This window comes from Cellulomonas rhizosphaerae (assembly GCF_003470205.1).
GTDB lineage: Bacteria > Actinomycetota > Actinomycetes > Actinomycetales > Cellulomonadaceae > Cellulomonas > Cellulomonas rhizosphaerae.
In genome coordinates this window covers 1-55,951 of the sequence record NZ_QWKP01000214.1, presented here as the reverse complement: position 1 = coordinate 55,951, position 55,951 = coordinate 1, and the positions used below count along the sequence as shown (strand labels likewise).

Genomic DNA, 55,951 nt, shown 5'->3' with positions numbered 1-55,951 from the left:
CTCCCGGGCGATCCGGGTGCGCTCGGCGACCCGCGCCTCCTCGACCCGGCTGGCCTGCTCGCGCTCGGCCCGCTGCGCGCGCTCGCGCCACAGCTGCACCGCGGTCGCCCGGGCGCGGCCGTACGCACCCCAGCCGACGAGCGCCGCGTGCACCGCGACGTCGCACACCAGCCACCACCCGTACGGCATGCCGATCGGCGGCCAGAGCCCCTGGATCGCGTGCCCGACGACGCTCGCGAGCGCGACCTGCAGCGCGGTGCGCAACGGGAACCAGCGCGCGGCGACCAGCACCCCGGCCGTCGCGGACGGCGTTGCGGCGGGGCTGACCGCCGCGAGCGCACCGAGCAGCACCCCCGCCAGCAGCGGCCGGGACGTGACCATGAGCAGCACCGCGAGCGCGAGCAGCCCGGCCAGGGCGTCCAGCACGAGCGGGGTCGCCCGCGTGCCGTCGGAGCCGGCCGCCCACACGGTGAGCGCGGTCAGGGCCGCGAGCACCAGGAGCGCCGGGACCAGCACGCGACCGAGTCGCGGCGGGGGGCAGTCGATGTCCATGACCCGAGCGTAGGAACCACGGCCCGAGCCGGCGACCGACCAAAGGAGGGGGTGCGGGGAACGCCCGGCCGAGGCGGAGGGCGGTGCCGGGGCGGGAGCGTCGGAGGACCGCACCACCCCGTCTAGGAAAGGAGGGACGCCATGCGCCCCGTCCCCGTCTGGTCCGTCGTCCTGGCCGCACCCCTCGGTGCGCTCGCCGTGTGGGCGGTCGCCGTCCCGGTCCTCGGCGTCGAGCTCGCCGTCCCCGGCTCCACGGTCGGCCCCGCGGCGGTCGTCGTCCTCGCGGCCCTCGTCGTGCTGGCTGCCTGGCCGGTGCGCACGCTGTTCGCCCGACGAGCCGACCGCGTCGGTCTCGATCCTTGCGCGGCCCCCGTCGGATGGCGCGTGACCTGCGGCGTCATCCTCGCGGTCTCGCTGCTGGGTCCGCTCGGAGCCTCGTCGGCAGGCGCCGCCATCACGCTGTCCGTGATGCACGGCGTGGTCGGCGCGATCGTCGTCGGCGGCCTCGACCCGCGGCACGCCCGGCGCGCGAGCACCCTCTCACGCACGCCCGTCAGGGAGAAGGCCCCGACCAGGTGACGTGACGGCCCACGGGCGGGGGGCTATGCTCTCGTCCGTGGGCTGCGTGGGAGCGATCCCACACCACTGATATCCACGCCGTCCCCGCGGCGAGGGACCGGCACAGCGGCCGGGACCGCCGGGGGAAGTGCGTGATCCTGACGAGCACGCGAGGGGCTTGACCAATGCGCTACGGGTACTTCGACGACGACGCACGTGAGTACGTCGTCACCACCCCGCACACGCCGTACCCGTGGATCAACTACCTGGGGTCGGAGAAGTTCTTCTCGCTCGTGTCCCACCAGGCCGGTGGCTACTCGTTCTACCGGGACGCCAAGATGCGTCGCCTCACGCGGTACCGCTACAACAACATCCCCGCGGACGCGGGCGGCCGTTACCTCTACGTGCACGACGAGGGCGACGTCTGGACCCCGTCCTGGCTGCCGGTCAAGGCCGACCTCGACCACTTCGAGGCGCGCCACGGCCTGGGCTACTCCCGCATCACGGGCTCGCGCGGCGGCCTGACCGTCGACACGCTGTTCTTCGTCCCGCTGGGCGAGGACGCGGAGATCCAGCGCGTCACGGTCACCAACGACACCGACGCGGAGAAGACCGTCACGCTCTTCTCGTTCGTCGAGTTCTGCCTGTGGAACGCGCAGGACGACCAGACGAACTACCAGCGCAACCTGTCGATCGGCGAGGTCGAGATCGAGCAGGAGGGCCCCCACGGGTCCGCGATCTACCACCGCACCGAGTACCGCGAGCGCCGCGACCACTACGCGGTGTTCGGCGTGAACACGCCCGCCGACGGGTTCGACACCGACCGCGACACGTTCGTCGGCCAGTACAACGGCCTCGGCGAGGCCGCCGTGCCGCGCTCGGGCGTCTCGGCCAACTCGGTCGCCTCGGGCTGGTACCCGATCGGCTCGCACTCGGTGAAGCTCACGCTCGCGCCGGGCGAGTCCCGCGACCTCGTCTACACCCTCGGCTACGTCGAGAACCCGGACGAGGAGAAGTGGGCCGACGACGACCACCAGCTGATCAACCGTCAGCGCGCGCACGACCTGCTGGGCCGGTTCGCCACCGCCGAGCAGGCCGACGCCGCCTTCGAGGCACTGCGCGCGCACTGGACGGGCCTGCTCTCGACGTACTCGGTGAGGTCGACCGACGAGAAGCTCGATCGGATGGTCAACGTCTGGAACCAGTACCAGTGCATGGTCACGTTCAACATGTCGCGCTCGGCCTCGTTCTTCGAGACCGGCATCGGCCGCGGCATGGGCTTCCGCGACTCCAACCAGGACCTGCTCGGCTTCGTGCACCTGATCCCCGAGCGTGCGCGTGAGCGGATCATCGACATCGCCTCGACGCAGTTCGCGGACGGCTCGGCGTACCACCAGTACCAGCCGCTGACGAAGCGCGGGAACAACGACATCGGCTCGGGCTTCAACGACGACCCGCTGTGGCTCATCGCCGGCGTGGCCGCGTACGTCAAGGAGACGGGCGACTTCTCGATCCTCGACGAGCCCGTGCCGTTCGACAACGAGCCCGGCTCCGAGGTCCCGCTGTTCGAGCACCTGACGCGCTCATTCGAGTTCACGGTCGAGAACCGCGGCCCGCACGGTCTGCCTCTCATCGGCCGCGCCGACTGGAACGACTGCCTCAACCTCAACTGCTTCTCCACCACGCCGGGCGAGTCGTTCCAGACGACGGAGAACCAGGCCGGCGGCGCCGCGGAGTCGGTGTTCATCGCCGCGCAGTTCGTGCTCTACGGCCAGCAGTACGCCGACCTCGCCGCGCGCCGCGGCCTGGCCGACGTGTCGTCGCGCGCCGAGGAGCTCGTCGAGGAGATGCGCACCGCCGTGCTCAAGGACGGCTGGGACGGCCAGTGGTTCCTGCGGGCGTACGACTACTACGGCACGCCCGTCGGCACGGACGCGGACCCCGAGGGCAAGATCTGGATCGAGCCGCAGGGCTTCGCGACGATGGCCGGCATCGGGCTGGAGTCCGGCGCGGCCGAGCAGGCGCTCGACTCGGTGGGCGAGCTGCTCGCGACCGACCACGGCATGGTGCTGCAGTACCCGGCGTACACGACCTACCAGGTGCAGCTCGGCGAGGTCTCGACCTACCCGCCCGGCTACAAGGAGAACGGTGGCATCTTCTGCCACAACAACCCCTGGGTGATCATCGGCGAGACCGTCCTGGGCCGCGGTGACCGCGCGTTCGACTACTACAAGCGGATCACGCCGGCCTACCGCGAGGACATCTCCGAGGTCCACAAGCTCGAGCCGTACGTCTACGCGCAGATGATCGCCGGCAAGGAGGCGGTCCGCCACGGCGAGGCCAAGAACTCCTGGCTGACGGGCACCGCGGCGTGGAACTTCGTCGCCGTCTCCCAGCACCTGCTGGGCGTGCGGACCGACTACGACGGCCTCGTCGTCGACCCGCAGATCGGCCCGGACGTCCCGACGTTCACGGTCACCCGCGTGGCACGCGGCGCGACGTACGAGATCTCGGTGACCAACTCGGGCGCCCAGGGCTCGCGTGGCGCGCTCGTCGTCGACGGGACGCCGATCGAGGGCAACACCGTCCCTTACGCGCCCGCCGGTTCCACGGTCCGGGTCGAGGTCACCCTCTGACCGCTCCGGCGGTCGGTGGGCAGGGGGAGGTGACGCAGGCATGACGCTGCTCGAGGCGCCGTCTGTTGTGCCCCCTCCCGCGCCCGCCACAACGCCCGCCGACCCGCGCGTGACGACGCTGCGCAGCAGCACGTGGGAGCTGGACGTCGCCCCCCTCTCGGGGGCGGCGCTCACGGCCGGCCGTATCCGCACCGCGGACGGGGTGTGGCGCGACCTGCTGCGCCCCACCCGGCGCAGCGCGATCGGCGACCCCGAGAAGTGCGCGAGCTTCCCGATGGTGCCGTGGTCCAACCGGCTGCGCGAGGGCGTGCTCTCGTTCGGCGGGCGGACGTGGCAGCTGCAGCGCAACGGCGCCGACGGCACCGCGATCCACGGCGCCGTGCGGTACTCGGCGTGGTCCGTCGTCGAGCAGTCGGAGTCGTCGATCGACCTCGAGCTGGAGACGTCGTCGCTCGTCGGCGTGAACTTCCCGTGGCGGTTCGCCTCTCGCATCCGCTACGAGGTCGTCGACGACGCGCTGCGAGTCACGACGAGCGTGCGCAACACCGACACGTCGTCGTTCCCCGCGGGGTTCGGGCACCACCCGTACCTGCAGCGCTCGCTGCACCCCGCGCACGAGCAGACCCCGATCTGCCCGCCGGGGCAGCCCGTCGTGCACATCCCGACCGGCCGCGGCTACCCGCTCGACCACGGGATGGCGACCGGCGCCGCCGGAGCGGTGCCGGCGCGGGCGGACTTCAGCTCGCCGCGCGCGCTGGGGTCCGCGTTCATCGACGACGTCCTGCGGGACTGGCGCGACGTGCGGGTCACGTACCCCGAGGCTGGCGTGACGCTCGACGTGCGGGCCGACCCGATCTACGAGCACCTCGTGGTCTACGCGCCCCGCCGGCGCGCGTGCTTCGCGATCGAGCCCGTGACCAACGTCAACGGCGGCTTCGCGCTGCACGGTGCGGGCGTGCCCGGCACGGGCGTGTTCGTGCTCGAGCCCGGCGAGGAGCGCACGGGGAGCTTCACGTTCCGCGTCTCGGTGTAGCCTCGGGCACCTAAGCCGCTGACCTGCGGTTCTGCAGATTTCGCCCGCCCTGCACGCACAGCCGATCCCCAGGTCACGACCGTTCCGTGTCACGATGTCGGGGTTCAGGACCACTACCCAGGGGGACTCTCCGCCATGCGTGCTCGCCGCTCCACCGCCCTCGTCGCCGCCTCCGTCGCGGCGATGCTCTCCCTCGCCGGCTGTTCCGGCGCGTCCGACGACGCGTCGTCGAAGCCTTCCGGGGCCTCGTCCACCTCCGCACCTGCGGACGACGACACCTCGGGCGAAGCCGCCTCGAGCGAGCTGACCGCCGACAACTTCATGGAGGTCGTCGCCGGCTCGATGGCGAACGACGCCAGCTACCACACCGTCATGAAGACGTCCGCGAACGGCACCGTCGCGATGACCGCCGAGGGCGACGCCGCGGTCAAGGGTGACGACATCGCGATGGCGATGACGATGAGCTCGCAGGGCATGGACATGGAGGTCCGCGTCGTCGACGGGATCTGGTACATGAACCTGGGCGAGCTCTCGCAGGACAAGTTCATCAAGGTCGACCCGAGCGACGACTCGAACGAGATGGCGAAGAGCTTCGCCGGCGTCACCGACCAGATGGACCCGTCCGCCTCGGTCAAGGCCATGGAGGACGCCGTGGTCAGCGTCGAGAAGTCGGGCGCGACCGAGAAGCTCGACGGCGTCGACGCGCAGCCGTACAAGGTCGTCGTCGACACGACGAAGATCACCGGCCCGATGGCCGACACGATCAAGGCCGCCGGCGACGCGATCCCCGCGACCTTCACCTACACGTACTGGATTGGCCCGGACAACAAGCCGCGCAAGATGGTCATGGACCAGGCCGGCACGACGACCGAGATGACGATGACCGACTGGGGCAAGAAGGTCGCCGTCGAGGCGCCCGCCGCCTCGGACATCGTGGACATGCCGACGTCCTGACACCCGGCTCACGGACGGCCCGTACCCTCGCGGGTGCGGGCCGTTCGTCACTCCAGGCGCAGGCCGAGCAGCAGTCCCCAGTCGCGGGTCTCGAGCGTCTCGAACCCGACGCGGTGGTAGAACGCGATCGCGCCCGGGTTCTCGAGGGACACGCCCAGGTGCAGCCCGCGTACCCCCCGCTCGCGCAGCGCCACGGCCAGCGTCTCGATCAGCTGCCGACCGAGGCCCTGCCCCTGCACGCGGGGCAGCAGGTCGATGTGCATGTGCGCGGGGTACTCGGCGTACACCGGCAGGTCGTCCCACGTCTCGTGGATCCGCCCGACGAGGACGTGGTCCTCGGTGCCGTTCTTCGGGTCCTCGACGAGCGGGTACTGCTCGCGCAGCACCGGCCACCAGTGCTCCTCGCGCCAGCGCTCGAAGCCGGCGGAGTCCGCCGTCGCGACGATGTAGCCCGCGATCCCCTCGTCGTCCGCGACGACGAACGTCATCCCCGGGTCCGCCACCGGGTACGGCCCCGCGTACAGGTGCGCGAGCAGGTCCGGGTTGCGGTACAGGTGCGAGGAGTCCCCGCCGGCGTGCCCGGTGAGCAGGCAGATGCGGTAGATCGCACCGAGGTCGGACGGGTGGAACGGGCGGATCGTTCGAGGCACGCTCGACCTTCTCACATGCGGAGTTCGTCGGTCGCGGAGGTCCGGGTATGCTGACCGGGCCGACGACGGCGGGGGTCCCTGCGGCTCCGGTCGACGCTCGTGCGGGTGTAGTTCAATGGCAGAACTTCAGCTTCCCAAGCTGATAGCGCGGGTTCGATTCCCGTCACCCGCTCCCTCGGGTCAACGACCCCTAGCTGTCGCCAGTTGCCGCAGGCCAGGGCCCTAGGGCCTCCCCTAGGACGTCGCCATCCTCAGGTCTCACCTGCGTGTGGGTGACCAGGACAACTTCGCCGCCCTCGCCTGCGTCAGCGGCGACGGGACTCGGACGGCCAAGCGCCGTCACGCTTCCTGCCTCCGGCCACGCTGCACCGTCGGAACAACGACGTACCGCGATCTAGGACCGTCCCGCAATTGCTGCGGCGCTACGGCCTTCGCTGCAGCGATTGGCCACGTCGCCCGATGCAGGCCCCGATGGCGACGTACCGTGCCGCGTGTGGTCGACTCTAGGAGCGGTGTCGGGTTGTCGGCGGAGCGCTGGACATGTCAACATCCGTCGACCGCTGAGGCTTGATCGGGTATGAGACGACACGATCCACCGGCGCTCGAGTTCGAGGGCTGGTACCGGCGGGAGTTCCCGCGGGTACGGCAGGCGATGACGATGGCGACCGGGGACGCCGGTCTCGGTGAAGAGGCCGCCGCGGAGGCATTCGCGCTGGCGCTCGTTCACTGGGGGCGGGTATCAGGCATGGACTCGCCCGGGGGCTGGGTCTACGCCACCGCGTTGAACCAAGTGCGGCGCTCGTGGCGAAGGACTGCGCTCGAGCAGCGACACCAGGCTCGGACGCGCCAAGCGCCGGTCCCGCCACCCGAGCCGCCCGACACCGCACTGTGGCGGGCCGTTGCGCAGCTCTCACCGCGCGCCCGAACCGCTATTGCGCTGCGGTACGTCGCCGACCTGCCAGAAGCCGAGGTCGCCGCAGCAATGAATGTCTCCCGGGGGACCGTCGCGACCACGCTGTCGCGGGCCCGCAAGCACCTAGCCGCACTGCTCGAACCTGCGATGAACGGGGACCGACCATGACCACCGACTTCCTGACCGACCTGGGCGCGATCGAAGACGCACAAGCGCTGCCCATCGAAACCATCCAGCACCGCGCCCGCACGATCCGGCGCCACCGCCGCGCCCGCGGCGTCGGGGTGGTCGGCGCTGTCGCCGCCACGCTCGTCCTCGGGATCGGAGCCCTGCCTGGGCATCCCACCAGCGGCCCCGACGGGTTCGTGGGCGTGGCGCAGGCAGAAGGACCAGATCGTTGCAACGAAGGCGGCGGCGACGGCGCGCTTCCCCGCGACCAGTGGTCGCGGACTCCCGACGCCGCGAGGCTGGCGGCGGTGATCTCGTCGCCTGACCTACCGTCGCTGCGGACGGCCGCACTGACCCAGTCCACCGCCGACTGCGCGCAGGTCGCCCCGGTCGCCGTCCTGTACTCGACCGCCCCGAGCCTGCGTGCCATCACCATCTGGGCGGACGTGCCCAACCCCTACGAGGGACAGGAGGGCATCGTTGACTTGCAGGTGAGAGGAACGAGTGGGCGCTTGCTCACGCTTAGTGACGGCGAGCGAGTCCTGTCTTGGAGCGAGGGCAATGAGCGGTGGTACGCCGAGGCCAGCGGGCTCGACGACAAGCAGCTCACCGCGACACTCAACGCCCTCAGCTTCGAGCGCGGCCACGTTGCAGCGCCAACGGTCCCGAGGGCGTGGAACACCGCCGAGGTGCCGGTGCCTGATGAGAGCCTGACGACGCGGACGTGGTCGGTGACGTATGGGCAGGGTGACGAGCGGATCGGGCTCCAGGTTGTGCTTGCGAGTCATTCCCCCGTCGAGGTCGCCTCACGCGCGGCCTCCTACACGACCCTGACAACGGTGAACGGCCACGTCGCGGCCTACACCTCGAACGGGCAGCTGTGGTGGAACGCCGACGGGCTCGGTTACGTGCTCAATGGCGCGGGAGGCATCGAGCGACTCACCGAACTGGCGGCTGCCGTCGAGCACGTCGCGCTCGACAACACCCAGATCGCGACAGCAGGGATGACTGACGACGAAGACACGGGGCGCTGACTCCGGTCTTCACCCACCGGGCTCGAGGAACCACCGAGAGAGGCCGCTACCGCAAGGTGGCGGCCTCTCGCCGTGACAGTTCGTGACAGTTCGTGACAGTTCGTGACAGTTCGTGACAGTAGGGAGTGCGTCACGGGTGTTACCCGGTGTCACTCCAGCACTCCGCGCGAACCTGCCACGTGGTCTCGACGCGAAGGGAACCCGCTCCGTTCAGAGATGGAAGCGTGGCGTCACCGCTCCCGAGGCGTCACGCGGTCGTCGCTCGTGAGTGATGACCAGATCAACTCCCCCCCGGAGTGCTGCGGCATCGAGGTCGTCGCACCGCTCGCGGTGGACGGCGTCGCGCTGATGCTGGATCCCGGCCCAACCCCGATAGACGAGCACGTCCCAGTCGCAGCGTCCCTGTCTCCGGTAGGCGAGCCGCCGGGCCAGGCGTGAGGGCACGGTCAGCGCGTTGAGCGTGCCCATGATGACGACCAAGATCCCGATGTCGTCGTTCCACCCGGATGTCGCGGAGTCGATCCGGTCGATCCAGCCCCAACCCGGGAACCGGTCACCCCGCTGCAGCCGAACGGTCCAGCGCACGTCCTCCGCAGGCTGCGGAGGAACGGTCCGTTCGCGCGTCACCGTCAGTGGCAGAACCATGCACGGAGAGTAGCGGCGGGAGTGCGTGTCGCTCGCTCGCGGATGGGGCGACCTACGCTGCTGACTCATGGAGTCGCTCGCGGTCCACCGGTACGGCAGCCCCGACGCACCGACCGTCGTGCTGCTGCACGGCCTCACCGATGCCGGCACGACCTGGCCGGACCTCGTGCAGCACTGGGGTGACCGGTGGGACGTCGTCGCGCCGGACCTGCGGGGGCACGGACGCTCGCCGCGGTTCTCGCGTGACCAGACGGCCTCGGCGCCCGACGTCCTGCTGGTCGACGTGCTGGCGCTCCTGGATGCTCAGCCCGGACCCGTGGCGCTCGTCGGCCACTCCTTGGGCGGACTGCTCGGACTGCGCGCCGCGCTCGCCCGGCCGGACCGTATCGCGGCGCTCGTGCTCGAGGACCCCGCGAAGCCGAGCGGCTACACGCCGGACCCTGACTTCGTCGCGGGCAACCTCGCCTTCCTCGACGCGATGGCCGACCGCGGCGCCGAGGTGGAGCGGGCGCTGCGGGAGACCCCATGGAGCCGGACCGAGATCGAGGCGTGGGCGGACTGCAAGCCGCTCGTCGACCGGTCATACATCGAGCGCGGCCTCGTGCTCGGCGACCCCGCCTGGGAGTCGCTCTTCGACGCCGTCCGCGTCCCCACCCTTCTCGTCGTCCCTCCGGACGCGGCGATGGCGCCGCGGCCGGACGGCTTTCGCAACGACCTCGTCCGGACCGTCGTGGTCGCCGACGCGGGCCACTGCGTGCGGCGCGACCAGCCCGATGCGTACCACCGAGCGGTCGACGACTTCCTCGCCGAGCACGTCCCTCGGGGTTGACGTGTGCGTCATCCCCACCGCTGCGGCGGTGCCCCCAGGCGCGCGGGCAGCCGCGTCGTCGCGTCCCCGCTCGCCGACGCGACCTGGCGCGGCGTGACGAACAGCGCGGTCGACAGGTCCGCGCCGCGCAGGTCGGATCCCCGCAGGTCGGCGCCGAGCAGGGCCGCCTCGCGCAGGTCGGCACCCCGCAGGTCCGCGCCCAGCAGGCTCGCGCCGCGCAGGCATGCGCCTCGCAGGTCGGTCAGGCGACGGCCGGCCAGGTCGGCTCGTCTGTGCTGGGGGCCGCCTCCCCCGACCAGGGCGACGACCTCGTCGAGCGCAGGCGCCACGACGGCGGGAAGCGCCAGGGTGTCCACCGAGCGCAAGGCCTCGCTCGTGACCATCAGCGCGTCGAGCTCGTCGGCCAGCGCCCGCAGCCGCTCGTGCACGGGCCCGGCGCTCATCCGCTCGAGCCCGTCGGCGACGTACCAGAGCAGCTCGTGCACGGTCTGGGCGGCCCGGAAGTCGGCGAACATCTCGTCCGCGACGGCTGCCCCCTCGCGCCAGCTGTGGCCGCCGTACAGCTGCTGCGTGACCCGCTGCCCGGCGCCGAAGCAGTCGTACGTGGTGCAGCCGGACATCCCACTCGTCCGCAGCCACGCGTGGATCGCGCACCGGTCGTCGCCCTGCAGGTTGCGGCACGGGTCGCCGAACTCGCGGTCGAACGCGAACTCCGACGACCGGCGGAAGGAGGACGCCACGCAGCACAGGCCCACGCAGCGCGAGCAGTCGCCGCGCAGCTCGAGCGGGAGTGCGGTCACGGCGGCGACGCTATGCCGTCGTCCCCTCGTACAGGGCCAGCTGGTTGCCCTCCGAGTCCGTGAACGAGGCCCACCAGCTGGTCGGTGAGATCTCCTGCTTGGGCGTGACCACCGTGCCGCCGAGCTCGACCGCCTTGGCGAGCGACTCGTCGATCGAGTCGACCTCGACGTAGCTGCGCGGGCTCTTCAGCACGTCGTCGCGCGGGCTGATGCCGCCACCGCTGATCGTGTTGGGGGCCGTCCACATCGGGTAGCCCTCGTAGCCGGGGTACTCCTTGATGTCCCAGCCGAACAGCTCGCGGTAGAAGGCGATCGCGCGCGGGATGTCGTCGGCCGGGATGTCGATGTGGGTGATGTCGCCGTGGGCCATGTCCGTGCTCCTCACTGAGCGGGTGATCTCGGCAGCGTAGGACCGCCCCGCGCGAGGCGTACAGGGAGGGGGAGGTCGAGACTGGCGTGATGAGCAGCAGGCGGGTGGTCGTGACCGGCTCGGTCCAGGGCGTGGGGTTCCGCTGGTCGGCGCGCGCGGAGGCGGAGCGGCTCGGCGTCCGCGGTTGGGTGCGCAACCGGGACGACGGCGGCGTCGAGGCGTTCCTCGGCGGGGACGACGAGGCGGTCGAGCGGCTGGTGGCGTGGTTCCGTACCGGTCCGCCCGGCGCGGTCGTGACGTCCGTCGAGGTGCAGGACGCCGACGAGCCGGACACGGCGGGATTCTCGATCCGCGACTGACGCGGACGTTGACCTGCGTCCCTCGCCAGGAGAACACTCGCAGCATGTCGTCGGCCGACTACGCCGAGCTGCTCGATCTCGCGCAACGCAGCGCCGTCGAGTGGCTCACCGGCATGCCGGAGCGGCCCATCCCCGCCTCGTCGGCCATCCCCGAGGTGGTCGAGGCCCTCGGACCCGACCTGCCCGCCGACCCGCAGGACCCGCGCGACGTCGTCGCCCGGCTCGTCGAGGCGGTCGAGCCCGGCCTGCTGGCGAGCCAGTCGCCACGGTTCTACGGCTGGGTGATCGGCGGGACGTACCCGGTGTCGCTGGCCGCGGACTGGCTCGTCGGCGCGTGGGACCAGAACGCCGCGATGCGCACGCCGATGCCCGGCACCGCCGCGGTCGAGGAGCTCGCTGCCACCTGGCTTCTCGACCTGCTCGGGCTGCCCGCCGACGCGGGGGTCGGGTTCGTGACGGGCGCGACGATGGCGAACTTCGTCGGGCTGGGCGCCGGCCGGGACCGGCTGCTCGCGCGGGCGGGCTGGGACGTCGCGACCCGCGGGCTGAGCGGCGGGCCGCGCGTGCGCTGGATCGCCGGCGCCGAGCGGCACGCGTCGGTCGACATCGCGGCACGGTACCTGGGCCTCGGCGCGGCCGAGCTCGTGCCGGCCGACGAGCAGGGCCGCATCGACGTCGGCGCGCTGGCCGCCGCCCTGGACGAGTCCCCGACGATCGTGTGCCTGCAGGCCGGCAACCTGCACTCGGGCGCCTTCGACGACATGGCCGCCGCGATCGCCGTCGCGCACGAGGCCGGCGCCTGGGTGCACGTCGACGGCGCCTTCGGCCTGTGGGCCGGCGCATCACCGAGCCTCGCGCACCTGACCAGCGGCTACGGGGGCGCCGACTCGTGGGCCACGGACGCGCACAAGACGCTCAACACCCCGTACGACTGCGGCCTGGCGATCGTCGCGGACCAGGCGGCCGCCCGCGCGTCGTTCGGCGCGACCGCGAGCTATCTGCCCGCCGCCGCGACCGGCCACGACCCGCACGAGTACGTCCCCGAGATGTCCCGCCGGGCCCGCGGCGTGCCGGTGTGGGCGGTGCTGGCCACGCTCGGGCGGTCGGGCGTCGCCGCGCTCGTCGACGGGCTGCACGCCGCGGCCGTCGACCTGGCCACCCGGCTGGCCGCCCTGCCGGAGATCGAGGTCGTCAACGACGTCGTCTACACCCAGGTCTGCGTCGCCCTGGCCGACGACGACGCGACGACGGCCCTCGCCGCGCGCATCCGGGACGACGGCGTGGCCTACGCCTACCCCTCGCGCTGGCGCGGCCGCGCCGTGGTCCGCTTCTCGGTGAGCAACTGGGCGACGGACGCGAGTGCGGTAGCCTCCACGGTCGACGCGGTCCGCCGCGCACTGGCGGAGTGACGTTGTGTTCAGCGTTGATTGCACAGAGCGGCATCAACGCTGAACACAACCGGCAACGCCGTGGCAGCGGGGCGAACCACGTCACAGGGCGGGGGGCTGACAAGGGTGTCAGCGATGCAGCACGCTGAGACATGGCTCCCGCGACACCTCCTCCCGCGCACGGCACGCCCTCCGACACGGGATCCCGGTCCAGCTTCCCGCCCATCGCGAGCTACGCGTTCCTGTCCGACTGCGAGTCGAACTGCCTGATCTCCCCCGCGGGCGCGGTCGAGTGGATGTGCGTCCCGCGGCCGGACTCGCCGAGCATCTTCGCGGCGAACCTGGACCGCAGCGCCGGCTCCTTCCGGGTGGGCCCGCACGGCATCCGGGTGCCGACCGCGCGCCGATACCTGCCCGGCACGCTCGTGCTCGAGACCACGTGGCAGACCCCCACGGGGTGGCTCGTCGTGCGCGACGCGATGGTCATGGGGCCGTGGCACAACGAGCAGGAGCGCTCCGCCACGCATCGTCGGACCCCCACCGACGACGACGCCGAGCACATCCTGCTGCGCACCATCACGTGCATCAGCGGCACGGTCGACCTCGAGGTCACGTGCGCGCCCGCACCGAACTACGCGCGATCCGAGGCCCGCTGGGACTACGTCGGCACGGGGTACAAGGAGATCCAGGCCGTGCCCGACCCCGAGGTCGGCGGCCCCACGCTGCGGCTCACGTCCAGCCTGCGGCTCGGGATCGACGGCCGCACCGCGTCGGCGCGCACGCGGATGACCAACGGCGACAAGGCGTACGTCGCGCTCTCCTGGTCGCCCCTGCCCGCTCCGTCGACGTGGGACGAGGCGGCGGACATGCTGTGGCGCACGCAGGAGTTCTGGCGCGAGTGGATCACGCAGGGCGTCTTCCCGGACCACCCGTGGCGCACGTACCTGCAGCGCAGCGCGCTCACGCTCAAGGGCCTGACGTACGCGCCGACGGGTGCGCTGCTCGCCGCGGCCACGACGAGCCTGCCCGAGACACCGGGCGGCGAGCGCAACTGGGACTACCGCTACGCCTGGATCCGCGACTCGACCTTCGCCCTGTGGGGGCTGTACACGCTCGGGCTGGACCGCGAGGCGAACGACTTCTTCGCGTTCATCCACGACGTCTGCCGGGACAACAGAGAGCTGCAGATCATGTACGGCGTCGGCGGCGAGGACACGCTCGAGGAGCACGAGCTCAACCACCTGACCGGGTACGAGGGCGCAAGCCCCGTGCGCATCGGCAACGGCGCGTACGACCAGCGCCAGCACGACGTGTGGGGCGCGGTGCTGGACTCGGTCTACCTGCACACCAAGTCCCGCGAGCAGCTGCCCGAGGCGCTGTGGCCGATCCTCAAGCGGCAGGTCGACGAGGCCATCAAGCACTGGCACGAGCCCGACCGCGGCATCTGGGAGGTGCGCGGCGAGCCGCAGCACTTCACGTCGAGCAAGCTCATGTGCTGGGTCGCCCTCGACCGCGGCGCCCGCCTCGCCCGGTTGCACGACGAGCCCGACTTCGCCGAGCAGTGGGGCAAGCTCGCCGCCGAGATCCACGCGGACATCTGCGCCAACGGCGTCGACGAGCGCGGCGTGTTCGTGCAGCGCTACGGGTCCGACGCGCTCGACGCCTCGCTGCTGCTCGTCCCCCTGCTGCGGTTCCTGCCGCCCGACGACGAGCGCGTCCGCGCGACCGTCCTGGCGATCGCCGACGAGCTCACGGTCGACGGCCTCGTGCTGCGCTACCGCGTCGAGGAGACCGACGACGGCCTCTCCGGCGAGGAGGGCACGTTCACCATCTGCTCGTTCTGGCTGGTCTCGGCTCTCGTCGAGATCGGCGAGCTCGACCGCGGCCGCGCTCTGTGCGAGCGGCTCCTTTCGTTCGCGAGCACGCTCAACCTGTACGCCGAGGAGATCGAGCCGCGCTCCGGCCGGCACCTGGGCAACTTCCCGCAGGCGTTCACGCACCTGGCCCTCATCAACGCGGCGATGCACGTGATCCGCGCCGAGGAGCAGGCCGGGCACGACGGCATCCACTTCGAGCCCCCGAACCGCGGCGGTTGACCGGTTCGGAACGCAGGCCGGAACGCCGGAGGAAACCACCCGAGTCCCCGCAGCACGTCTGCGCCGCACTCGGCGAGCACGCCGACCGTAGCGAGCCGGACGCCGCGCGAACGGGCGACCCGCCAGGCCAGGGGGCGAGCCGCACGCGCGGAGGCGGCCGCACATAGGCCAGACTCCCGGGTGTGACCGACCTGCTCTCGTCCCCGCGGCCGGCCGCGGACGGGAGCCCTCCCGAGCACCGCCCCGACTGGGGCTGGCTCGCCGACCCGGCCGACGCCCCCGATCCGGCGACCCTCGCGCGCGCCCGGGAGGACGCCGAGCGGTTGCTCGCGGACCACGGCGTCACCTACGGCGCCGACCGCCCCGAGGGCGCGGGTCCGTGGCGCCTCGACCCCGCGCCGGTCACGGTCGACGAGGCCGAGTGGTCGGACCTCGACGCGGCCCTGGTGCAGCGCGCGGAGCTGCTCGACGCGGTGCTGCAGGACGTCTACGGCGCGCGCCGCCTCCTCACGGACTCGCTGCTGCCGCCGACGTCCGTCGTCGCGCACCCCGGGTTCCTGCGCGCGGTCGACGGGCTGCGTCTGCCCGGCGGGCGCGAGCTCGTGCTCACCGCGACCGACCTCGTGCGGGACCCGGCCGGCGGCTGGCGGGCCGTCGCCGACCGCACGCAGGCGCCGTCCGGCGCCGGGTACGCGATGGAGGGGCGCCGCGTCGTCTCGCAGGTGCTCGCGAACGTCTACCGGCAGGCCTCGATCCAGCGCATCGGCCCGTTCTTCCACGCGATGCGCGCGGCGCTGCGCGACGTCGCCCCGGCGCACGCCGAGCAGCCGCGGATCGTGCTGCTCACCTCCGGGCCGGCCAGCGAGACCGCGTTCGACCAGGCCTACCTCGCCTCGATGCTCGGCCTGCCGCTCGTCGAGGGCACCGACCTGCTGGTCCGCGACGGCCGCGTCTGGCTGCGCGCGCTCGACGGGCTCGAGCCGGTCGACGTGGTGCTGCGCCGCGTCGACGCCGAGTGGTGCGACCCGCTCGACCTGCGCACCGGCTCGCGGCTCGGCGTGCCCGGCCTGGTGCGTTCCCTGCGCGCGGGGAACGTGAGCGTCGTCAACCCGCTGGGCGCCTCGGTGCTCGAGAACCCGGCGCTGCTCGCCTACCTGCCGCGCCTGGCCCGGACGATCCTCGACCAGGACCTCGCGCTGCCGTCCGCACCCACCTGGTGGTGCGGGGAGCCCGCGAGCCTCTCGCACGTGCTCGCGCACCTCGACGAGCTCGTCGTGCTGCCCACGGTGCGCCGCACCGCGCCCGGCCTCATCCAGGGCTGGACCCTCGACGCTGCCGCGCGCGAGCAGCTCGCGGCCAGGATCGCCGCCGAGCCGTGGGCCTGGGCGGGCCAGGAGCCGGGTCACCGATCGGACGGCGTCGGGGGCTCGCAGGCCGCGATGCTGCGCACGTACGCGGTCGCGCACCGCGGCTCGTACGCCGTGATGGCCGGTGGGCTCGCGCGCGTGGCCGGGTCGGCCGTGGTGTCGTCGTCGTCCGGCGCCGTCGCCAAGGACGTCTGGGTGCTGTCCAGCCAGACCGAGCAGGCCGCCGAGGACACGTCGCTCGAGATCTCCGCGGGCAGCCGGCGCCAGGGAGCCGGCATCTCGCCGCGCACCGCCGAGAACCTGTGGTGGATGGGCCGGTACGCCGAGCGCGCCGAGGATCGCGCGCGGCTGCTCCGCGTCGTCGTCGACCGCTGGGACGACTTCCACGCGCGGCCACGCTCGGCCGGAGGGCGCGCGCTGTCCGTCCTGATCGGCGGCCTCGAGCCCGACGACGAGCGCACCGGCGCGAGCCTGCGCGAGCTGACCCTCGAGGCCCGCACCGCGACCTCGGTCGCCTCGGCACTGCGCCGCCTCGGCTCGTCGGCAGCGACCGTCCGCGACCAGCTCTCGAGCGACACGTTCGGCCCCCTGGCCCGCATCGAGCGGGTCCTGCGCGCGGAGCGCGGCAGGCGGCGACCGTCGCCCGACGAGGCGCTGGACCTCGGCCGTCTCGACGACCCCCGCCTGGCCACCGCGGGGCTGCGGCCGGTGCTGGACCAGGTGCTCGAGGCGCTGCACGCCGTGGCGGGCATCGCGGCCGAGGGGCTGGTCCGCGACGTCGGCTGGCGGTTCCTCGACGCGGGCCGCCGCATCGAGCGCGCGCAGCACGTCGTCGAGCACCTGCAGGCGACGCTCGTCGAGCACCGGCCGCCGGCCGTCGAGGGCTTCCTCGTCGACGCCGTCGTGCTGTCCCACGACTCGTCGATCACGTTCCGCCGCCGCTACAACTCGGGCGCCGGCGTCGCCGCGGTCCTGGACCTGCTGCTGCTCGACCGCACCAACCCGCGCGCGCTCGCGTTCCAGCTCGACCGGCTGCAGGACGACCTGGGCACCGTGCCGGGTGCCGAGCACCTGTTGTCGGACGTCGCCGACCTGGTCGCGGAGCTCGACCCCGCGACCGTCGCGGAGGCTGACGGGCGCCGTGACCGCCTGGGCGAGGCGCTCGAGTCGATGTCGTGGCGGCTGCGCTCGGCGGCCGACGAGATCCAGCGCGTGCACTTCGCGCGGCCCGGCCCGAGCCGCGCGCTCGAGGACCCGTGGGACGCGGCCGACGAGGTGGACCGCCCGTGACCCGCACCTACGACCTCGTGCACCGCACCACGTACACCTACGGCGGCCCGGTCACCGACTCCTACGGCCGCACGACGATGACGCCGCGCGACCTCCCGGGGCAGGCCGTGCTGGCGGCGACCGTCGAGGTCGACCCCACGCCCGCCGACACCTCCACCCACATCGACTACTACGGGAACCGGACCACGTACTACGGCGTGACCCGCGCGCACACGCGGCTCGTGGTCACCGCGCGGTCGACGATCGAGGTCAGCCGCGTCGCCGCGTCGCTCGACTCGCTGCCGGCCGTGACCTGGGAGGACACCGCGCGGTCGGTCGAGACGGGCGACTCGGCGGCGGCCGTCTCGCCGGACGTGCTCGTCGCGCTCCGCGAGCTGGTGCTCCCGTCGACCCACGCGGTGCCGGGCGACGAGGTCCGGGCATGGGCAGCCCCCTCCTTCACGCCGGACCGGCCGCTCGGCGAGCTGCTCGTCGACCTCGCGCACCGCATCCGCACCGAGCTCGCCTACCGGTCCGGATCGACGACGGTCTCGACCACGCAGGCCCAGCTGCTGGCCCAGGGCGCGGGCGTGTGCCAGGACTTCGCGCACCTGATGATCGCCGCGCTGCGCGCCCACGGGCTGCCCGCGCGCTACGTCTCGGGGCACATCGAGACGCGACCGCCGGCGGGGCGCGAGAAGCTGCGCGGGGCCGACGCCTCGCACGCGTGGGTCTCGGCCTGGGTGCCGGGTGCCGGGTGGGTGGACATCGACCCGACCAACGACCAGTTCGTCGACGACCGGTACGTGGTGCTCGGCTGGGGGCGCGACTACCAGGACGTCCCGCCGCTGCGGGGCGTGATCTTCACCGAGGGCTCGGGGTCGCGGCTCAGCGTCGCGGTGGACCTGGTGCCGGCCGGCTCCGAGCCGTTCGCCTGACCCGTCAGCGGTGCGGCGTCGCGCGCTCGCGCAGCTCGTCGGGCGTCACGACGAACCCGCCCGCGTCCACCACCGTCCCCCCGACCGCCCGCCACAGCGCGGCGATCACGCGGGCCATCGACGGCATGACCCGGTCCCGCGCGATGACGTGCAGCGGCGAGGGCGTCTCGGTCTCGAGCTCGCCCGGCTCGAGCGGCTCCCACACCACGCGGTAGGCCCACGGACCGTGCTCGCGCCAGTCGAGGCTGCCCAGGACGACCGGCCCGTCCGTCTGGCGGCGCATCGTGAGCGTCACGGCGCCGTCGTAGTCGAACATCGCGGTCACGCCGAACGGCTGCGGCCCGGTGTCGGCGGTGCCGTTCGGCCGCGGCAGGTCGACCGGCCCGACGCGCGCACCGGCCAGGGCCGGGCGCACCAGCGGGACCGCGTCGACCGCGGCCATCGGCTGGGCCGACCACAGGGTCAGGCTCACGTCCGCGTGCCGGTCGGGGACGAGCGAGCGCGAGCGGTCCGGCGCGACGACGAGCCCGCCGGTCCGCCGGGCCGCCGCGGTCATCCAGCCGACCGCGGGGTCGCTGCCCTCGGCGAGGCCGTACACGTCGTGGTCGGGCGAGGGCGCGGGGCCGACGAGCACGCCCGCGTCACCGAGCCGGAGCCGACCCAGCGTCGCGGCGGACGCCTCCTGGACGACCACGCCGCGGAACCGCGCGCCGGCCATCCTCGTCGCGGGGGCGCTGGCGACCGGCGCCGCCTCCCAGGACGCCCCGGCGAACCACGCGCCGGCAAGCGCGAGCACATCCGTACCTCTCGGCAGGGCGACCACGTGCTGCCCGTCGAGCTCTGCGGGAACACCCCAGACCTGGCTCATGGCCGGACGCTAGCGAGACATTGTTTCGGCCGTGTTTTTGGCCCGCGTCATCCACCGGTTCGGCGAGTTTGTCCACAGGCTTTCACCCGCACTACCCACCGCCTGTGGACGAACCCTGTGGACAACTTCAGGCGTGCACGTCGTGCAGGTGGTGGACCACGTCGTGCAGGAAGTACTGGCCGAGCGTGGTCACCGTGAACTCCGACCCGTTCGAGCGGCGGCCCGTGCGCTCCCAGGCGTCGTCGGCCACGGAGTCGAACCGGTCCGCGATCGCATCGGCCGCGTCCGCGAGCTCGTCGGCCACGACCGTCGGGTCCTGCAGGTCGTAGCGGTCCGCGAGCGCGGTGGCGTCCTGGTCCCAGTTCTCGAACAGCGGGTCGTCCTCGGCGAGCATGAGCGCGAGGCGGCCGTCGAAGACCCGGAACACGTCGCGGACGTGCGCGCCGTACTCGAGCGTCGACCAGGTGGTGGGCTCGGGGCGCTCGCGCGCGTCGGTGCGGTGCAGGGCCGAGACCCAGCGGGGCGCGAGATCGCGGACCGTGCCGCCGATGGCCGTGGTGTCGGCGTCGGCCGCGGTGAAGCCGCACTCCGGGCAGCGCTCGCGCAGGACCCAGGTCCAGTCCTTCTCGTCGGGCTCGATGGCGGGGGCGGCGGCCGGCGTCGTCATCCCCGCACGGTATCTCGGCTACACGACCCCCGCGGTGTGCAGCTCGCCGTACTCGTCGTCGGTCAGCAGGCGCGAGCGGATGAGGAACCGCACGCCCTCGGGGGCTTCGAGGGAGAAGCCCGCGCCGCGGCCCTTGACGACGTCGATCGTCAGGTGCGTGTGCTTCCAGTACTCGTACTGCGCCTTGGTCATCCACACGGGCACGACCACCCCGTCGCCGAGGTCCAGGTCGCCGAGGTGCTCGTCGACGTCGCCCGTGAAGAACTCCCCCTGCGGGAAGCACATCGGCGACGAGCCGTCGCAGCAGCCGCCGGACTGGTGGAACATCAGCTCGCCGTGCTGCTCGCGCAGCCGGCGCAGCATCGTGGCGGCCTCGTCGGTCACCGCGACCCGCTCGGGCAGTCCCATCGCGCTCCCTTCCTGGCCCCACCTAGCCGCACTTGTGACGGGTGTCGTCCCCTGAGGCCCCACGGAGCCTCAGGGGCGCACTTCCGTCACAAGTGCGGCTAGATCGGGCTGGTTCGTGCTCGGCTCGGTCAGAAGAAGCCGAGCTTGGTACCCGAGTAGCTGACCAGGAGGTTCTTGGTCTGCTGGTAGTGGTCGAGCATCATCTTGTGGTTCTCGCGGCCGACGCCCGATCCCTTGTAGCCGCCGAACGCCGCCGCGGCCGGGTAGGCGTGGTAGCAGTTCGTCCACACGCGGCCGGCCTCGATGTCGCGGCCGGCGCGGTAGGCGATCTCGCCCTCGCGGGACCAGACGCCGGCGCCGAGCCCGTACAGGGTGTCGTTGGCGGTGTGGATGGCGTCGGAGTAGTCGGCGAAGCTCGTCACCGCGACGACCGGTCCGAAGATCTCCTCCTGGAAGATCCGCATCGAGTTCTTGCCCTCGAAGATCGTCGGCTGCACGTAGTAGCCCTCGGCGAGGTCGCCCTCGAGCACGTTGCGCGACCCGCCCGTGAGCACCTTGGCGCCCTCGGCGCGGCCGATGTCGAGGTAGGACAGGATCTTCTCGAGCTGGTCGTTGGACGCCTGCGCGCCGATCATCGTCTCGGTGTCGAGCGGGTTGCCCTGCGTGATCGCCTCGACGCGTGCGATCGCGTCGCCGATGAACCCGTCGTAGATCGACTCCTGGATCAGAGCGCGTGACGGGCACGTGCAGACCTCGCCCTGGTTGAGGGCGAACATCGCGAACCCCTCGAGCGCCTTGTCGTAGAACGCGTCCTTCTCCCGGGCCACGTCCTCGAAGAAGATGTTCGGGCTCTTGCCGCCGAGCTCGAGCGTGACCGGGATGATGTTCTGCGACGCGTACTGCATGATCAGGCGGCCCGTGGTGGTCTCGCCGGTGAAGGCGATCTTGCGGATGCGCGGCGACGAGGCCAGCGGCTTGCCCGCCTCGACCCCAAACCCGTTGACCACGTTGATGACGCCCGGGGGCAGCAGGTCCGCGATCAGCTCCATGAGGAGCAGGATCGAGACCGGCGTCTGCTCGGCCGGCTTGAGCACCACGCAGTTGCCCGCCGCGAGCGCGGGCGCGAGCTTCCAGGTGGCCATGAGGATCGGGAAGTTCCAGGGGATGATCTGGCCGACCACGCCGAGCGGCTCGTGGAAGTGGTAGGCGATCGTGTCGCCGTCGATCTCCGAGATCGAGCCCTCCTGCGCGCGGATCGCGCCCGCGAAGTAGCGGAAGTGGTCGATCGCGAGCGGCATGTCGGCGGCGAGGGTCTCGCGCACCGGCTTCCCGTTCTCCCACGTCTCGGCGACCGCGAGCATCTCGAGGTTCTCCTCCATGCGGTCCGCGATCTTGTTCAGGACCAGCGCCCGCTCGGTCGCGGACGTCTTGCCCCAGGCACGGGCCGCGCCGTGCGCGGCGTCCAGGGCGCGCTCGATGTCGTCGGCGTCGCCGCGAGCGACCTCGCAGAACGTCTTGCCGTTCACCGGAGACGGGTTCTCGAAGTAGCGGCCCGCGGCCGGGGCGACGTACTCGCCGCCGATCCAGTGGTCGTAGCGGTCGCGGTAGGTAGCGGGGCTGCCGGGCTGTCCCGGTGCTGCGTAGACGGTCATCGCGCCTCCTGGCAGGTCATCCGGACGACGAGGCGTCCGGGGCGCGGCACCCTTGCCGCGATCCTCCCGCACGGTAGGCCGCGGCACGTTGCACGACCGTTGCACCCGCCTTAGCGCTCGGCCCGCCGCGCCCGGAAGTCGTCCGCGATCTGCTGCGCCTGGGCGTTGACCACGCGGCGGTACCCGTCGTGCAGCCGCGCCGTCCGACCCGAGTCGGGATCCTCCTCGTGGGCCGCCAACCACGCCCGCCGTGCTGCGCGGACGTCGTCGTCGGTGAGGTGGACGTGTGACTCGGTCATCCGTCCAGCGTGCGCGCGGCCCGTGATCATCGCAGTTCGACGGGGCAAGTTCACCCGACCGGGTGACGCCGACCGATCTCGCGCTCGAGGCGGACGAGCTGGGCGTGCGCGCGCAGGTGGTGCGCCGAGCCGGGCACGCTCGACGAGGCGAGGGCGGCCCACGCGGCCCAGTCGTCGGCGCCCTCGTCGGACGCCGCCCACCGCGCGAGCAGCTGCGGGTCGCGCGACGCGAGCACCGCGGCGCGGAGCTCGTCGGCCAGCCGCGTCCGCAGCTTCTCGACCCCAGGGGCGACCGACCGCGGCAGCACGGGCCCGGTGTACGCGGACAGCGCCTGGGTGGTGTCGCCCACGGCCAGGGCGTCGCGCACGACGTCGACGTCCGTGCGAACCGCGCGTGTCAGCCGGTAGGGCCGCGACTCGCTGAGCAGCGGCCCGACGAGCCGGCGTAGGCGGGACACCTCCGCCCGGACCGTTACGTCGGACAGCTCCGCGTCGGAGAGCAGGACCGCGAGCTGGTCTCCGGACAGGCCCGCGGGGTGCTCGGCCAGCAGCAGCAGGATCTCGGCGTGCCGGCCGCCCAGGCGGTGCGCGGCGGCGTCGAGCCCGAGCGTCCCGACCTGGCCGCCGAGCACGTGCAGCGACGGGACGGGCGGCCCGACGGGGACGGCCGAGGTGCCGCCGGTGGGCCGCGACGCGATCGTCGCCTCGATGGCGGCCGCGGTCGCGCGGACCAGCTGCATCGCGAGCCCGGACGCGACCACGGAGCCGCCGGTCACGTCGAGAACGCCCAGCACCTGGCCGGCGGAGTCGTGCACTGGGACCGCCGCGCAGTTCCACGGCTGGACCGGCCGCGCCCAGTGCTCGGTGCCGATGACCTGCACCTCGCGGTTGGTGGCCAGCGCCGTGCCGGGCGCGTTGGTGCCCGCGCAGTCCTCGCGCCACACCGCTCCCGCGACGAAGCCGGCGACCTCGACCTGCCGGCGCACGCGCGCGTCGCCCTCGACCCACAGCAGCCGGCCGGTCTGGTCGGTGAGCGCCGCGACCCAGCCGGGGTCGCGGTCGAGCAGGAGCTGGCGCACGATCGGCAGCGCGACCGAGAGCGGGTGCTCGCGGCGCAGGCCGGCCAGGTCGTTCGCGCTGACGTCGACCGGCGGCGAGGACTGCTCGGGATCGACGCCGCTGCGGCGGCTGCGGCGCCAGGAGTCGGCCACCACGCGGCGCACGGACCGGCCGGGCGCGTGCCCGGTCGTCACGAACTCGTCGTGCGCCGCACTCACGGTGGTTGCGCTCATCGCACCTCCTGGCCGACGTCGTCGTCGGGACCACCTCGAGTGTAGGGACGCGTGTCCAGTTCCGGCAGGGCGAGGGCACGTGAAGGGTCGGTGTGGGTCACGCGGATCACCCCCGGTCTGGTGGGTTTTTCTGACGCGGCGTGCGACGATGTCACCATGCCCAAGATCATCGGCGGATCGCTGCACGAGCACCGTGAGCAGACCCGCCAGAAGCTCTTCGCGGCGCTGTCGACCCTCATGGCCGAGCAGGGCTTCGACGCCATCACCCTCGCCGAGATCGCGCAGGCGGCCGGCGTCGGCCGCACGGCGGTCTACAACCACTTCCCGGACAAGGAAGCGCTCCTCGTCGGCTTCATCACTCACGAGACCGACCAGTACGCCGCGACGCTGCAGCGCGCGCTGGACGACATCGACGACCCCGTCGAGCAGCTGCGCACCTACGTCCGCCAGCAGACGCAACTCAAGCGCGTCTACCACGTGGCCCCCGGCCCGGAGCTGCGCTCGGTGCTGTCCCGCTCCACGCAGCAGCGCGTCCGCGAGCACGTCGTCGTGGTCGAGCAGGTGCTGCGCGAGATCCTCGCGGCCGGCATCGCGTCGGGCGCCTTCCCCGAGCAGGACCTCGACACCACGGTCCCGCTGGTCAACGCGTGCCTGTCCGGTCGCGGCGTGCCCGACGACGGCCCCGCCCGCGAGCGCGCGATCGCCCAGACCGAGGCGTTCGTGCTCCGCGCCGTCGGCGCACCCGTGCTCGTCCCCGCCTGACGTGCCGACCCCCTCGTCCGGCCGCGGCCGGCGGCCCTCCGGCGTGCGTCACCACGGCCGCCCCACGCCCACCCGCCGCGGCGCACCCTCACGCGACGAGCAGGTGCGCGAGACCCGAATCGAGGTCACGTTCCTGCCCGGGCTCGGCGACGTCCTGGCCGACGAGGTCACCGCGGTGCTGCACCCGCGCCGGCCGGCCGCTCCCGTCGCAGGCCGCGACGACGCGCTCGCGGTCGCGATCAGCAACCCCCTCGCCCACACGCGTCGGCTGACCACCGCGGTCGCCGTGTTCCTCGTCCTGCACTTCGACGTGCCGCGCCCCAAGTCGCTGACGAGCGGCGACCACCTGGCCCGGATCGTCGAGGCGATGTACTCCTCGCTGCGCGTCGCGGGCTCGTCGACCTTCCGCTTCGAGGCGGCAGGCAGCGACTCGTCGGTCTTCGCCCGCCTGGCCTCGGAGCTGAACGCCGCCACCGGCCTGAAGTACGACGAGAAGGACGGCGAGCTCGTCGTCCGCGTCCGTCGCGGCCCCGCGCGCGGCGAGGCCGACCCCGGCTGGGACGTCCTGGTCCGGGTCGGCAACCGCCCGCTGTCCGCCCGCCCCTGGCGCGCGGCCGACTACCCGGGCGCCGCGAACGCGACGATCGCCGCGGCCATGACCCGCATCGCCGGCGTCGTGCCCGAGGACCGGGTCGTCAACCTCATGTGCGGCTCGGGCACGCTGCTGATCGAGCGCCTGCTCGCCGGTCCCGCCGCGGCGGCCGTCGGCATCGACGACGCACCCGACGCGATCGCCGCCGCCACCGAGAACCTCGCCGCCGCGTCGCTGGCCCGCAAGGCCCAGCTGATCACGGCCGACATCCGCGACCCCCAGCTCGAGGGCGGCTACGACCTGCTGCTCGCCGACCCGCCGTGGGGCACGCTGCACGGCTCGCACGCCACCAACGCGGAGCTGCACGCGGACCTGCTGCGCGCGGCCCACCGCCTCGCCGCGCCGGGGGCACGGCTCGTCGTGCTCACGCACGAGATCAAGGTCATGGACCGCTGCCTGCGCGAGACCGACCAGTGGACGACCCGCGAGGTCACGCGCGTGTTCGCCAAGGGCCACCACCCGCGCATCTACGTGCTCGACCGGGCCTGACCCTCGGTCAGGAAGGACCGCAGATGGACCGGCTATGGCGTCACCACGTGGCCCCGATCGTGGCCGTTGTGATGCTCTCGACGAGCCTGCCGCTGTTCGTCCTGACCGACTACCTGCTTGAACGCTCGCTCTGGTTCCTGCTCCCGATCGCCGCGTACGTTGCCCTCACGCTGTGGATGGCCAAGCGATACCTCCGGCATTCACCACGCCACGCGCGAACGGCTGAGCGATGAGTGCGCGACTCGGGCGCCACGGTGTCCCCGACTCGCGTCCGTGGTGGCGCAGGTTGGTGCAGCGCATCGGCATGGTGCTGAGCGACGTCTTCGGTGGGCTCTAGCTGGCGGACGGCAGCCCATCGGTGCCGTGGATGCCGGGCACCGCCCGCGTTCACCGCGGTTGAACCGACGTCCCCACCGGGTCGTTGGCCGCGATCCACTGGTCCGTGCGCAGCCACGAGGCGAACAGCCACTCCTCCTGCGCCGCCAGGTCGCGCGGGATGTCGGCCGCGTCGACCGACCAGCCCTTCATGATGATCCGCTTGTCCATCGGCAGCTCGCGCCAGATGTCCCGCGTGGTCACGAGCCGGTCCAGGCCGGTGTGCGCGACGAACACGACGCCCGCGGTCGGCGCGGCGTCGAGCGCGGAGAGCAGGCCGCCCGCGTGCGGGGCCATGACGTTGACCATCTGCTCCGCCTGCTCGGCCAGGTCGTCGCGTCCCTTGGCGCGCAGCGCCTCGATCCGAGCCGTCCGGCGGCGCGGCGTGACGTTGCCGCCCTCGGGGAAGATGAGCAGCGCGCTGCGGTCGTCGAGCAGCTCAGCCAGGTCGCCGACGGCTGACGACAGCCCCGGGGCACCGTCCCGGCGCGCGGAGTGCGGCGTGACGAACTGGGTCGGGAGACGGTTGAGCAGGATGTCGATCGCCGGGTCCCACTGCAGGGTGTCCTTGAGGACGATCAGCGGTTCGCGGTCGAACCAGTTGAGCAGCGCGTGGACCAGGATGAACGAGTCGCCCGGGCCCGCGTGCCGGCTCGCGACGATGATCGGGCGGCCGGTCAGCACGGTGCCCACGTCGGCGTCCTGCACGTCGATCGTCAGGCGCAGCGTCCAGCGCACCTGCCAGAACAGGACCTGCAGCATCCGCCCGGCGAGCACGTAGTGCGCGCGCTGGAAGCGGGGGCGGTGGATCGCCCAGCCGAAGCCGGACGCGACCCACAGCCCGAACGCCGCGGCGATGACGACCGCGTCCCAGAACAGGTAGAACGTCGCCATCCACAGGATGCGCGTGATCCGCAGCTTCCCGGGCAGCAGCCACGTGATGACGCCGCCGACGAGCACCACGAGCACCACGCCCACGGGCAGCCAGACGAGCGCGACGACGAGCAGGAGCGGAGCCAGCACCACGCGCCGCACCCAGCGCGGCGGCAGTCGCCAGATCACGACTGCGCCAGGTAGCGCGCGCTCGCCTCGTACGCGGCGTCGATGCGCGCCCGGGTCGCGTCCAGCTTCCGGTAGGACGTGAGCTTCTCGTCGCCCGGCTTGGCGCCGCCGCTCGGCAGCACGTGCACGCTGACGCCCTCCGGGACCATGTCGATCTCCCGGGAGAACCGGTGCCGGCGCGCGATCTCGAAGCTCACGCGCGCCACGTCCGAGGGCTTGTCCGGCGCCACGAGCGACTCCTCGATCCGCCCGACCTGCAGCACGTACACCCGCGTCGCACCACGGCGGATCGCCTCGCCGAGCGGGATGGAGTTGACGATGCCGCCGTCGACGAAGTGCTCGCCGTCGATCACGGTCGCGGGCAGGATGCCGGGCACCGACGACGAGGCGAGCACCGCGGGGATCAGCGGCCCGGAGTCGAACCAGCGCTCGGCGGCGCGCTCGATGCTCGCGGCTGTGACCGCCAGCGGGACGGCGAGCGCCTCGAACGTCGGTTCCTCGCCGAGCATGTCGACCAGCAGCGCGCGCAGCGGCGCAGGGTCGTTGAGGTGCGTGCGCGACTTCGCGAGCCGGCGCAGCTGCTTGGGCCACGAGTCGCCGTAGATCGCGGCCGCGGCGGGCGAGGCCCACGCCTCGACGAGCCGGTCCACGACCGCGATCGTCGGGTCGTGCGCGACAGCCGCACCGTTGATCGCGCCGATCGACGTCCCGACGATCGTGTCCGGCACAATGCCCGCCTCGAACAGCGCGCGCAGCATGCCCACCTGCACGGCGCCGCGCACCCCTCCGCCGCCCAGCACGAGTCCGATGGTCACCCTCGGATCGTGGCACACGGGCGCGCTCCGCGTGATGAGGTGGTCCGCCCTCGTGGGCCGACGAATCGAGACGGTGACCCTGGACTACCGGCCCTGGTCCGATGCTGGCGACTGGTGGTGCCCAGCGATCACGATCACGTCAGAGAACACGGGTGTTGTGCTCGGGTTGGGCGAGGTCGGCTCCGACGGCGATCTCGCTCCGTCTGCCGACAATGTCGTCGCCCTGCGGTATCCGTCCGACGCCTCGTTCCCGATTCTCAGGTCGCACGCGTAGTCGTGTTCACTTGATCAGTGACCACCCCGTCTGCTCGTCTTCCCCGCGTCCGTGCGTCCGAGCTCGTCGGGCGCGGCTGGCTCAACACCGGCGGCCGCGACGTCACCCTCGCGGACCTGCGCGGCAAGATCGTGATCCTCGACTTCTGGACGTTCTGCTGCATCAACTGCCTGCACGTCCTGGACGAGCTGCGCGAGCTCGAGGAGGCCCACCGCGACGTCCTCGTGATCGTCGGCGTGCACTCGCCGAAGTTCGTGCACGAGGCCGACCCGGTCGCGCTGGCCGCGGCGGTCGAGCGGTACGGCGTCCACCACCCCGTGCTCGACGACCCGGACCTCGTGACCTGGTCCGCGTACACCGCGCGCGCCTGGCCGACCCTCGTCGTCATCGACCCCGAGGGCTACGTCGTCGCGCAGATGGCCGGCGAGGGGCACCGGCGCAACGTCGAGATCCTGGTCGACGAGCTCGTCGCGGAGCACGCGACCAAGGGCACGCTGCACCGCGGCGACGGCCCGTACGTCGCGCCCGAGCCCACGTCCGGCACGCTGCGCTTCCCGGCCAAGGCGATCGCCCTGCCGAACGGCAACCTGCTGGTCGCGGACGCGGGCCACCACTCGCTCGCCGAGCTGGCCCCCGACGCCGAGACGCTGGTCCGCCGCATCGGCTCGGGCGGACGTGGCCTCGTCGACGGCGGCCCCGACGAGGCCCGGTTCAACGAGCCGAACGGCCTGTGCCTCGTCCCGTCAGGACTGGGGCCCGACTACGACGTTCTCGTCGCCGACACGGTCAACCATGTCCTGCGCGGGGTGCGGCTCGCCGACGGGGTCGTCACCACCGTGGCCGGGACCGGCGAGCAGTACATGGTGGGCGCGGCGGACAACGTCTCCGGCGAGGGCGCCCGGAGCCACAAGCTGTCCTCGCCGTGGGACGTGGTGTGGTCGCAGGACCTCGGCGCCTTCCTCGTCGCGATGGCCGGCAACCACACGCTGTGGACGTTCGACCCCGCGGCAGGGGCGATCACGCACGTCGCCGGCACGATGAACGAGGGCCTGCTCGACGGCCCCGGCCCCGAGGCCTGGTTCGCGCAGCCCTCGGGCCTGGCCGTCGGGGCGGACGGGCGGATCTGGCTCGCCGACTCCGAGACGTCCTCCCTGCGCTGGGTCGAGACCGATCCACTGACGATCCACACCGCGGTCGGCGAGGGCCTGTTCGACTTCGGCCACCGCGACGGTCCGGCCGCCGAGGCCCGGTTCCAGCACCCGCTCGGCGTCGCGGTGCTGCCCGACGGGTCGGTCGCGGTCGCGGACACGTACAACGGTGCCGTGCGCCGGTACGCCGACGACGAGGTCACGACGATCGCGTCGGGCTTGGCCGAGCCGAGCGGCTTCGTCGTGCTGCCCGACGGCCTGCTCGTCGTCGAGTCGGCCGCGCACCGCATCACGCGCATCCCGCTCGCGGCGGGCGAGCACGTGGACGGCGGCACGCACCGCACGCAGCGCCCGGTCACGGACCTGGCTCCCGGCGAGGTCGCGCTCGACGTGGTGTTCACGCCCGCCACGGGTCAGAAGTACGACGACCGCTACGGACCCTCGACCCGCCTGCAGGTCTCGTCGACCCCGCCGGAGCTGCTGCTCGACGGCGCGGGCGACGACGTCCCGCTGCTGCGCACCCTGCGGCTCAACCCCGACGTGAGCGAGGGCGTCCTGCACGTCACGGCGCACGCGGCGAGCTGCGACGACGACCCGGCGATCGAGTACCCCGCGTGCCACCTCAACGCGCAGGACTGGGGGGTCCCGGTCCGGCTCGTCGCGGGCGCAGCGGCGACCCTGTCGCTACCGCTGCATGGCTGAGCTCAGCTCGCGCCCATCACGGCGACGGCGGTCAGCGCGTCGAGCGCGGACTTCACCACGCCGCCCTCGGCCGCGGTCGACGAGACGCCGATCTCCACGAGCCACGGCCCGTGCTCCAACGTCGTCGTCGACTGGTCGCGCTCGAGGTCGGACGGGCTGCCGCCGCGGGCTATCGCGGAGCGCTCGTCGCCGCGCTGCATGAGCACGGCCCACGCCGAGCCGCCCATGGTCTCGGTCACGGCGGCGGCCAGCGCGCACAGGCGCGGCACGACGCCGGACTGCGCGGCGGCGATCGCGGCCGAGCCGACGACGACGACGCGCTCGGCGGTCACGGCGGGGTCGGCGGTCGGGGTCGCGACCTTGAGCCGGCGCGCACGGGCCCGCTTGGCGCGGTACTGCTCGACGTCGGCGCGTCGGAAGAGCTGGCGGGCCGAGACCGGCCCAGAGACGGCGGTCGACGCGAGGCCGTAGGAGATCGCGGCGCCGTGCGGCAGCGGGTACATCGCGAGCGTCGTGGCCATCGTCTCGGCGACCTCGGCCCGCTTGCGGCCCACGGTGACCAGCGCGAACTCGTCGCCGCCGATGCGTGCCGCGGTGGTGCCCGGCAGCGAGTCCGCGACCCGGCGCAGCACGTCGCCGACCGTGCGCAGCAGGTCGTCGCCCGCGTCGTGGCCCATCTGGTCGTTGACGCGCTTGAGCCCGTCGACGTCGCACATGACGATGCAGGTCTCGTCGCCCGACTCCAGCGCGGACTCGGCCACGGAGTCGGCCACGCGACGGTTGGCCAGGCCCGTCAGCGGGTCGTCCGCGACGAGGTGGCGCACCTGGTCCTCGAGGTCGACGCGAGCCACGGCACCGGCCGCGAGCGCGGCGAGCACCTCGGCGCGCGCCACGTCGTCGACCGTGAACAGGCCGTCGCCGACGGCCTTGACCGCGTAGATCTGGCCCCAGACGGCACCGTTGACGATGATGGGCGCGGCGAGCGCGGACCCGGCGTCGACCTCGTTGAGGGTCGCGATCTCGACGGCGTCCCCAGCCTCCTCGTCGCCCTCGGCGACGGGCTGGCCCTCGATGTCGACCGCGTGCGCGACCCAGCTTGCCCGGTCGCTGATCAGCGCGCGCAGGGCGGGGCGGTCGTCGGCGCGGTACGACGAGCGCACCATCCACAGCAGCCGCGGATCGGTGGGCTGCGGCGTGATGTCGAGGATGCGGCTCGTGTCCTGCTCGATGCGGCAGAACGCGACGCGACGCGCGGCGAGCACCTCGACGCCCATCCGGCTCGTCGCCTGCTGCACGTCCTCGAGGGTGCGGCACCGGTCGAGCCGGTGCGCCGCGAGGGCGAGCCCGCGTACGCCGACGAGGGCCGCGGCGGAACGTCGTCCCGCACGCGCGCCCGGCGAGGCGGCGCCGCGTCGTGTCACGGGGCCATCATCGTCCACGCCGGCCGTCCGCACGACACGATCGGGCGACCTGCGGCATCACGTCACCCGTCCGCCCGCGCGTCACGCTTGCGCGCGGGCGGCTCCGAGCTCGGCGAACACGGCCTGGTTGAGGCGGAAGGCGACGCGCGCCTCCTCGACGACGGCCTCGCGCTGCGCCTCGTCGAGCGGCAGGGCGTCCAGTCGCTCGCGGTAGACGTCCTTGAACGGCTTGAGCTTGTGGATCTCCGGGAAGTCGTAGAACGCGATGCCGTCCTGCTCGAACCCGTAGTGCCGCTGCATCATCCGCTTGATGATCTGGCCGCCCGACAGGTCGCCGAGGTAGCGCGTGTAGGCGTGCGCGGCGTAGAGCGACAGGTCGTCGCCGCAGGCCTCGAGGCGCTGCGTGTACGCGAGCGTCGCGGGCAGGAACACGACCCGCTCGCGCCAGTCGTCGCCCAGCAGGTAGGCGAGGTCGGTCTCGATGGCCGGGACGCGGGTCAGCTCGTCGAACACGAGACCGCGGTCCGCGCCGGCAGCGACCAGGCGGGCACCGGCGGCCTCGAGCGCGGTGTAGACCGCGAGCTGCTGGACGGCGAGCGCGGCGTACGCGTCGCGGTCCAGGTGGCCGCCGAGGAGCTGCTCGACGAACCCGCTGCTCTCCGCGCTCTCGTGCTCGGCGCGGGTGCCCTCACGCAGCGCGAGGGAGAGCGGGACGGCGGTGGCCTCGTCGGCCGGACGGACGGCAGTGGTGGTCACGAACACTCCTGCTACTTGTTGATGACGATCTGTCAGGAAGCGTACGTCATGAAGGTAAGGCTTGCCTACATCGTCGCCCGATGGATGCAACGGGGGTGCATCCGGATCGCGGTCCCGGAGGGAAGAGGGGGAGTCAGGCGCCATCCCGGCGCTGCTCCCGGAAGGACGCACCATGCGCTCTCGACTTCTCGCCGGCACCGCCGCCGCGGCTCTCGCCCTCGCCGCCGTCGCCGTCACCGCCGGACCCGCCTCAGCGGCGGACGACGCCAAGCTCTCCGTCCTGCACGGCGTGCCCGGCCTCACCGTCGACGTCTGGGTCAACGGCAAGCTCACCCTGGACGACTTCAAGCCCGGCAAGCTCGCCGGCCCGCTCGACCTGCCCGCGGGCACGTACACGGTGGCCATCACTGCGGCCGACGCGAAGGACGACAGCGACCCGGCGATCGGCCCGGTCGACCTCGAGCTCGCGGCCGGCAAGAGCTACACGGCCGTCGCGCACCTCGACGCGTCCGGCGACCCGACCGCGACGCTCTTCACCAACGACACCTCGACCACCAAGGCGGGCGAGGGCCGGATCACGGTCCGCCACGTCGCGGCGGCTCCGGCCGTCGACGTGCTGGCCGGCTCCGACGCGGTCATCAGCGGCCTCGAGAACCCCGACGAGAAGGTGCTGAACCTGCCCGCGGGCACGGTCTCGGCGAGCGTCGTCGCGGCCGGCACCACGGAGCCCGCGCTGCTCGGCCCGGCCGACGTCAAGGTCGCCGAGGGCACGAACACCATCCTGTACGCGTGGGGCGACGCGACCGCCGACCCCTCCACGCTGGCCCTGGCCACGCAGGTGATCGACGGGCTGCACGGCGACCCGAGCGGCGTGCAGGCCGGTGAGCTCGGCCTCGTCGCCGACTCCGGCTCCACGCCGGTCTGGCCGTTCGCGCTGGGCGCCCTCGCGGCGCTGGGCGTGGCCGGCTTCGCGATCGTCGGCCGTCGTCGCGCAGACGCGCAGCGCTGACCATGGCACGACGACACCACCGGACGGGCGGGGCGCTCCTCGGCGCCCTGCTCGTCGGGCTCCTGACCGCGTGCTCCCCCAGCACCGCGCAGGAACCCGCACCGGTGGTGTCGTCGGCGCCGCCCGGGCCGACGCCCGTGCCGACCGTTGCGGCCGTGCCCGAGGTCCCGGTCCAGGACGCGACCGCACCGGCGGCTGACCCCACAGCACCGCCGGTGCGGCTCGCGGTCCCGAGCGTCGACATCGACATGACCGTGATTCCCGTGGGAGTGGCCGACGACGGCTCGATGGAGCTGCCGCCGGACGCGACCGAGGTCGGCTGGTACCGCTTCGGGCCGGCGCCGGGTGCCGACGAGGGGAACGCGCTGCTCGCGGCGCACGTCGACTCGCGGCTGAGCGGGATCGGGCCGTTCGCGCAGCTGCGGGACGTCTCCGTCGGCGCCCGCGTCGTGGTGACGACCGACGACGGCACGCAGCTCCGGTACCGGGTCGCCTCGGTCGAGAAGATCCCCAAGGACCAGGCCCCGTTGGACGCCTGGTTCGGGCGCGACGGGGCTCCCCGGCTCGTCCTGGTGACGTGTGGAGGAGCGTGGAACGCGAAGATCGGGCACTATGCGGACAACGTCGTCGTCACCGCTGACCCGATCGGTGGATGACCCGTGCACGCGGTGGCCGCCCTGGTCCCGCCGGACGAGACCCGATCGATCGAGGAGGGGTGCGTGAGCGGGAAGGACCCTGATCGACCGGGCGCTCCCCTGCGCGCGGTCCCTGACCCGCCCGTCCCCCACCCGCACCGCCTCGACCCCGACGGCGAGGGCGTCGAGGAGCTCGGCGCCGCGTTCGCCGCGGGAGACGAGGCCGCGATCCGGGAGGCCTACCGCCGCTGGTCCGCGCTCGTCCACACGATCGCCCTGCGCTCGCTCGGCACCACGGCCGACGCCGAGGAGGTCACGCAGCAGGTGTTCGTCGACGCCTGGCGCGGCCGGCACCGCTTCGACCCCACCCGCTCCCGGCTGCCCGCCTGGCTCATCGGCATCACGCGGCACGCGGTCGCCGACGCGCACGAGCGCCGGGCCCGCGACCGCCGGCTCGTCGCGGCGGCCGAACCCCGCGAGGAGCACGTGGCAGCAGCCGACGACAGGGTCGTCGACCGCGTCGTCGTCGCCGACGAGCTCGCCCGCCTCGGCGACCCGCAGCGCACGATCCTGCGCCTCGCGTTCTACGAGGACCTGACGCACGACCAGATCGCCACCCGGTTGGACCTGCCGCTCGGCACCGTGAAGAGCCACGTGCGGCGTAGTCTCGCTCGGCTGCGCAACCGATGGGAGGTGGATGGTGCCGTTCGATGAGTTCCACGTGGACGACGACGTGCTCGCCCTCCTCGCCCTCGGCGAGGAGGCCGGCACCACGGCCGATCGCGCCCACGTGCAGGAGTGCGAGCTGTGCGGCGACGAGATAGCCGCGCTGGCGGAGGTGGTCGGGCTGGCCCGGGCCGCGGACACCGAGCTCGTGACGCCGGGCCCTCAGGTCTGGGAGCGGATCGCCGCGGAGCTGGACCTGGCGCCGGTTGCCGCCCCGACGCCTGCGCCCGTCGTCGTCCCCCTCGCCCCGCGTCGGCGCTCGCGCGCCTGGGGCTGGATCGCGGGGGCGGCGGCCGCCGGGATCATCGTCGGCGGCGCGGGTGTGGGCTGGGCCCTGACGCGCGACGACCGCACGGCCTCGGTCGTCGCGACCGCGACGCTCGACCCGCTGCCCGGCTGGTCCGCGCAGGGGACCGCCAAGGTCGAGACGTCGCGCGACGGCACCCGGGTCCTGGTCGTCGACGTCGACGAGAAGTCCGACGACGACGGGTTCCGCGAGGTCTGGCTCCTGACCCCGGACGTCAAGGGCCTGGTGAGCATCGGGACGCTCGAGGGCTCGTCGGGCCGCTTCGACCTGCCGGCCGGGCTCGACCTGTCGCAGTACTCGGTGGTGGACATCTCGCAGGAGCCGTTCGACGGCAACCCGGCCCACTCGGGGGACTCGATCGTGCGGGGCGCCCTTCAGGCGTAGGCGCCCCGCACGCGATCGAATCAGACCTGCGGAGGGGCCGGCGGCACCTCGCGGTGCTCGACGACCTCGCGGTGCGTGGTGTTGCTGCGCTGCGCGTTGAGCGCGATCGCGAGGATCAGCGCCAGGACGCCGGCGCCCATGCAGATGTAGCCGATCACTTCGAGGTTCACGGCGTCGATCGCGTCCTTGACGCCGAACGACAGGATCGCGCCGATGACGATGAGGGCGATGCCACCACCGATGCCCATGGGGACTCCTTCGGGTCGGGTCGGCGCTGGGGGTCGCGCCGGCTCAGGGGAGAGCCTGGCGCGACCCGGCCGACCTCGCACCCGGAGAGCTCGCTCGTCGCCCGATCAGCCCAGGATGTCGGGGTACTGCGCGTCCTCGCCGAGCACGTGCTGCGCGAGGAACGCGCCGACCACCTGGTACCAGACGATCGCGTGCTGCGGGCTGAGCACCCAGTGGTTCTCGTCGGGGAAGTACAGGAACCGGTGGTCCGAGCGGCCGTCCTCGCCGGCGGGGCTGCCGGACGCCGAGAGCAGCTCGTACCAGAGGCGCAGGCCCTCGCCGATCGGCACGCGGTAGTCCTTGTCGCCGTGCACGACGAGCATCGGCGTGACGATCTTGTCGACGAAGCGGTGCGGCGAGCTCTCGAGCGCCATCTCCTCGGTCATCTCCCGCGCCCAGTAGAACGCGGCGTCCGTCGTCGGGCCGAACTGGTCGAGGGCCCACAGGCTCGCGTGCGTGACGATCGCGCGGAACCGGTCCGTGTGGCCGGCGACCCAGTTGGCCATGTAGCCGCCGAACGATCCGCCCATCGCGGCCGTGCGGGTCTCGTCGATGTCGTCGCGGGCCTCGACCGCGTCGGTGATCGCGAGCAGGTCGGTGTAGGGCGCCTTGCCCCACGCGCCCCAGCCCACCTGGATCATGTCCTGGCCGTAGCCGGTCGACAGCGCGGGGTCCGGCAGCAGCACGGCGTACCCCTGCGCGACGAGCAGCCACGGGTTCCAGCGCCACGACCAGGCGTTCCACGAGCCGAGCGGGCCACCGTGGATCCAGAGCAGCAGCGGCGCCTTGTCCGCGCCGCTCGCGCCGTCAGGCAGCGCGAGCCAGGCACGCACGCGACGGCCGTCCTCCGCGGTCGTCTCGACCTCGGTGAGAGTTCCGGGCAGCGCGGGGGTCTCGACCGGGCTCGTGAGGGCCGTCGTCTCGCCGGTGGCCAGGTCGATGCGGACCGGGTGGGCGGGCGCCTCGTACGACGCGCGGATCGCGTAGGCCGTGGTGCCGTCGCTCGTGACCTGGACGTCGGTGAACGTCGCGGCGTCGCTGGTCACGCGGGTGACCTCGTCGGCGGCCAGGTCGACGCGGAACACGGGGCCCCGGCCGTCCTCGTCGGCCAGCACCAGCAGCCCGCTGCTGTCCGGGAGCCAGACGGGCGAGTGGGGCCAGCGGTCCCAGCCGTCCGCGACGACGCGCGCGTCGCCGCCCGCGAGCGGCACGAGGCCGAGCCGGACGACGGGCGCCTCGAACGGGGTCGAGATCGTCTCGCGCGAGTAGGCGACCCACTGGCCGTCGGGGCTGACGGCCGGGCTGCCGAGGTCGGCGCCGTCGTCGTCGACCAGCACGCGGCGCGCGCCCGTCGCGACGTCGATCGCGACGAGCTGCGAGCGCTGGTCGCCCTTAGCGCCCGGCACGGTCCAGCCGGTGACGATCGTCGTGCCGTCCGGGCTGATCGCGTACCCCTGCTCGACGAGCGCGGCGCGGGCGTCCTTCGTCACGTCGGCCAGCTCGAGCCGCGGGTCGGTGGCGGCGGCCAGCGGGGCCGTCACGGACTGCGGCACGTCGGCGGTGAACAGGTGCGGCTGGGCCGGGCCGAGGTCGTGGTCCCAGTACCGGACGGGGTAGCCGTCGTGCAGGATCGCGGCGACCTTCTTGTCCGTGCGGGCCTTGCGGAGCTTCTCGTCGTGCTCGGCGTCGACCGCCGACGGCAGCACGTCCGACCCGACGACGATCGTCCCGGCGTCCGCCGCAACCTTGACGCCGCCGAGCCCGGCCGCGCGATCCGCGACGACGCGCGCCTCGGCGCCGTCCGCGGGCAGCAGCCACAGGGCGGGACCGGCCTCGTCGTCCGGCTCCTTCGCGTCCGGGTCGGGGCGCGAGCTGGTGAACAGCAGGTCGCCCGCGGGCGTGAACGCCGCGCTGGCTTCGCCCTTGGCCGACCTGGTCAGGCGCCTTGCGGGCTTCTGGCCGGCCGGGTCCACCTCCCACAGCGCGGTCACGTACTTCGTCGCCTTCGCGTCGAGCGTGGCGACCGCCGTCACGAGCCGCGTCCCGTCGGGCGACAGCTTCAGCCCGGAGACCCGGGGGATGGCGACATAGGCATCAAGGTCATGGAACGGCGAGGCAGCATCAGTCACCCGTACGTCCTATCACGCCCGATACCCCACCCACCCTCCTGGCGACCGGCCGGTCGAGCAGGTCGTTACGCACGCATCCGGGCATCGAAGCGTGCATCACGGCCTGGTCGGCGGGAGTTCGCGGCGTCGAGCGCGAGGTGTTGGCGGATCGTCGCGACGAGGTGGTGGGGGAAGTCGGCGCGGATGAAGCGGAGCAGGTCGACGCGGCCGGTAAGGAGGAGGCGGTTCTGGCGGGTGCGGTCGGAGTACAACGCCTGTGGGGTGTCGTGGACCTCGCGACCGTCGATCTCGACGAGCAGCCATCGCCCGTCGCGCAGCCGCCAACCGAGATCGCCCCGCCCGACGAACCGTCCGCCGTCGTCACGAATGACCACCTGCAGGTCGTCGGGCGCGATGCCCGCGTCGAGGCATCGCAGGCGTGCGTCCGTCTCCAGTGGTGACTCCGAACGCCCGTCGACCAGCCTCCACCACGGTTCCAGCCGTGCCGCGCCTCGTCGCCCGCGGACCCCCGCCTTGACGCGCGCCATCCCCTCCAGGTCCAGGAGCCGCTTGTTGAGCGCGCTGTCGAGGATCGCGACCGCGTGCGTGCGCGCCAACGCCGGCAACGCCTGGATCAGCGCCGCCTCGACCGACGCGATTCGACGGCCGTCCACGACCACCGTCGTCACCCCCGCGAACTGCCGGAGCCGGATGCCATCTCGGGATCGCAGGCGCGATCCATCGGCCAGCGTGACCTCCGGCTGGACGACGATTGGCAGACCGGCGACACCATGGAGCGCCAAGGCGCACGCGCCGACGGCGATCGCACTCGGCCCGTAGGCCAACATTCCGAGCCACGCGGCCCGGCGGCGGCGCTCGTCCGGGTGCCGCTCGTGCGGCGGGGAGACCACGGTGTCGAAGACTCCCCGCGTCGGCTGGCTCCACCTGCGCGCCGAGACCAGCCGCGTCCGGGCACCACGGGCCACGCCGTGGGCGGCGCACTGCTCCGAGGACACGAGCCCCGCCTGCCGCACGGCCACGGCAAGCAGCCCGACCGGCACGACGATTCCCCGAGACACGCCCCCACTCCACCGCACCTGACGCCGCCGCATCCCCGGTCATCCCCAACCCCGACTGCCCACGGCCGTCGAGCAGGTGGTTGTGCACGCTTCCAGCCCGCGAAGCGTGCGTAATCACCTGCTCGGCGGAGAGATCTCGGGGGTTGCGGTAGCCGGGCTGGGCGGGGGGACCGGGCCGCCGGGGTCAGGGGGTGTTGTTGAGGCGGGTGAGCATGGCGTTGTAGTCGTCCAGCTCCGTGTCGCCGTCGCGGTCCACGCGGCGGTCGCGGCGGCGGGCGGCGCGCTCGTCGTCGCGGGACCAGGCGACCGCGACGCCGATCGCCATCACCAGGGTCGGGATCTCGCCGATGCCCCAGGTGATCGCGCCGCCGGTCTGCTGGTCGGCGATCGCCGACTCGCCCCACGGGCGGCCCATGAGGCCGAACCAGTCGGCCACGAGCAGCGAGTCGCCACCCACGAGGGTCACACCGAAGAACGCGTGGAACGCCATCGTCGCGAACAGCAGCAGCAGCCGCTGGGGGTAGGGCGGGCGCTTCGGGCCGGGGTCGATGCCGATCATCGCGTTGACGAACAGGTACCCCGCCAGCGAGAAGTGCACGACCATCGCGAGGTGGCCGACCGGGCTGCGCAGCGCCCACTCGAAGATGCCCGAGTAGTAGAAGACCAGCATCGAGCCGATGAAGTTCAGCGACGCGACCAGGGGGTTCGCGAGGAACCGGCCGACGTGGCTGTTGACCATGACGAGGATCCACTCGCGCGGGCCGCGGGAGACGTCGCCCCGGAGGGTCGCGGAGCGGTTGGGCAGCGCGCGCAGCGCGAGCGTCACGGGCGCGGACACCGCGAGGAACAGGGGGATGACCATCGCGAGCAGCATGTGCTGGAGCATGTGCGCGCTGAACAGGACGTGCCCGTACAGCGACGGCCCACCGGACGTCACCCAGAAGAACAGCACCATGCCGAACGTCCACGACGCCGTCCGCGCCCACGACCACGAGTCGCCCCGACGGCGCAGCCGCAGCACCCAGCGCCAGTACACGACGACCCCCGCGACGGCGGCCGACGCGAGCACCAGGTCCCACCGCCACTCGGTGAACCAGCGCTCGAGGGTCGGCTCGGGCGGCAGCGCGTGGCCGGTCAGGCGGTAGGCGGGCGTCGGGTCCGCGGGCGGCACCTCGGCGACGGGCGGAGCGGTCGACGAGAGCGCGACCGCGACCCCCGACACGGCCCCCATGACGGTGAGCTCGACGAGCACGAGCCGCCAGAACAACGCGGTCCCCGCACGCCCGGCCGAGCCCCCGGCCAGCCGGGGGATGACCGCTCGGCGGTGCGCGAGCCCGAGCAGCCCCAGCACCCCGAACAGCGCGATCTTGGCGAGCAGCAGGATCCCGTACGAGGTGCCGAGGTCGGACCAGGAGCTGAGCCGGATCACCCCGTTGACGGTCCCCGAGACCGCCACCGCCACGAAGCACCAGGCCGCGATCGACGAGTACCGCGCCACCGACGCGGACAGGTCGGTGCCGATCCGCCGCACGAGCAGCGCGAGGGCCGCGAGCGCCCCGATCCAGATCGCCGCACCCACCAGGTGCAGCAGCATGGAGGAGGTCGCCAGGTCGTGGCTCGCGGCGCCGGCCGCGTGGCCGAGCTGCGCCTGCTCCCACAGCGCGACGAGGGCGAGCGCGGCGGTCCAGGCGGCGCCCGTGGGGGTCGCGACGACGAGGGCGAGCGCGGTGACGACGGCCGCGACGGTCGTGATGAGCAGCAGGGTGCGGCCCAGCTCGATCTGCGTGACGAACAGCCCGAGCTCCTGCCCGAACGACGCGGAATCGAGCGGCCGACCCGCCACGGAGGCGTACTTGAGCACGAGGTTCACGACGCACGCGAGGGTCCAGACCCCGGCGGCCCAGCCCGCGACCAGCAGGCTGCGGGGGTACGCCCGCCCCTCCGCGCGCTCACCCCGACCGCGGTCCGACGAGCCCGCCCGCGGCAGCACGCACACCGCGAGCACGAGTGCACCGAGCGCGACCGACCCGGCGAGGTCGGTGAGCGTCGTGGTGATCGGCAGCCCCCACCGCACGGCCGCGCCGGGATCGCGCAGCAGCTCGGGCAGCGCGGCCCCGGAGAACGCGACCGCGACGACCACCGCCACGATCGCGGCGAGCACCAGGGCGACGACCCGCCAGGGCGACGCGGGCGCTGCGGGCGCGGCGGCACCCGCCCCGCCGGCCCCGTCGACGACGGGGCGGGCGGGACGGGCGTCGCCGCGGCGCGTGTCGGTCACGGGCGGTCGCTGCCCCCGGGAGCAGGGGTGGTGCGCCGACGACGAGCGCGCATCCAGCCCAGCAGCCCGAACGCGATGCCGATCAGCAGGCCCGCGCCCACGACCAGCAGCGCGGGCGACCGGCTGTCGGAGTCGGACGACGACGGCGCCGCAACCGGCACGGCCGAGGCGGACGGCGTGGGCGTCGCCTGCTCAGCGACCCCCGCGGACGCCGTCGGCGCCTCCGTGGGCACCGGCCGCGCACCGGTCGACGCCGTGAACCCGAACGTCCCCGACACCGCGTGGCCGTCCTGCGACGTCACACGCCAGGTCACGGCGTACTCCCCCGCCGGCAGGTCCCCGACGAGCGCCTGGCTCACGGTGCTGTCGACCAGCTCGGCGTCACCGGTGCTGACGACGCTGCCGTCGGGACCCTTGACCTCGATCACCGTGCCGAGCGCGACGGCCGGCTCCTCGAAGGTCAGCGTCACGCGCTCGGGCGGCGCGTCGACCGTGCTGCCGTCCGCGGGGTCGACGCTCACGAGCTCGTCGTGCGCCTGCGCGGCGGGCGCCGCGACGACCCCCAGGGCGAGCAGCAGCCCGACGACGAGCCCGGCGGCTGGTGCAGTTCGACGACGCATGTGTCCCAGGATCCCCCACGTCACGGCTGAACCTGGCGTCGGCGGCCCGTGACGAGGGCCACGACGAGCGCGGCCGCTCCGAGGACGAGCCCCCCGACCCCGAACCAGAGGCCCGCGTCCGACGACGACTCCGAGGCTGCGGGGGCCGACGCGTGGTGCGCGTCGCCCTCCGCTGCCGTGATCGTCAGCTCGGGCGCCGGGCTCTCGGGCTCCTCGCTCCCGGTCGTCGGCTCGTCCCAGTCGACGACCGTGCCGTCGGAGTAGGTCTGGTGCGCGGGCAGCAGCAGCTCGGTGCCGGCCGCGGGCAGCGGCCCCACCTGCAGCTCGAACTCCTGGAACTGACCTGCCCCGATCGCCGCGTCGGGCGACGCCGTGAACACCACGTGCAGCGGCGCCTCGGTGATCGTCGCGCCCTCGACGTCGACGGGCTCGGGCAGCTTGCCGGTCTGCACCTCGGCGGTCCAGCCGGGCACGGGCCGGGTGCCGACGTGGGACAGCGGGGTGTCGGTGGGCAGGTCGATGACCACGTTCGTGGTGGTCGCCGCGTCCTTCTCGTTCGGGACGCGGAACGTCAGGACGGTCCACGCGCCGGCGGCGGTGGTCTCCGGGATGACCCGGACGTGGGCGGAGGCGGCGGTGGCCGGCAGGACGACGAGGCCGAGCCCGACGAGGGCGGCGGCGGCGGTCTGCAGGGGACGACGAGGCATGGTGGTTCCTTCGCGATGGCTTCCGGCGGGCTCATCGGGCGTTCGTCGCCGACGAGCCGCCGGACGGGTGGCGGCACGTGCAGGGCGCCGCTCGGCCTCAGAGGGCGGACGGCACCGGTGACTGCCAGGCGGGCGGCCCCCGCAGCGGGACCACGCCGCGCCACGTCTGGCGCTCGAAGGAGTCGTGCTCGACCGCGACGGGCAGCTCGGCCCAGGCGGGAAGGACCGTGGCGTCGAACCGCGCGACGAGCGGCCGGAGCCACGCCGCGAGCCAGTCCAACGCCCGGTCCGCGCCGGCCACGACGAGCGCGCACGCCACGACGGCGAGCCCGTGCGCCGCGACCATCGCCCACGCGCCGAACATCGGCATGAGCGTCGCGTGGCCGACCGCCGAGCCGCAGCCCGTCGTCGCGAGGTAGGCGGCGTGCGCCGCGTGGTCCATGCCCGCGTGCCGGCCCGTCGGCACGAGCGCGGCGCACCCGAACCCCTCGAGGAGCGAGAGCGCGGAGTGCAGCGCGACCTGCGCGACGGACAGCGCGACGACGGCGCCGACGAGCCCGACCCGCCGCCCCGTCAGGGCGACGGCACCGGCCAGGACCAGGGCGACGAGGGCCGCGACGACGAGGGGAGCGGGCACCGAGCCGCCGCCCAGGACGTGCGCCCCGCAGGCCAGGGCGACGACGACGGACGCGGCGACGAGGGCGCGCGCGAACCGCAGCGCTCCGCTCGTCGGGGTGACCACCGGGCAACCCTAACGGCTCCGGGCTCCCAGCGGGAGAGCGCTTTCCAAGAATGTGCTTGGGGAACATGACCGCCCCGGGCCAGTGTTGTGCACTGCGGGCCAGTGCCCGCCGATCCTCCTCCGTCCCCCGAACGCTCGAGAAGGTCCGATGTCGCAGAGCAGCACCACGGCCGCGCCCGAGAACGCCTCCGGCTTCCGTCCCCCCACCCACCGCGAGATCCTCACGATCCTCGGCGGCCTGATGATCGGCATGTTCCTGGCCGCGCTCGACCAGACGATCGTGGCGACGTCGATCCGCACGATCGGCGACGACCTGCACGGGCTGTCGCTGCAGGCCTGGGTCACGACGGCCTACCTGCTCACGGCGACCATCTCGACCCCGCTGTACGGGAAGCTCTCCGACGTCTACGGCCGCAAGCCGTTCTACATGCTGGCGATCTCGCTGTTCGTAGTGGGCTCGCTGCTCTCGGGCACGGCCGACTCGATGTACCAGCTCGCGGTCTACCGCGGCCTGCAGGGGCTCGGGGCCGGTGGCCTGATGTCGCTCGCGATCACGATCCTCGGCGACCTCGTCGCGCCGCGTGAGCGTGCCCGCTACCAGGCGTACTTCCTCGCGGTGTTCGGCACGTCCTCGGTGCTCGGCCCGGTGGTCGGCGGGTTCTTCGCCGGCGCCGACACGATCCTCGGGATCGACGGCTGGCGCTGGGTGTTCCTCATCAACGTGCCGATCGGGCTCATCGGCATCCTCGTCATCTGGCGCGTGCTGCACCTGCCGCCGCTGCAGAAGGTCGAGCACCGCATCGACTGGCAGGGCGCGCTCGCCCTCGTCGTCGCGCTCGTGCCGCTCCTGGTCGTCGCCGAGCAGGGCCGCTACTGGGGCTGGGGCTCGGGCAAGGCGGCCACCGCCTACGCGGTCGGCGTCGTCGGCATCGCGCTGTTCCTGCTCGCCGAGCGGCGCGCGAAGGCCGACGCGATCCTGCCGCTCTACCTGTTCCGCAACCGCACGTTCTCGGTCGGCGCCGGCGCGAACACGGTCATCGGCCTCGGCATGTTCGGCGGGCTCGCGACGCTGCCGCTGTACCTGCAGATCGTCAAGGGCCAGTCGCCCACCGAGGCCGGCCTCACGCTCATCCCGTTCACGGTCGGCATCATGGCGGGCTCGATCATCGCGGGCCAGACGACGTCGCGGACCGGCCGGTACAAGCTCTTCCCCGTCGCCGGCACGGTGCTCATGGTCCTCGGCGCGCTGACGTTCTCCCGGGTCGACGCGGGCACGGAGCTGCCGTACATCTTCGGCGCCTCGGTGCTGTTCGGGCTCGGCCTCGGGTTCACGATGCAGCCGCTGGTGCTCGCGGTGCAGAACGCGGTGGCGGTGCGCGACATGGGCGTGGCGACCTCGTCGTCGCTGTTCTTCCGCCAGATGGGCGGGACGCTCGGCACGGCGATCTTCCTCTCGGTGCTGTTCTCGACTGTGGGGTCCAACATCACGCAGGCGTTCGCCAAGGCGGGCCAGACCCCGGCGTTCAAGGCCGCCCTGCAGGACCCGGCGGTGCTGAACGACCCGGCGAACGCGCCCGTGCTCCAGGCGCTGAAGGGCGGCGGCGGCCTCTCCCTCGACGACTCCGCGTTCATCAGCGCGCTCGACGAGCGCCTCGCCAAGCCGATCCTCGACGGCTTCGCGCAGTCGGTCGACCTCGTCATGATCCTCACCGCGATCGCCCTGGTCATCGGCGTCGTGCTCGCGATCCTGCTGCCGGAGCTGCCGCTGCGGAACGTCTCGGGCATCGAGGGTCGGATGGCCGACGAGCACGCCAGGGCCACGGCCGCCGCACCGGCGGGGGTGACCGCCGTCGGGGCGACGACGACGCTGGCCGCTCAGGAATCACCCCACCCCGCCGCCGCCGATTCAGAGGCGGCTCCCAGGGAGCGCGGCTAGGTTCGCAGGGCAGACCTGCGACACCCGACCCCCGGAGGCGACGATGCACGAGCACGGCACCACCTGTACCGGATGCCTGGACCGACGTCAGATGCTCACGCGGGCGGGGGTCGTGACCGCGGCCGCGGCCGGCGTGGCCGTGCTCGCCGCGTGCGGCGGTGGCGGCTCGGACACGCCGGCGGCCACCCAGGCCGCGGACGGCTCGCTCGCGAAGGTCGCCGACATCCCCGTCGGCGGCGCGCTGTCGGTGACGTCGGGCAGCGACAAGCTCCTGCTCGTGCAGGCCACGGCCGGCGCGGTCACGGCCTACTCCTCGATCTGCCCGCACCAGGGCTGCACGGTCGTGCCCGGCAACGGCGAGCTCGACTGCCCGTGCCACGGCTCGCGGTTCGACCTCACGGGCGCGGTGCTCGCGGGCCCCGCGACCGAGGGCCTCTCGCCGTTCGACGTGCACGTCGACGGTGACGCCGTGTTCGCCGGGAAGGCCTGAGCCATGGCCTGGCTTCGCGGTCCCGCGGCCGGGTCGGCGCTCCTGCGAGGCCTGCTCTCGGCGTGCGTCCTGCTCTCGGCGGTCATCCACCTGGACCTGTGGGCCGACGGGATGAAGAACACCCGCGTCGGCGACGCGTTCATGATCAACGCGGTCGCGGGGCTCGCGATCGGCCTGCTCGTCCTGGTCTGGCGGCACTGGATCCCGCTGTTCCTGGCCGCCGGGTTCGGCGCGTCGACCCTGGGCGCGTTCCTGCTGTCGACCACCTCGTCCGGCTTCATGGGCGTGCACGAGGAGTGGCAGGGGTTCGACATCTGGGCGTGCGCGATCGTCGAGGCGGCCGCGATCGTGCTGGCCGTCGCGGCCTTCCTCGTCGAGCGGCGGTCACCCGCCGCCCGGTAGCGGCGGTCAGCCCCAGACGAGCCCGTGCGCGGGCTCGGCCAGCACACGCGCCACGTCGGCCAGCACGCGCGCCCCGAGCTCGCCGTCCACCAGCCGGTGGTCGAAGCTCAGCGCGAGCTGGGTCACGTGGCGGACCTTGATCTTGCCCTTGTGCACCCACGGCTGCTCGCGGATGGCGCCGAACGCGAGGATCGCGGCCTCGCCCGGGTTGAGGATCGGCGTGCCCGTGTCGATGCCGAACACGCCCACGTTGGTGATCGTGATCGTGCCGTCGGACATGTCCGCGGGCGTCACGCGGCCCGCGCGCGCGGTCGCGGTGAGCTGCGCGATCCCGTCGGCGAGCTCGCGCAGCGTCAGGCGGTGCGCGTCCTTGATGTTCGGCACGACGAGGCCCCTCGGCGTCGCGGCCGCGATGCCGAGGTTGATGTAGTGCTTGTAGACGATCTCCTGGCTGGCGTCGTCCCACGACGCGTTGATCTCCGGGTGCCGCCGGATCGCGAGCATGAGCGCCTTGGCCGCGATGAGCAGCGGCGTGACGCGCACGTCGGCGAACTCGCGGTCGGCGCGCAGCCGCTCGACGAGCTTCATCGTGCGCGTGACGTCGATCGTGTGGAACACCGTGACGTGCGGGGCGCTGAACGCGCTCGCGACCATCGCCTCCGCGGTCCGCTTGCGCACCGACTTCACCGGCACGCGCGTCTGGCGGCCGTCGGAGGAGACCGTGCCCGACGCGAGCCACGGCTGCTCGTCGCCCGCGTACGTCGCGAGCGTGCGGGCCTCGGCCTGCGCGCTCATCGCCAGGACGTCCTCGCGCGTGACGATGCCGCCGGGGCCGGTGGGCGTCACGGAGTCGAGGGACACCCCGAGCTCGCGGGCCAGCTTGCGCACGGGCGGCTTGGCCAGCGCGTGCGGGCTCCGCGGCGCGGGCGCGGCGGCCTCGGTGCCGCGCGGGCGCCGACCCGTGCCGCCCTCGGCCAGCCCGTAGCCGACGAGCACGGGTTCGGGCTTCGCGGCAGGCTCCGGTGCCGGCGCGCTCGCCTCGCGCGCCGCCTCCATCTCCTCGGCCCCGCCGGGCTCGACCCCTCGGTGCCGCTCGGCGCCGCCGACGTGTCGCACGGACCCCGTGACGACGGGCGGCTCGGTGGGCGCGGCCGCACCGTCCGGGTCGGTGTCGATCTCGATGATCGGCGTCCCCACGTCCACGGTCGTGCCGGGCGCGACGAGCAGCTGCGTGACCACGCCGGCCCACGGGCTGGGCAGGTCGACGAGCGACTTCGCGGTCTCGATCTCGACGATCGTCTGGTTGACCTCGACGCGGTCCCCCACGGCTACCTGCCAGGCGACGATCTCGGCCTCGGTCAGCCCCTCACCCGCGTCGGGCAGCGGGAACTGCTGGAAGGTGGGCACAGTCGGACTCCTCGGTCAGAAGGCGAGCGAGCGGTCCACCGCGTCGAGCACGCGGTCGAGGCTCGGCAGGTAGTCGTGCTCGATCTTGGCCACCGGGTACGGCGTGTGGAAGCCCCCGACGCGCAGCACGGGCGCCTGCAGGTGGAAGAAGCACTCCTCCGTCACGCGGGCGGCGACCTCGGCGCCGGTGCCGTAGAGCACGGGCGCCTCGTGGACGACGACGCAGCGACCGGTCTTGCGGACGGAGGCGGCCACCGTCGCGGTGTCGAGCGGCGAGAGCGCGCGCAGGTCGACGACCTCGATGCTCGTCCCCTCGGCGGCCGCGGTGTCGGCCGCCTTGAGCGCGGTCTGCACGGTCGGGCCGTAGGCGACGAGCGTGATGTCGGTGCCCTGGCGGACCACGCGCGCGCCGTCGAGGCCATTCGTCGCGGGCGCGTCGAGGTCGACGTCGCCCTTCTCCCAGTACCGGCCCTTGGGCTCGAAGAACAGCACCGGGTCGGGGGACCGCACGGCCTCCTGGATCATCGCGTACGCCTGCGCGGGGCTCGACGGCGTGACGACCCGCAGGCCGGCCGTGTGCGCGAACAGGGCCTCGGGCGACTCGCTGTGGTGCTCGACCGCGCCGATGCCGCCGCCGTAGGGCACGCGGATGACGACGGGCAGCGTGAGCCGGCCGCGCGAGCGGTAGTGCATCTTGGCCAGCTGCGTGGTGATCTGGTCGAACGCCGGGAAGATGAAGCCGTCGAACTGGATCTCGCACACCGAGCGGTAGCCGCGCATGGCCAGGCCGATCGCGGTGCCGATGATGCCGGACTCCGCGAGCGGGGTGTCGACCACGCGCTTGGCGCCGAACTCGGCCTGCAGCCCGTCGGTGACGCGGAAGACGCCGCCCAGCTTGCCGATGTCCTCGCCCATGAGCAGCACGTTCGGGTCGTCGGCCAGCGCGCGCCGCAGGCCCAGCGTGATCGCCTTCGCGAAGGTCAGACGCTGCGTGCCGGTGAACGCGTCGACCGGGGCGGCGGCGGTCGTCGCGGTCATCGGTGGCTCCCCTCGCCGTGCTGCGCATCGAGGAACGAGGCCTCGTAGCCCTCGAACCAGGTGCGCTCGGCCTCGACCACGGAGTGCGGCGTGGCGTAGACGTGCTCGAACATCGAGGCGGCCGACGGGCGGCCCATCGCCCGGACGGTGGTGCGGATGCGCTCGCCGAGGGCGTCCGCCTCGGCGTCGAGCTGGTCGAGGAACGACGTCGGGAGCTGGCCGAGACCCTCGAGGTAGGTGCGCAGGCGGTCGATGGGGTCGCGACGACGCCAGTGCTCCTCCTCCTCCGACGAGCGGTAGCGGCTCGGGTCGTCGGACGTGGTGTGCGCGCCCATCCGGTACGTGAACGCCTCGATGAACGTGGGCCCACCGCCCGAGCGTGCGCGCTGCAGGGCCTCCTGCGTGACCGCGTAGCTGGCCAGCACGTCGTTGCCGTCGACCCGGACCGCGGGGATGCCGAAGCCGGGGGCGCGGTCGGCGAGCGGCACCTTCGACTGGTTCGTCGTCGGCTCGGAGATGGCCCACTGGTTGTTCTGGCAGAAGAACACCACGGGAGCCTCGTTCACCGCGGCGAACACGAGCGCCTCGCTCACGTCGCCCTGCGAGGTCGCGCCGTCGCCGAAGTACGCGACCACCGCGGTGTCGCGCGCCGGGTCGCCGGTGCCGACGTCGCCGTCGCGCTGGACCCCCATCGCGTAGCCCGTGGCGTGCAACGTGTGCGAGCCGATGACCAGCGTGTAGAGGTGGAAGCCGTGCGCCACGGGGTCCCAGCCGCCGTGATCGACGCCGCGGAACAGGCGCAGCACGTCGGTGAGGTCGACGCCGCGGGTGTGCGCCACGCCGTGCTCGCGGTAGCTGGGGAACACGTGGTCCTGCGGGGCGAGCGCGTGCCCCGAGCCGATCTGTGCGGCCTCCTGGCCGAGCGCCTGGGCGAACAGGGCGAGCTCGCCCTGGCGCTGCAGCGCGGTCGCCTCGGTGTCGAACCGCCGCACGAGCACCATGTCGCGGTACATCGCGCGCAGGGCGTCGGCATCGAGGTGGGCGACGAGGGCGTCGTACGTCGGGTTCGCGACGCGACGGCCCTCGTGGTCGAGCAGCTGGACGAGCCCGTCCGTGGTCAGGGGGCCCGCCGTCGACGCGTCCGACCCAGGGGTGGGGGTCGTGGGTGTCTGGCTCTCGGGGATGGAGGTCGAGCTCACGCGGTAGCTCCTTCGCGTGCCCGCAGCCAGGTGGCCGCACCGGTCCGTCCGAGCGGGGGACTCGAACCTACGTCACCGTAGCCTACGGAACCGTAGGTTGCGGCAGAAGCCCTCCGACAACGCTGCGCCGCGCGTCTTGTGGACTCCCGACAGACTCCTCGCCGACCCTCCTCAGCGCGCGTGGGCGGCCTCCGCGATCTCGAGGAAGAGGTCCACGGCCTCGGGCTCGCCGACGCTGACGCGCACACCGTCGCCCGCGAACGGCCGCACGATGACGCCCGCCCGCGCGGACCGCTCCGCGAAGCCGGTAGCCGCCTCGCCGAGCGGAAGCCAGACGAAGTTGGCCTGGCTGTCGGCCACCTCCCAGCCCTGGGCGCGCAGGCCGTCGAGCAGGCGGGTGCGCTGCCCGACGATGCGATCCACGCGTGCCAGCAGCTCCGAGGTGGCCCGCAGCGAGGCGAGCGCGGCGAGCTGGCCCGCGTGCGACACCCCGAACGGCGTCGACGCCGCGCGGATGCCGGCGGCCAGGCGCGGGCGCGCGACCGCGAAGCCGACCCGGAGGCCCGCCAGCCCGTAGGCCTTGGAGAACGTCCGCAGCACGACGACGTTCGGGTGGTCGGCGAAGACGGCCAGGCCGTCGGGCACGTCGGGGTCGCGGACGAACTCGACGTAGGCCTCGTCCAGCACGACGAGCACGTCGCCCGGGACCGCGGCGAGGAACGTGGCCAGCTCGTCGGCGTGCACCGCGGGGCCCGTGGGGTTGTTGGGGGTGCAGACCAGCACCACGCGCGTGCGCGGCGTGACCGCGGCCGCCATGGCCTCGAGGTCGAGCCGCCCGCCGGGCGCGAGCGGGACGCGAACACCCGTCGCGCCGGCCAGCGAGATCGCGATCGGGTACGCCTCGAAGGAGCGCCAGGGGACGACGACCTCGTCGCCGGACTCGCAGACCGCGGCCAGCACGTGGCCCAGCACGGCCACCGAGCCGCAGCCGGTCACGATCGTCTCCGGGGCAACCCCCAGCGACGCGGCGATCGCCTCGGACAGCTCGGTCGCGTACATGTCCGGGTAGCGGTTGACGTCCGCGGCGGCGTCGACGATCGCCGCGACCACCGACGGCAGCGGCGGGTACGGGTTCTCGTTGGAGGAGAGCTTGAACGCCGCAGCGCCGACCGGGGCGCGCCCGCCCGGGACGTACGGCGGGAGGTCTGCGAGGGCCTGGCGCAAGGGGACGCGGGTCACGGGTGCCAGCATGCCACCACCCGGAGATGGCAGGATCGCGGCATGGCCTTCCTGCTGCGCGTGATCATCAACGGCGTCGCCATCTGGCTCGCGACGCTCCTGCTGTCCGGCCTGGACATCGTCGGGTACGACTCCACCTGGGAGCACATCGGCATCATCGCGCTGATCGCGCTCGTGTTCGGGCTGGTCAACGCGATCGTCAAGCCGATCGTCGCGATCCTGTCGATCCCGCTGTACATCCTCACGCTCGGGCTGTTCACGCTCGTGGTCAACGCGCTCATGCTCATGCTGACCGCCTGGATCACGGAGTTCACCAACTGGGGCCTGCGCGTCGACGACTTCTGGTGGGCGGTGCTCGGCGGCCTGATCATCTCGATCGTCAGCTTCGCGCTCTCGGTCCTCATCCCGGAGAGCCGCCGCTCCTGACCTCGGGCGCCGGGTCGAGGCGGGGCACCCGCCGGCGCCCGGTCGTCGGGTCCGTCGCGACCGCGTCCGGTGCGCGCGTGACCGAGAACTGCCGCGTCTGCGCCGTCGTCCCCGGCGGCCCGAGCACGCGGGCGAGCTCGGCGTCGAAGCCGCGCAGGGCGGGGCTCCCCGCGAGCCGGGAGTCCGCGAGCTCGGCCGTGCGCACGTACTGCTCGAGCGAGTGCGCGTGCGCCAGGTGGGCGGCCCCGATGCTGCGCCGCACGACCACGACGTCGCGGCCGACGGCGTTCGGCCGCCCGTCCGTCTGCGGCACGAGGTCCTCGTCGATCCGGTAGTGCCGCACCTGGACGCCGGCGGGAACCGCGCGCGGGACGTCGGGCGAGCCCGCGGTGAGCACCGCCCGCACGTCGTACGCGCCCGCCGCGAGCGACGCCGCCGCGACCGCGACCATGCCGCCCTGGCTGTGCCCGGCGAGGAGCACGGGCTCGTCGGGCGGCACGCCCGCGTCCCGCAGCGCGTGCAGGACGCCGCTCGACATGTCGTCGGGCAGCCCCGCGACCAGGCGCGCGTTCGTCGTCATGTCCGTGGCCACGTCGCCGCCGAACGCCGCGCTCTGCGTGCCCGGGATCTCGACCACCCAGCCGTGGCTCCCGTCGGGGTGGGTCAGTCGCTGCACGGAGATCGTCGACGGCGCGGTCCCGGGCGCTCCCCCGTGGGCCTCCGGGTAGGACGCGGAGACGTTGCGCAGGACGTCCGCGACCGACCGCGGCGCGGGCAGCCCGGGCGGATCGGGACGCGGGACGAGCGCCGTGGGCACCGGGTCACCGCCCGCGACCTCGCCCGCCAGAGCCCCGAGCGGGTCGCGGACGGGCACGCGACCACCGGGCAGCGCACCCCGCAGGAACCCCGCGGTCGGCCCGACGAGCCAGGACGGCACCTGCTCGCCGACGAGCGCACGCGGGTCGCCGGCCACGGCGCGACCCGCTGCCGCCGCGACGACGACCGGGACCACCGGCGCCCCCGCCGCCCACACCCCTGGCAGCTCGCCCACCACCTGCGCCTGGACACCCGCCACCTCCCGCAGCGTGCGCGCCACCCACGACTCGGCCTCGACGTACAGCTCGACCACCCGCCGCAGCCGCCGGACCAGGTCGTCCGCCCGCGCCGCGGCCGAGCCCGCCGTCGAGGCCAGCGCCTCGGCGCGCGCGGCGTCGAACGGGTACGGCGCGGGCTCGGGCTCCAGGAGCAGCACCGGGGCGTCGACCGCCCGCGCGACCGCACGCAGGTCCGCCGCGCACCCCCGCAGGGCGCGGCCGGCCGCCCCGAGCGCGGCAGCGGCGGCATCGAGATCACGCAGCTCGACGACGGTCGGGCCGGGGCCGCCGACCGCCCGCACACCATCCCCACCCCACACCTCGCTCACGCCCGGCAGCCCGCGAGCGCGACGAGCTCACCGACCGCCCGGTCCAGCGCCGCCGCCTCGAGCACGGCGCCGTCGATCTCGGCCCGGTACCGCACGGCGACCGCGCCGCCCCACGGCACAGCCCCCGCCGCCATCAGCGCCCGGCGCGCACGCCCGGCTCCGTCGAGGGCGGACAGCAGGAGAGGGACGGGGTCGTCGAACATGGGGCGACGGTAGGCAGGCACCCGGACCACGCGGCCGGCGGCGGACCCGGACTGTGGACCGGGCGGGCGCGCGACGGGGCTGTGGACGCCTCAGCCCGCGGACGGGGACCGCGGCAGCGCAAGCACCGCGACGCCGATCGCGGCGAGCATCGCCGCGGCCCGCCACACGTCGGCGGCGCCGAGGTCCGCGCCCGCGAGCAGCACCGCGACCACCGCGAGCACCTGTGCCCCCACCTGCACGCGCGCGACCGACCGCAGCCCGTCCAGCACGACCGCGACCTCGACGCGACCGCGCCACGAGGTCCGGGCGGCAAGCGCCGACCCCCACGTCGCGAGGTGCACCAGCAGCACGAGCAGCATCACGGTGGGCAGCGACGCCGCACCGCCGACGAGGACGAGGAAGCCCGCGAGCCCGGCGCAGACCGCGGTCACGACCGACCACGGCCGCAGCGCGACGAACACCCCGAGCCCGAGCGCGACGACCACGACGGCCGCGAGCAGGTCGCGGTCCGCCGCCCACCCGACGACGACCATCGCCGCGACCACGACGCCGAGCACGGCGCGCAGCAGGGTGGCCGGCACGGTCGCACCGGTCGCGAGCCGGGCCTCGGGCGTCGTGCTCATCGGGCCCCCGCCCCGACGCGCCGCTGGGCCCGGCGGGCGAGCCGGGCCAGGCCGACACCCGGCGAGCTGCGCCACGCGACGAGCTCGACGTCCGCGTCCGCGAGCGCGGCGAGCCGGTCCTCGCGCGTCATCCGCACGAGCCGCACCGCGAGCCGCTGCTTGTCGTCGAGATGCTTGTCGCGCAGCGCGGGCAGCACGTCGACCGCCACCACGCGGTGCCCGGTGCGCCGCCACTGGGCGGCGACGGCGGCCGCGTCGTCGTCGAGGAACGTCGAGAACACCACGACGAGCGCGCCGGAAGGGATCTGCGGAGCCCGCACCCGCCGGCGCGGCTCGCCCTCGGGCGAGGTCACCGCGAGCGCCTGCCGGATCCGGTCGAGCTGACGCCGCCCGCCGCCGGGCGGCAGGGGTCGGCGCAGCGCGCCGAGGTCGTCGAGGCCCACGCGGTCACCCACGGCGAGGAAGCCCTGCGCGACCGATGCGGCGGCCTGCCGGGCGAGGTCGAGCGAGGTCGAGTCGCTCGTCGCGGGTCGGACCGTGCCGCGCCAGGTGGCGGGGTCGGGGCCGACGTCGTCGCGCGAGTCGACGACGAGCATCACGACGGCCTCGGCCAGCGCGTGCTCGCGGCGCACGTACAGCTCCTGCAGGCGCGGCGAGCGCCGGGCCGTCACGCGCCAGTCGATGCGGCGCAGCCGGTCGCCTGGCGCGAACTGGTGGACGTCGCGCAGCGACCCACCCTCGCCCGGACGGCGCGAGTCGTGGCCGCCGGTCAGGCCGCGCAGCCGCGGGGGCAGCGGGAGCTCGTCGAGCGGTCGGGTCGCGGGCAGCACGACGACGGACCGCGCCGCGGGCTCCGCGGGCTCGGACACGCTGGCCGCACCGACACCCATCCCCAGGGCGTCGACCTCGGCCAGGGGCTGCGGCCCGGTGCGCAGGGTGTGCACGACGAGCGGCAGCACGCGCGTGCCGTCGACGCGGACGAGCACCTCGTCGAGCTCGTCGTCGTGCCGCCGCACGCCGATCAGCACCGCAGCGGCCCCGGCGGGCGCGGTCACGGTCACGTCGGCCGCGAGGACACCCGCGGGCGGGGACTCGTCGGGCGCGTCGACCCGGACCCGCACCTCCTGCGAGGGCCGCCGCCGCCAGTCGAGCACCGCAGCCACCACGGGCGCGGCGCCGAGCACCGCGACGTCGGGCCTCCCCAGCAGCGCGCCGGCGAGGAGCAGCACGGCACCCACGACCGCCGCGGCGGTCGTGGCGCGTGCTCGCGTCCAGCGTTCGTTCACGCGTCGGCCGGGACGCGCCGCGCCGTGGTCGGACCCGGGACGGACCGCAGCACCTCGGCGACCACGCGCTGCGGCGCGACACCGCCCGCCCAGGCCTGCGGCGTGAGCGAGATGCGGTGCGCGAGCGTCGGGACCGCGACGGTCTTGACGTCCTCGGGGGCGACGAAGTCGCGCCCGTCCAGCACGGCGAGCGCGCGGGCGACCAGCACGAGGGCCTGCGACCCGCGCGGCGAGGCGCCGACCTCGACCGCCGCGTGCTCGCGGGTGGCCGCGGCGAGGTCCACGCAGTAGCGCAGCACGTCGGGGTCGACCGCGACCGCCTCGACGCCCGCCTGCATCCCGAGCAGGGTCTCGCCGTCGACCACCGTGCGCACGGGCGCGCCCTCGGCCCGGCGCTCGAGCCGCCGCGCGAGCACGTCGACCTCCGCGTCCCGCTCGGGGTAGCCCACGGCGAGGCGGACCATGAACCGGTCGAGCTGCGCCTCGGGCAGCGGGTAGGTGCCCTCGTACTCGACCGGGTTGCTCGTCGCGAACACGTGGAACGGCAGGGGCAGCCGGTGGGTCACGCCGTCGACCGTGACCTGGCGCTCGGCCATGGCCTCGAGCAGGGCGGACTGCGTCTTGGGGGCGGTCCGGTTGATCTCGTCGGCCAGCAGGAGGCCGGCGAACACGGGGCCCGGGCGGAACTCGAACGACGTGGTCGCGGGGTCGAACACGCTCGACCCGGTGATGTCCGAGGGCAGCAGGTCGGGCGTGCACTGCACGCGCCGGAACTCCAGGCCGAGCGCGGTGGCGAGCGAGCGTGCCGCGAGCGTCTTGCCGAGCCCGGGCACGTCCTCGAACAGCACGTGGCCCGAGGCGAGCACGGCCGCGAGCGCGACGCGCAGGGGCTCGCGCATGCCGACGACGGCCGTCGCGACCTCGTCGAGGACGGCGCGCCCGGCGGAGGCGACGTCGGCAACGGGCAGGGGGTTCGTCATGGGGTCTCCGGGCTGTTCGATCCGAGACGCTCGAGCGCGCCGATGGTGTGCCGCGCGTCGGCGACGCTGGGCAGCGGGTGGGAGTGGCGGGTCAGGGTCACGTAGGCGCGGTCGCCGACGAGCTCACGCGCGCGCGACGCGGCGGCGGGGTCGGCGAGCGCCACGCCGTGCCGGGCCAGGCGCGCGGCACCGGCCTCGCGCAGGCGGCGCAGCG

General features: G+C 73.5%; 56 protein-coding genes and 1 tRNA gene (1 of these 57 cut by a window edge). 25 read left to right on the top strand and 32 right to left on the bottom strand.

Annotation, left to right across the window (positions count from 1 at the left end):
* On the bottom strand, positions 1-552 hold the beginning of the coding sequence (locus tag D1825_RS14305; RefSeq protein ID WP_118768084.1) for a sensor histidine kinase. 564 nt of this gene lie to the left of the window's left edge; 552 of the gene's 1,116 nt are visible here — the first part of the coding sequence; the start codon lies at positions 550-552; the stop codon falls past the left edge of the window.
* Between the two features lie 141 nt (positions 553-693).
* Here D1825_RS14305 and D1825_RS14300 point away from each other — a divergent pair, with 141 nt between their 5' ends.
* The 4 genes from D1825_RS14300 to D1825_RS14285 all read left to right on the top strand — a co-directional run bounded on the left by D1825_RS14300 (position 694) and on the right by D1825_RS14285 (position 5,733).
* Positions 694-1,131, top strand: a complete 438-nt coding sequence (locus D1825_RS14300) for a DUF6069 family protein (RefSeq protein ID WP_118768083.1) — start codon at positions 694-696, stop codon at positions 1,129-1,131.
* Positions 1,132-1,295: 164 nt separating this feature from the next.
* Positions 1,296-3,746 carry a GH36-type glycosyl hydrolase domain-containing protein gene (locus D1825_RS14295; protein ID WP_118768082.1) on the top strand — a complete coding sequence of 817 codons (2,451 nt, stop codon included), beginning with the start codon at positions 1,296-1,298 and terminating at the stop codon, positions 3,744-3,746.
* A 40-nt stretch (positions 3,747-3,786) separates the two neighbouring features.
* Positions 3,787-4,779 carry an aldose epimerase family protein gene (locus D1825_RS14290; RefSeq protein WP_118768081.1) on the top strand — a complete coding sequence of 331 codons (993 nt, stop codon included), beginning with the start codon at positions 3,787-3,789 and terminating at the stop codon, positions 4,777-4,779.
* A 135-nt stretch (positions 4,780-4,914) separates the two neighbouring features.
* Positions 4,915-5,733, top strand: a complete 819-nt coding sequence (locus D1825_RS14285; protein ID WP_118768080.1) for a LolA-like protein — start codon at positions 4,915-4,917, stop codon at positions 5,731-5,733.
* A gap of 47 nt (positions 5,734-5,780) precedes the next feature.
* Here the strand turns inward: D1825_RS14285 and D1825_RS14280 are convergent, their stop codons facing one another.
* A complete protein-coding gene (locus D1825_RS14280) occupies positions 5,781-6,383 on the bottom strand; it encodes a GNAT family N-acetyltransferase (RefSeq protein ID WP_118768079.1) in 603 nt (200 codons plus the stop codon).
* 101 nt (positions 6,384-6,484) lie between these two features.
* On the opposite strand from D1825_RS14280, the gene D1825_RS14275 reads away from it, so the two are divergent.
* The 3 genes from D1825_RS14275 to D1825_RS14265 all read left to right on the top strand — a co-directional run bounded on the left by D1825_RS14275 (position 6,485) and on the right by D1825_RS14265 (position 8,498).
* Positions 6,485-6,555 (top strand) — tRNA-Gly (locus D1825_RS14275).
* A gap of 405 nt (positions 6,556-6,960) precedes the next feature.
* A complete protein-coding gene (locus tag D1825_RS18840; protein WP_118768078.1) occupies positions 6,961-7,464 on the top strand; it encodes an RNA polymerase sigma factor in 504 nt (167 codons plus the stop codon).
* The gene (locus tag D1825_RS14265; protein ID WP_118768077.1) at positions 7,461-8,498 is read left to right on the top strand and encodes a hypothetical protein; all 1,038 of its coding nucleotides are present in this window, start codon (positions 7,461-7,463) and stop codon (positions 8,496-8,498) included. The genes D1825_RS18840 and D1825_RS14265 overlap by 4 nt, the downstream gene beginning before the upstream one ends.
* Before the next feature lie 210 nt (positions 8,499-8,708).
* Here the strand turns inward: D1825_RS14265 and D1825_RS14260 are convergent, their stop codons facing one another.
* A complete protein-coding gene (locus D1825_RS14260; RefSeq protein WP_147356273.1) occupies positions 8,709-9,212 on the bottom strand; it encodes a hypothetical protein in 504 nt (167 codons plus the stop codon).
* Here D1825_RS14260 and D1825_RS14255 point away from each other — a divergent pair.
* Entirely contained in the window at positions 9,211-9,972 is a 762-nt protein-coding gene (locus D1825_RS14255) for an alpha/beta fold hydrolase (protein ID WP_118768075.1), read from the top strand. The two genes, D1825_RS14260 and D1825_RS14255, sit on opposite strands and share 2 nt — an antisense overlap.
* A gap of 8 nt (positions 9,973-9,980) precedes the next feature.
* Here the strand turns inward: D1825_RS14255 and D1825_RS14250 are convergent, their stop codons facing one another.
* Positions 9,981-10,772, bottom strand: coding sequence for a pentapeptide repeat-containing protein (locus D1825_RS14250; RefSeq protein ID WP_118768074.1), 792 nt, complete (start codon positions 10,770-10,772; stop codon positions 9,981-9,983).
* Positions 10,773-10,782: 10 nt separating this feature from the next.
* Entirely contained in the window at positions 10,783-11,142 is a 360-nt protein-coding gene (locus D1825_RS14245; RefSeq protein ID WP_118768073.1) for a VOC family protein, read from the bottom strand.
* Positions 11,143-11,231: 89 nt separating this feature from the next.
* On the opposite strand from D1825_RS14245, the gene D1825_RS14240 reads away from it, so the two are divergent.
* The 5 genes from D1825_RS14240 (at position 11,232) to D1825_RS14220 (ending at position 18,559) form a co-directional block, all read left to right on the top strand.
* A complete protein-coding gene (locus tag D1825_RS14240; RefSeq protein WP_118768095.1) occupies positions 11,232-11,501 on the top strand; it encodes an acylphosphatase in 270 nt (89 codons plus the stop codon).
* Between the two features lie 44 nt (positions 11,502-11,545).
* Positions 11,546-12,910: a pyridoxal phosphate-dependent decarboxylase family protein gene (locus tag D1825_RS14235; protein WP_118768072.1), complete on the top strand. Its 1,365-nt coding sequence runs from the start codon at positions 11,546-11,548 to the stop codon at positions 12,908-12,910.
* A gap of 131 nt (positions 12,911-13,041) precedes the next feature.
* Positions 13,042-14,985, top strand: a complete 1,944-nt coding sequence (locus D1825_RS14230) for a glycoside hydrolase family 15 protein (RefSeq protein WP_118768071.1) — start codon at positions 13,042-13,044, stop codon at positions 14,983-14,985.
* Between the two features lie 182 nt (positions 14,986-15,167).
* Positions 15,168-17,642 (top strand): circularly permuted type 2 ATP-grasp protein, encoded by a 2,475-nt coding sequence (locus D1825_RS14225; protein ID WP_118768070.1) that lies wholly within the window; start codon positions 15,168-15,170, stop codon positions 17,640-17,642.
* A complete protein-coding gene (locus tag D1825_RS14220; protein WP_118768069.1) occupies positions 17,639-18,559 on the top strand; it encodes a transglutaminase family protein in 921 nt (306 codons plus the stop codon). Before D1825_RS14225 ends, D1825_RS14220 begins: the two co-directional genes overlap by 4 nt.
* Positions 18,560-18,563: 4 nt before the next feature.
* On the opposite strand, the gene D1825_RS14215 is transcribed toward D1825_RS14220, so the two are convergent.
* The 6 genes from D1825_RS14215 to D1825_RS14190 form a co-directional block, all read right to left on the bottom strand.
* Complete coding sequence (locus D1825_RS14215) at positions 18,564-19,427, bottom strand: hypothetical protein (protein ID WP_138067688.1); 864 nt, start codon at positions 19,425-19,427, stop codon at positions 18,564-18,566.
* A 127-nt stretch (positions 19,428-19,554) separates the two neighbouring features.
* Positions 19,555-20,094, bottom strand: a complete 540-nt coding sequence (locus tag D1825_RS14210; protein ID WP_118768067.1) for a DinB family protein — start codon at positions 20,092-20,094, stop codon at positions 19,555-19,557.
* Positions 20,095-20,112: 18 nt separating this feature from the next.
* On the bottom strand, positions 20,113-20,502 hold the full coding sequence (locus D1825_RS14205) for a DUF779 domain-containing protein (protein ID WP_118768066.1): 390 nt from the start codon (positions 20,500-20,502) through the stop codon (positions 20,113-20,115).
* Between the two features lie 128 nt (positions 20,503-20,630).
* Positions 20,631-22,154 (bottom strand): acetaldehyde dehydrogenase ExaC, encoded by a 1,524-nt coding sequence (exaC, locus tag D1825_RS14200; protein ID WP_118768065.1) that lies wholly within the window; start codon positions 22,152-22,154, stop codon positions 20,631-20,633.
* A gap of 110 nt (positions 22,155-22,264) precedes the next feature.
* Positions 22,265-22,453, bottom strand: coding sequence for a hypothetical protein (locus D1825_RS14195; protein WP_138067687.1), 189 nt, complete (start codon positions 22,451-22,453; stop codon positions 22,265-22,267).
* Positions 22,454-22,503: 50 nt separating this feature from the next.
* Entirely contained in the window at positions 22,504-23,745 is a 1,242-nt protein-coding gene (locus tag D1825_RS14190; protein ID WP_118768063.1) for a helix-turn-helix domain-containing protein, read from the bottom strand.
* A 156-nt stretch (positions 23,746-23,901) separates the two neighbouring features.
* Between D1825_RS14190 and D1825_RS14185 the strand changes: the two genes are divergently transcribed.
* The 3 genes from D1825_RS14185 to D1825_RS14175 all read left to right on the top strand — a co-directional run bounded on the left by D1825_RS14185 (position 23,902) and on the right by D1825_RS14175 (position 25,881).
* Positions 23,902-24,507: a TetR/AcrR family transcriptional regulator gene (locus D1825_RS14185; protein WP_118768062.1), complete on the top strand. Its 606-nt coding sequence runs from the start codon at positions 23,902-23,904 to the stop codon at positions 24,505-24,507.
* A gap of 103 nt (positions 24,508-24,610) precedes the next feature.
* Complete coding sequence (locus D1825_RS14180; protein ID WP_233549912.1) at positions 24,611-25,648, top strand: methyltransferase; 1,038 nt, start codon at positions 24,611-24,613, stop codon at positions 25,646-25,648.
* Positions 25,649-25,671: 23 nt separating this feature from the next.
* Complete coding sequence (locus tag D1825_RS14175; protein ID WP_118768060.1) at positions 25,672-25,881, top strand: hypothetical protein; 210 nt, start codon at positions 25,672-25,674, stop codon at positions 25,879-25,881.
* Between the two features lie 154 nt (positions 25,882-26,035).
* Here D1825_RS14175 and D1825_RS14170 read toward each other — a convergent pair whose 3' ends face one another.
* Complete coding sequence (locus D1825_RS14170; protein WP_118768059.1) at positions 26,036-27,085, bottom strand: 1-acyl-sn-glycerol-3-phosphate acyltransferase; 1,050 nt, start codon at positions 27,083-27,085, stop codon at positions 26,036-26,038.
* Entirely contained in the window at positions 27,082-27,900 is an 819-nt protein-coding gene (locus tag D1825_RS14165) for a patatin-like phospholipase family protein (RefSeq protein ID WP_118768058.1), read from the bottom strand. The genes D1825_RS14170 and D1825_RS14165 overlap by 4 nt, the downstream gene beginning before the upstream one ends.
* Before the next feature lie 291 nt (positions 27,901-28,191).
* On the opposite strand from D1825_RS14165, the gene D1825_RS14155 reads away from it, so the two are divergent.
* On the top strand, positions 28,192-30,024 hold the full coding sequence (locus D1825_RS14155) for an NHL domain-containing thioredoxin family protein (protein WP_118768056.1): 1,833 nt from the start codon (positions 28,192-28,194) through the stop codon (positions 30,022-30,024).
* Between the two features lie 2 nt (positions 30,025-30,026).
* On the opposite strand, the gene D1825_RS14150 is transcribed toward D1825_RS14155, so the two are convergent.
* Both D1825_RS14150 and D1825_RS14145 read right to left on the bottom strand, forming a co-directional pair.
* Positions 30,027-31,445, bottom strand: a complete 1,419-nt coding sequence (locus D1825_RS14150; RefSeq protein WP_118768055.1) for a GGDEF domain-containing protein — start codon at positions 31,443-31,445, stop codon at positions 30,027-30,029.
* 81 nt (positions 31,446-31,526) lie between these two features.
* Positions 31,527-32,201, bottom strand: a complete 675-nt coding sequence (locus D1825_RS14145; RefSeq protein WP_233549911.1) for a biliverdin-producing heme oxygenase — start codon at positions 32,199-32,201, stop codon at positions 31,527-31,529.
* A gap of 172 nt (positions 32,202-32,373) precedes the next feature.
* Between D1825_RS14145 and D1825_RS14140 the strand changes: the two genes are divergently transcribed.
* The 4 genes from D1825_RS14140 (at position 32,374) to D1825_RS14125 (ending at position 35,262) form a co-directional block, all read left to right on the top strand.
* The gene (locus D1825_RS14140; RefSeq protein WP_118768053.1) at positions 32,374-33,210 is read left to right on the top strand and encodes a DUF4397 domain-containing protein; all 837 of its coding nucleotides are present in this window, start codon (positions 32,374-32,376) and stop codon (positions 33,208-33,210) included.
* A gap of 2 nt (positions 33,211-33,212) precedes the next feature.
* Positions 33,213-33,866, top strand: coding sequence for a class F sortase (locus tag D1825_RS14135; RefSeq protein ID WP_118768052.1), 654 nt, complete (start codon positions 33,213-33,215; stop codon positions 33,864-33,866).
* Positions 33,867-33,929: 63 nt separating this feature from the next.
* A complete protein-coding gene (locus D1825_RS14130) occupies positions 33,930-34,559 on the top strand; it encodes an RNA polymerase sigma factor (RefSeq protein WP_233549910.1) in 630 nt (209 codons plus the stop codon).
* Positions 34,546-35,262 carry an anti-sigma factor gene (locus D1825_RS14125; protein ID WP_407643335.1) on the top strand — a complete coding sequence of 239 codons (717 nt, stop codon included), beginning with the start codon at positions 34,546-34,548 and terminating at the stop codon, positions 35,260-35,262. Before D1825_RS14130 ends, D1825_RS14125 begins: the two co-directional genes overlap by 14 nt.
* Positions 35,263-35,282: 20 nt before the next feature.
* On the opposite strand, the gene D1825_RS14120 is transcribed toward D1825_RS14125, so the two are convergent.
* The 7 genes from D1825_RS14120 to D1825_RS14090 all read right to left on the bottom strand — a co-directional run bounded on the left by D1825_RS14120 (position 35,283) and on the right by D1825_RS14090 (position 43,084).
* Positions 35,283-35,510 carry a DUF6458 family protein gene (locus tag D1825_RS14120; protein ID WP_118768050.1) on the bottom strand — a complete coding sequence of 76 codons (228 nt, stop codon included), beginning with the start codon at positions 35,508-35,510 and terminating at the stop codon, positions 35,283-35,285.
* Between the two features lie 105 nt (positions 35,511-35,615).
* Entirely contained in the window at positions 35,616-37,679 is a 2,064-nt protein-coding gene (locus tag D1825_RS14115) for a S9 family peptidase (RefSeq protein WP_118768049.1), read from the bottom strand.
* A gap of 65 nt (positions 37,680-37,744) precedes the next feature.
* Positions 37,745-38,569, bottom strand: coding sequence for a hypothetical protein (locus tag D1825_RS14110; RefSeq protein WP_233549909.1), 825 nt, complete (start codon positions 38,567-38,569; stop codon positions 37,745-37,747).
* A 352-nt stretch (positions 38,570-38,921) separates the two neighbouring features.
* Positions 38,922-41,015 carry a cytochrome c oxidase assembly protein gene (locus tag D1825_RS14105; protein WP_118768048.1) on the bottom strand — a complete coding sequence of 698 codons (2,094 nt, stop codon included), beginning with the start codon at positions 41,013-41,015 and terminating at the stop codon, positions 38,922-38,924.
* On the bottom strand, positions 41,012-41,635 hold the full coding sequence (locus tag D1825_RS14100; protein WP_138067685.1) for a copper resistance CopC family protein: 624 nt from the start codon (positions 41,633-41,635) through the stop codon (positions 41,012-41,014). Before D1825_RS14100 ends, D1825_RS14105 begins: the two co-directional genes overlap by 4 nt.
* A 20-nt stretch (positions 41,636-41,655) precedes the next feature.
* Entirely contained in the window at positions 41,656-42,342 is a 687-nt protein-coding gene (locus D1825_RS14095) for a YcnI family copper-binding membrane protein (RefSeq protein WP_118768046.1), read from the bottom strand.
* 97 nt (positions 42,343-42,439) lie between these two features.
* Entirely contained in the window at positions 42,440-43,084 is a 645-nt protein-coding gene (locus D1825_RS14090) for a hypothetical protein (RefSeq protein WP_118768045.1), read from the bottom strand.
* A gap of 148 nt (positions 43,085-43,232) precedes the next feature.
* Between D1825_RS14090 and D1825_RS14085 the strand changes: the two genes are divergently transcribed.
* From D1825_RS14085 to D1825_RS14075, 3 genes are all read left to right on the top strand, one after another.
* A complete protein-coding gene (locus tag D1825_RS14085) occupies positions 43,233-45,020 on the top strand; it encodes an MDR family MFS transporter (RefSeq protein WP_118768044.1) in 1,788 nt (595 codons plus the stop codon).
* A gap of 91 nt (positions 45,021-45,111) precedes the next feature.
* Complete coding sequence (locus D1825_RS14080) at positions 45,112-45,510, top strand: QcrA and Rieske domain-containing protein (protein WP_118768043.1); 399 nt, start codon at positions 45,112-45,114, stop codon at positions 45,508-45,510.
* A gap of 3 nt (positions 45,511-45,513) precedes the next feature.
* Positions 45,514-45,912, top strand: a complete 399-nt coding sequence (locus D1825_RS14075) for a hypothetical protein (RefSeq protein ID WP_118768042.1) — start codon at positions 45,514-45,516, stop codon at positions 45,910-45,912.
* A gap of 6 nt (positions 45,913-45,918) precedes the next feature.
* Here the strand turns inward: D1825_RS14075 and D1825_RS14070 are convergent, their stop codons facing one another.
* The 4 genes from D1825_RS14070 to hisC form a co-directional block, all read right to left on the bottom strand.
* Positions 45,919-47,319, bottom strand: coding sequence for a dihydrolipoamide acetyltransferase family protein (locus D1825_RS14070; protein WP_118768041.1), 1,401 nt, complete (start codon positions 47,317-47,319; stop codon positions 45,919-45,921).
* 15 nt (positions 47,320-47,334) lie between these two features.
* Entirely contained in the window at positions 47,335-48,357 is a 1,023-nt protein-coding gene (locus tag D1825_RS14065; protein ID WP_118768040.1) for an alpha-ketoacid dehydrogenase subunit beta, read from the bottom strand.
* Positions 48,354-49,556, bottom strand: a complete 1,203-nt coding sequence (gene pdhA, locus D1825_RS14060; RefSeq protein ID WP_199721604.1) for a pyruvate dehydrogenase (acetyl-transferring) E1 component subunit alpha — start codon at positions 49,554-49,556, stop codon at positions 48,354-48,356. The genes D1825_RS14065 and pdhA overlap by 4 nt, the downstream gene beginning before the upstream one ends.
* A gap of 171 nt (positions 49,557-49,727) precedes the next feature.
* Positions 49,728-50,807, bottom strand: a complete 1,080-nt coding sequence (gene hisC, locus D1825_RS14055; protein ID WP_118768039.1) for a histidinol-phosphate transaminase — start codon at positions 50,805-50,807, stop codon at positions 49,728-49,730.
* 30 nt (positions 50,808-50,837) lie between these two features.
* Between hisC and D1825_RS14050 the strand changes: the two genes are divergently transcribed.
* Positions 50,838-51,221, top strand: coding sequence for a phage holin family protein (locus D1825_RS14050; RefSeq protein WP_118768038.1), 384 nt, complete (start codon positions 50,838-50,840; stop codon positions 51,219-51,221).
* Here the strand turns inward: D1825_RS14050 and D1825_RS14045 are convergent.
* From D1825_RS14045 to D1825_RS18290, 6 genes are all read right to left on the bottom strand, one after another.
* Entirely contained in the window at positions 51,196-52,644 is a 1,449-nt protein-coding gene (locus D1825_RS14045; RefSeq protein WP_138067684.1) for a hypothetical protein, read from the bottom strand. The genes D1825_RS14050 and D1825_RS14045 overlap by 26 nt on opposite strands.
* Entirely contained in the window at positions 52,641-52,847 is a 207-nt protein-coding gene (locus D1825_RS14040; protein WP_118768036.1) for a hypothetical protein, read from the bottom strand. Before D1825_RS14040 ends, D1825_RS14045 begins: the two co-directional genes overlap by 4 nt.
* 90 nt (positions 52,848-52,937) lie before the next feature.
* The gene (locus D1825_RS14035; protein ID WP_118768035.1) at positions 52,938-53,471 is read right to left on the bottom strand and encodes a hypothetical protein; all 534 of its coding nucleotides are present in this window, start codon (positions 53,469-53,471) and stop codon (positions 52,938-52,940) included.
* A complete protein-coding gene (locus D1825_RS14030; protein WP_118768034.1) occupies positions 53,468-54,757 on the bottom strand; it encodes a DUF58 domain-containing protein in 1,290 nt (429 codons plus the stop codon). The genes D1825_RS14035 and D1825_RS14030 overlap by 4 nt, the downstream gene beginning before the upstream one ends.
* On the bottom strand, positions 54,754-55,737 hold the full coding sequence (locus D1825_RS14025; RefSeq protein WP_118768033.1) for an AAA family ATPase: 984 nt from the start codon (positions 55,735-55,737) through the stop codon (positions 54,754-54,756). The genes D1825_RS14030 and D1825_RS14025 overlap by 4 nt, the downstream gene beginning before the upstream one ends.
* Positions 55,734-55,951 (bottom strand): hypothetical protein (locus tag D1825_RS18290; RefSeq protein ID WP_158580740.1); only part of this gene is annotated, 218 nt, incomplete at its 5' end. The genes D1825_RS14025 and D1825_RS18290, both read right to left, overlap by 4 nt.

What these genes read in the sequence shown, in the direction of transcription:
- D1825_RS14300 (WP_118768083.1), top strand. Translation starts at nt 694, where the DNA reads ATGCGCCCCGTCCCCGTCTGGTCCGTCGTCCTGGCCGCACCCCTCGGT.
- D1825_RS14120 (WP_118768050.1), bottom strand. Translation starts at nt 35,510, where the DNA reads ATGGGCATCGGTGGTGGCATCGCCCTCATCGTCATCGGCGCGATCCTG.
- D1825_RS14230 (WP_118768071.1), top strand. Translation starts at nt 13,042, where the DNA reads ATGGCTCCCGCGACACCTCCTCCCGCGCACGGCACGCCCTCCGACACG.
- D1825_RS14295 (WP_118768082.1), top strand. Translation starts at nt 1,296, where the DNA reads ATGCGCTACGGGTACTTCGACGACGACGCACGTGAGTACGTCGTCACC.
- D1825_RS14025 (WP_118768033.1), bottom strand. Translation starts at nt 55,737, where the DNA reads ATGACGAACCCCCTGCCCGTTGCCGACGTCGCCTCCGCCGGGCGCGCC.
- D1825_RS14260 (WP_147356273.1), bottom strand. Translation starts at nt 9,212, where the DNA reads ATGAGTCAGCAGCGTAGGTCGCCCCATCCGCGAGCGAGCGACACGCAC.
- D1825_RS14085 (WP_118768044.1), top strand. Translation starts at nt 43,233, where the DNA reads ATGTCGCAGAGCAGCACCACGGCCGCGCCCGAGAACGCCTCCGGCTTC.
- exaC (WP_118768065.1), bottom strand. Translation starts at nt 22,154, where the DNA reads ATGACCGTCTACGCAGCACCGGGACAGCCCGGCAGCCCCGCTACCTAC.
- D1825_RS14095 (WP_118768046.1), bottom strand. Translation starts at nt 42,342, where the DNA reads ATGCCTCGTCGTCCCCTGCAGACCGCCGCCGCCGCCCTCGTCGGGCTC.
- D1825_RS18840 (WP_118768078.1), top strand. Translation starts at nt 6,961, where the DNA reads ATGAGACGACACGATCCACCGGCGCTCGAGTTCGAGGGCTGGTACCGG.
- D1825_RS14140 (WP_118768053.1), top strand. Translation starts at nt 32,374, where the DNA reads ATGCGCTCTCGACTTCTCGCCGGCACCGCCGCCGCGGCTCTCGCCCTC.
- D1825_RS14235 (WP_118768072.1), top strand. Translation starts at nt 11,546, where the DNA reads ATGTCGTCGGCCGACTACGCCGAGCTGCTCGATCTCGCGCAACGCAGC.
- D1825_RS14175 (WP_118768060.1), top strand. Translation starts at nt 25,672, where the DNA reads ATGGACCGGCTATGGCGTCACCACGTGGCCCCGATCGTGGCCGTTGTG.
- D1825_RS14075 (WP_118768042.1), top strand. Translation starts at nt 45,514, where the DNA reads ATGGCCTGGCTTCGCGGTCCCGCGGCCGGGTCGGCGCTCCTGCGAGGC.
- D1825_RS14080 (WP_118768043.1), top strand. Translation starts at nt 45,112, where the DNA reads ATGCTCACGCGGGCGGGGGTCGTGACCGCGGCCGCGGCCGGCGTGGCC.
- D1825_RS14135 (WP_118768052.1), top strand. Translation starts at nt 33,213, where the DNA reads ATGGCACGACGACACCACCGGACGGGCGGGGCGCTCCTCGGCGCCCTG.
- D1825_RS14210 (WP_118768067.1), bottom strand. Translation starts at nt 20,094, where the DNA reads ATGACGACGCCGGCCGCCGCCCCCGCCATCGAGCCCGACGAGAAGGAC.
- D1825_RS14205 (WP_118768066.1), bottom strand. Translation starts at nt 20,502, where the DNA reads ATGGGACTGCCCGAGCGGGTCGCGGTGACCGACGAGGCCGCCACGATG.
- D1825_RS14290 (WP_118768081.1), top strand. Translation starts at nt 3,787, where the DNA reads ATGACGCTGCTCGAGGCGCCGTCTGTTGTGCCCCCTCCCGCGCCCGCC.
- D1825_RS14185 (WP_118768062.1), top strand. Translation starts at nt 23,902, where the DNA reads ATGCCCAAGATCATCGGCGGATCGCTGCACGAGCACCGTGAGCAGACC.
- D1825_RS14255 (WP_118768075.1), top strand. Translation starts at nt 9,211, where the DNA reads ATGGAGTCGCTCGCGGTCCACCGGTACGGCAGCCCCGACGCACCGACC.
- D1825_RS14240 (WP_118768095.1), top strand. Translation starts at nt 11,232, where the DNA reads ATGAGCAGCAGGCGGGTGGTCGTGACCGGCTCGGTCCAGGGCGTGGGG.
- D1825_RS14265 (WP_118768077.1), top strand. Translation starts at nt 7,461, where the DNA reads ATGACCACCGACTTCCTGACCGACCTGGGCGCGATCGAAGACGCACAA.
- D1825_RS14100 (WP_138067685.1), bottom strand. Translation starts at nt 41,635, where the DNA reads ATGCGTCGTCGAACTGCACCAGCCGCCGGGCTCGTCGTCGGGCTGCTG.
- D1825_RS14040 (WP_118768036.1), bottom strand. Translation starts at nt 52,847, where the DNA reads ATGTTCGACGACCCCGTCCCTCTCCTGCTGTCCGCCCTCGACGGAGCC.
- D1825_RS14065 (WP_118768040.1), bottom strand. Translation starts at nt 48,357, where the DNA reads ATGACCGCGACGACCGCCGCCGCCCCGGTCGACGCGTTCACCGGCACG.
- D1825_RS14035 (WP_118768035.1), bottom strand. Translation starts at nt 53,471, where the DNA reads ATGAGCACGACGCCCGAGGCCCGGCTCGCGACCGGTGCGACCGTGCCG.
- D1825_RS14195 (WP_138067687.1), bottom strand. Translation starts at nt 22,453, where the DNA reads ATGACCGAGTCACACGTCCACCTCACCGACGACGACGTCCGCGCAGCA.
- D1825_RS14190 (WP_118768063.1), bottom strand. Translation starts at nt 23,745, where the DNA reads ATGAGCGCAACCACCGTGAGTGCGGCGCACGACGAGTTCGTGACGACC.
- hisC (WP_118768039.1), bottom strand. Translation starts at nt 50,807, where the DNA reads ATGCTGGCACCCGTGACCCGCGTCCCCTTGCGCCAGGCCCTCGCAGAC.
- D1825_RS14285 (WP_118768080.1), top strand. Translation starts at nt 4,915, where the DNA reads ATGCGTGCTCGCCGCTCCACCGCCCTCGTCGCCGCCTCCGTCGCGGCG.
- D1825_RS14215 (WP_138067688.1), bottom strand. Translation starts at nt 19,427, where the DNA reads ATGAGCCAGGTCTGGGGTGTTCCCGCAGAGCTCGACGGGCAGCACGTG.
- D1825_RS14245 (WP_118768073.1), bottom strand. Translation starts at nt 11,142, where the DNA reads ATGGCCCACGGCGACATCACCCACATCGACATCCCGGCCGACGACATC.
- D1825_RS14050 (WP_118768038.1), top strand. Translation starts at nt 50,838, where the DNA reads ATGGCCTTCCTGCTGCGCGTGATCATCAACGGCGTCGCCATCTGGCTC.